Origin of the sequence: Chishuiella sp., from assembly GCF_032109125.1 — a bacterium.
Classification (GTDB): domain Bacteria; phylum Bacteroidota; class Bacteroidia; order Flavobacteriales; family Weeksellaceae; genus Empedobacter.
In genome coordinates, this window is the sequence record NZ_DAMCLZ010000006.1 from 115,343 (window position 1) to 173,013 (window position 57,671).

General features: G+C 28.5%; 60 protein-coding genes. 35 read left to right on the top strand and 25 right to left on the bottom strand.

The window, feature by feature from the left end; translation table 11 throughout:
• Window positions 1-168: 168 nt before the first annotated feature.
• The 11 genes from hemA (at window position 169) to RT575_RS08530 (ending at window position 9,405) form a co-directional block, all read left to right on the top strand.
• Entirely contained in the window at window positions 169-1,416 is a 1,248-nt protein-coding gene (gene hemA / locus RT575_RS08480; RefSeq protein ID WP_313580158.1) for a glutamyl-tRNA reductase, read from the top strand.
• 8 nt (window positions 1,417-1,424) lie between these two features.
• The gene (hemC, locus tag RT575_RS08485) at window positions 1,425-2,354 is read left to right on the top strand and encodes a hydroxymethylbilane synthase (RefSeq protein WP_313580160.1); all 930 of its coding nucleotides are present in this window, start codon (window positions 1,425-1,427) and stop codon (window positions 2,352-2,354) included.
• Entirely contained in the window at window positions 2,351-3,028 is a 678-nt protein-coding gene (locus RT575_RS08490) for a uroporphyrinogen-III synthase (RefSeq protein ID WP_313580162.1), read from the top strand. Before hemC ends, RT575_RS08490 begins: the two co-directional genes overlap by 4 nt.
• Window positions 3,015-4,043, top strand: a complete 1,029-nt coding sequence (hemE, locus tag RT575_RS08495; protein WP_313580164.1) for a uroporphyrinogen decarboxylase — start codon at window positions 3,015-3,017, stop codon at window positions 4,041-4,043. Before RT575_RS08490 ends, hemE begins: the two co-directional genes overlap by 14 nt.
• Before the next feature lie 372 nt (window positions 4,044-4,415).
• Entirely contained in the window at window positions 4,416-4,850 is a 435-nt protein-coding gene (locus tag RT575_RS08500; protein WP_313580166.1) for a GNAT family N-acetyltransferase, read from the top strand.
• 42 nt (window positions 4,851-4,892) lie between these two features.
• Window positions 4,893-5,363, top strand: coding sequence for a GNAT family N-acetyltransferase (locus RT575_RS08505; protein WP_313580168.1), 471 nt, complete (start codon window positions 4,893-4,895; stop codon window positions 5,361-5,363).
• A gap of 101 nt (window positions 5,364-5,464) precedes the next feature.
• Window positions 5,465-6,283 carry a helix-turn-helix domain-containing protein gene (locus RT575_RS08510; RefSeq protein WP_313580170.1) on the top strand — a complete coding sequence of 273 codons (819 nt, stop codon included), beginning with the start codon at window positions 5,465-5,467 and terminating at the stop codon, window positions 6,281-6,283.
• Between the two features lie 82 nt (window positions 6,284-6,365).
• On the top strand, window positions 6,366-7,325 hold the full coding sequence (locus RT575_RS08515) for a nitrilase family protein (protein ID WP_313580172.1): 960 nt from the start codon (window positions 6,366-6,368) through the stop codon (window positions 7,323-7,325).
• 64 nt (window positions 7,326-7,389) lie between these two features.
• Window positions 7,390-8,025, top strand: coding sequence for a hypothetical protein (locus RT575_RS08520; RefSeq protein ID WP_313580174.1), 636 nt, complete (start codon window positions 7,390-7,392; stop codon window positions 8,023-8,025).
• Window positions 8,026-8,119: 94 nt separating this feature from the next.
• A complete protein-coding gene (locus tag RT575_RS08525; protein ID WP_313580176.1) occupies window positions 8,120-8,638 on the top strand; it encodes an NADPH-dependent FMN reductase in 519 nt (172 codons plus the stop codon).
• Between the two features lie 176 nt (window positions 8,639-8,814).
• Complete coding sequence (locus tag RT575_RS08530) at window positions 8,815-9,405, top strand: hypothetical protein (protein WP_313580178.1); 591 nt, start codon at window positions 8,815-8,817, stop codon at window positions 9,403-9,405.
• A gap of 79 nt (window positions 9,406-9,484) precedes the next feature.
• Here the strand turns inward: RT575_RS08530 and RT575_RS08535 are convergent, their stop codons facing one another.
• From RT575_RS08535 to RT575_RS08545, 3 genes are all read right to left on the bottom strand, one after another.
• Window positions 9,485-10,486: an aldo/keto reductase gene (locus RT575_RS08535; protein ID WP_313580180.1), complete on the bottom strand. Its 1,002-nt coding sequence runs from the start codon at window positions 10,484-10,486 to the stop codon at window positions 9,485-9,487.
• Between the two features lie 78 nt (window positions 10,487-10,564).
• Window positions 10,565-11,470 carry a helix-turn-helix transcriptional regulator gene (locus RT575_RS08540; protein ID WP_313580182.1) on the bottom strand — a complete coding sequence of 302 codons (906 nt, stop codon included), beginning with the start codon at window positions 11,468-11,470 and terminating at the stop codon, window positions 10,565-10,567.
• A 306-nt stretch (window positions 11,471-11,776) separates the two neighbouring features.
• On the bottom strand, window positions 11,777-12,649 hold the full coding sequence (locus RT575_RS08545) for an arginase family protein (RefSeq protein WP_313580184.1): 873 nt from the start codon (window positions 12,647-12,649) through the stop codon (window positions 11,777-11,779).
• A gap of 142 nt (window positions 12,650-12,791) precedes the next feature.
• On the opposite strand from RT575_RS08545, the gene RT575_RS08550 reads away from it, so the two are divergent.
• From RT575_RS08550 to RT575_RS08560, 3 genes are all read left to right on the top strand, one after another.
• Window positions 12,792-13,142, top strand: a complete 351-nt coding sequence (locus RT575_RS08550) for a helix-turn-helix domain-containing protein (protein ID WP_313580185.1) — start codon at window positions 12,792-12,794, stop codon at window positions 13,140-13,142.
• Between the two features lie 85 nt (window positions 13,143-13,227).
• The gene (locus tag RT575_RS08555) at window positions 13,228-14,265 is read left to right on the top strand and encodes an NAD(P)-dependent alcohol dehydrogenase (protein ID WP_313580186.1); all 1,038 of its coding nucleotides are present in this window, start codon (window positions 13,228-13,230) and stop codon (window positions 14,263-14,265) included.
• 14 nt (window positions 14,266-14,279) lie between these two features.
• A complete protein-coding gene (locus tag RT575_RS08560) occupies window positions 14,280-15,191 on the top strand; it encodes a helix-turn-helix transcriptional regulator (protein ID WP_313580187.1) in 912 nt (303 codons plus the stop codon).
• 82 nt (window positions 15,192-15,273) lie between these two features.
• Here the strand turns inward: RT575_RS08560 and RT575_RS08565 are convergent, their stop codons facing one another.
• Window positions 15,274-15,630 (bottom strand): helix-turn-helix domain-containing protein, encoded by a 357-nt coding sequence (locus tag RT575_RS08565; protein WP_313580189.1) that lies wholly within the window; start codon window positions 15,628-15,630, stop codon window positions 15,274-15,276.
• Between the two features lie 87 nt (window positions 15,631-15,717).
• Here RT575_RS08565 and RT575_RS08570 point away from each other — a divergent pair, with 87 nt between their 5' ends.
• The 3 genes from RT575_RS08570 to RT575_RS08580 are packed head-to-tail and all read left to right on the top strand — an operon-like array spanning window position 15,718 to window position 17,169.
• The gene (locus RT575_RS08570) at window positions 15,718-16,086 is read left to right on the top strand and encodes a DoxX family protein (protein ID WP_313580191.1); all 369 of its coding nucleotides are present in this window, start codon (window positions 15,718-15,720) and stop codon (window positions 16,084-16,086) included.
• A 5-nt stretch (window positions 16,087-16,091) separates the two neighbouring features.
• Window positions 16,092-16,538, top strand: a complete 447-nt coding sequence (locus RT575_RS08575) for a hypothetical protein (RefSeq protein ID WP_313580193.1) — start codon at window positions 16,092-16,094, stop codon at window positions 16,536-16,538.
• Window positions 16,501-17,169, top strand: a complete 669-nt coding sequence (locus RT575_RS08580; protein ID WP_313580195.1) for a hypothetical protein — start codon at window positions 16,501-16,503, stop codon at window positions 17,167-17,169. The genes RT575_RS08575 and RT575_RS08580 overlap by 38 nt, the downstream gene beginning before the upstream one ends.
• A gap of 84 nt (window positions 17,170-17,253) precedes the next feature.
• Here the strand turns inward: RT575_RS08580 and RT575_RS08585 are convergent, their stop codons facing one another.
• From RT575_RS08585 to RT575_RS08630, 10 genes are all read right to left on the bottom strand, one after another.
• Window positions 17,254-17,571: a T9SS type A sorting domain-containing protein gene (locus tag RT575_RS08585; protein WP_313386481.1), complete on the bottom strand. Its 318-nt coding sequence runs from the start codon at window positions 17,569-17,571 to the stop codon at window positions 17,254-17,256.
• Between the two features lie 124 nt (window positions 17,572-17,695).
• The gene (tsf, locus tag RT575_RS08590; protein WP_313386480.1) at window positions 17,696-18,520 is read right to left on the bottom strand and encodes a translation elongation factor Ts; all 825 of its coding nucleotides are present in this window, start codon (window positions 18,518-18,520) and stop codon (window positions 17,696-17,698) included.
• Window positions 18,521-18,635: 115 nt separating this feature from the next.
• Entirely contained in the window at window positions 18,636-19,382 is a 747-nt protein-coding gene (gene rpsB / locus RT575_RS08595; protein WP_313580198.1) for a 30S ribosomal protein S2, read from the bottom strand.
• Between the two features lie 124 nt (window positions 19,383-19,506).
• On the bottom strand, window positions 19,507-19,893 hold the full coding sequence (rpsI, locus tag RT575_RS08600; RefSeq protein WP_313376029.1) for a 30S ribosomal protein S9: 387 nt from the start codon (window positions 19,891-19,893) through the stop codon (window positions 19,507-19,509).
• Between the two features lie 9 nt (window positions 19,894-19,902).
• The gene (gene rplM, locus RT575_RS08605; RefSeq protein WP_038334665.1) at window positions 19,903-20,358 is read right to left on the bottom strand and encodes a 50S ribosomal protein L13; all 456 of its coding nucleotides are present in this window, start codon (window positions 20,356-20,358) and stop codon (window positions 19,903-19,905) included.
• A 175-nt stretch (window positions 20,359-20,533) separates the two neighbouring features.
• The gene (locus RT575_RS08610; RefSeq protein ID WP_313580200.1) at window positions 20,534-21,394 is read right to left on the bottom strand and encodes a fumarylacetoacetate hydrolase family protein; all 861 of its coding nucleotides are present in this window, start codon (window positions 21,392-21,394) and stop codon (window positions 20,534-20,536) included.
• A 112-nt stretch (window positions 21,395-21,506) separates the two neighbouring features.
• Complete coding sequence (locus RT575_RS08615; RefSeq protein ID WP_313580201.1) at window positions 21,507-22,646, bottom strand: acyl-CoA dehydrogenase family protein; 1,140 nt, start codon at window positions 22,644-22,646, stop codon at window positions 21,507-21,509.
• 33 nt (window positions 22,647-22,679) lie between these two features.
• A complete protein-coding gene (locus RT575_RS08620; protein ID WP_313580202.1) occupies window positions 22,680-23,483 on the bottom strand; it encodes a porin family protein in 804 nt (267 codons plus the stop codon).
• 26 nt (window positions 23,484-23,509) lie between these two features.
• Entirely contained in the window at window positions 23,510-24,250 is a 741-nt protein-coding gene (gene ubiE, locus RT575_RS08625) for a bifunctional demethylmenaquinone methyltransferase/2-methoxy-6-polyprenyl-1,4-benzoquinol methylase UbiE (protein ID WP_313580204.1), read from the bottom strand.
• Window positions 24,251-24,268: 18 nt separating this feature from the next.
• Entirely contained in the window at window positions 24,269-24,832 is a 564-nt protein-coding gene (locus RT575_RS08630) for a hypothetical protein (protein ID WP_313386474.1), read from the bottom strand.
• 125 nt (window positions 24,833-24,957) lie between these two features.
• Here RT575_RS08630 and RT575_RS08635 point away from each other — a divergent pair, with 125 nt between their 5' ends.
• The 5 genes from RT575_RS08635 to RT575_RS08655 all read left to right on the top strand — a co-directional run bounded on the left by RT575_RS08635 (window position 24,958) and on the right by RT575_RS08655 (window position 29,241).
• Window positions 24,958-26,031 carry a ketoacyl-ACP synthase III gene (locus RT575_RS08635; protein WP_313386473.1) on the top strand — a complete coding sequence of 358 codons (1,074 nt, stop codon included), beginning with the start codon at window positions 24,958-24,960 and terminating at the stop codon, window positions 26,029-26,031.
• An 11-nt stretch (window positions 26,032-26,042) separates the two neighbouring features.
• Entirely contained in the window at window positions 26,043-27,107 is a 1,065-nt protein-coding gene (gene aroC / locus RT575_RS08640; protein WP_313580267.1) for a chorismate synthase, read from the top strand.
• Between the two features lie 112 nt (window positions 27,108-27,219).
• Entirely contained in the window at window positions 27,220-28,071 is an 852-nt protein-coding gene (locus tag RT575_RS08645) for an ATP cone domain-containing protein (protein WP_313580206.1), read from the top strand.
• Between the two features lie 34 nt (window positions 28,072-28,105).
• Window positions 28,106-29,005, top strand: a complete 900-nt coding sequence (locus RT575_RS08650) for an MBL fold metallo-hydrolase (protein WP_313386467.1) — start codon at window positions 28,106-28,108, stop codon at window positions 29,003-29,005.
• A 29-nt stretch (window positions 29,006-29,034) separates the two neighbouring features.
• Complete coding sequence (locus RT575_RS08655) at window positions 29,035-29,241, top strand: YwbE family protein (RefSeq protein WP_313386466.1); 207 nt, start codon at window positions 29,035-29,037, stop codon at window positions 29,239-29,241.
• Between the two features lie 89 nt (window positions 29,242-29,330).
• Here RT575_RS08655 and RT575_RS08660 read toward each other — a convergent pair whose 3' ends face one another.
• Complete coding sequence (locus tag RT575_RS08660) at window positions 29,331-30,272, bottom strand: nitronate monooxygenase (protein ID WP_313580209.1); 942 nt, start codon at window positions 30,270-30,272, stop codon at window positions 29,331-29,333.
• Between the two features lie 168 nt (window positions 30,273-30,440).
• Here RT575_RS08660 and RT575_RS08665 point away from each other — a divergent pair, with 168 nt between their 5' ends.
• From RT575_RS08665 to RT575_RS08680, 4 genes are all read left to right on the top strand, one after another.
• On the top strand, window positions 30,441-30,662 hold the full coding sequence (locus RT575_RS08665) for a DUF2795 domain-containing protein (protein ID WP_019976296.1): 222 nt from the start codon (window positions 30,441-30,443) through the stop codon (window positions 30,660-30,662).
• A 133-nt stretch (window positions 30,663-30,795) separates the two neighbouring features.
• Window positions 30,796-33,915: a preprotein translocase subunit SecA gene (secA, locus tag RT575_RS08670; RefSeq protein ID WP_313580211.1), complete on the top strand. Its 3,120-nt coding sequence runs from the start codon at window positions 30,796-30,798 to the stop codon at window positions 33,913-33,915.
• Window positions 33,916-34,006: 91 nt separating this feature from the next.
• A complete protein-coding gene (locus RT575_RS08675; RefSeq protein WP_313580213.1) occupies window positions 34,007-34,507 on the top strand; it encodes a YqiA/YcfP family alpha/beta fold hydrolase in 501 nt (166 codons plus the stop codon).
• 7 nt (window positions 34,508-34,514) lie between these two features.
• Window positions 34,515-34,895 carry a PH domain-containing protein gene (locus RT575_RS08680; RefSeq protein WP_313580215.1) on the top strand — a complete coding sequence of 127 codons (381 nt, stop codon included), beginning with the start codon at window positions 34,515-34,517 and terminating at the stop codon, window positions 34,893-34,895.
• 43 nt (window positions 34,896-34,938) lie between these two features.
• Here the strand turns inward: RT575_RS08680 and RT575_RS08685 are convergent, their stop codons facing one another.
• On the bottom strand, window positions 34,939-36,588 hold the full coding sequence (locus RT575_RS08685; RefSeq protein WP_313580217.1) for a dipeptidyl-peptidase 3 family protein: 1,650 nt from the start codon (window positions 36,586-36,588) through the stop codon (window positions 34,939-34,941).
• A 224-nt stretch (window positions 36,589-36,812) separates the two neighbouring features.
• On the opposite strand from RT575_RS08685, the gene RT575_RS08690 reads away from it, so the two are divergent.
• The gene (locus RT575_RS08690; protein ID WP_313580219.1) at window positions 36,813-37,310 is read left to right on the top strand and encodes a MepB family protein; all 498 of its coding nucleotides are present in this window, start codon (window positions 36,813-36,815) and stop codon (window positions 37,308-37,310) included.
• A 4-nt stretch (window positions 37,311-37,314) separates the two neighbouring features.
• Here RT575_RS08690 and RT575_RS08695 read toward each other — a convergent pair whose 3' ends face one another.
• From RT575_RS08695 to RT575_RS08705, 3 genes are all read right to left on the bottom strand, one after another.
• Window positions 37,315-38,301, bottom strand: coding sequence for an acyl transferase (locus RT575_RS08695; protein WP_313580221.1), 987 nt, complete (start codon window positions 38,299-38,301; stop codon window positions 37,315-37,317).
• A gap of 121 nt (window positions 38,302-38,422) precedes the next feature.
• The gene (locus RT575_RS08700; RefSeq protein WP_313580223.1) at window positions 38,423-41,617 is read right to left on the bottom strand and encodes a hypothetical protein; all 3,195 of its coding nucleotides are present in this window, start codon (window positions 41,615-41,617) and stop codon (window positions 38,423-38,425) included.
• A gap of 27 nt (window positions 41,618-41,644) precedes the next feature.
• Window positions 41,645-42,349: a hypothetical protein gene (locus tag RT575_RS08705; protein WP_313386456.1), complete on the bottom strand. Its 705-nt coding sequence runs from the start codon at window positions 42,347-42,349 to the stop codon at window positions 41,645-41,647.
• Window positions 42,350-42,578: 229 nt separating this feature from the next.
• Between RT575_RS08705 and RT575_RS08710 the strand changes: the two genes are divergently transcribed.
• On the top strand, window positions 42,579-43,091 hold the full coding sequence (locus RT575_RS08710; protein WP_313580225.1) for a gamma carbonic anhydrase family protein: 513 nt from the start codon (window positions 42,579-42,581) through the stop codon (window positions 43,089-43,091).
• A gap of 1 nt (window position 43,092) precedes the next feature.
• Here the strand turns inward: RT575_RS08710 and RT575_RS08715 are convergent, their stop codons facing one another.
• Window positions 43,093-43,440, bottom strand: coding sequence for an MmcQ/YjbR family DNA-binding protein (locus tag RT575_RS08715; RefSeq protein ID WP_313386454.1), 348 nt, complete (start codon window positions 43,438-43,440; stop codon window positions 43,093-43,095).
• An 82-nt stretch (window positions 43,441-43,522) separates the two neighbouring features.
• Window positions 43,523-43,990 carry a DUF4268 domain-containing protein gene (locus RT575_RS08720; protein ID WP_313580227.1) on the bottom strand — a complete coding sequence of 156 codons (468 nt, stop codon included), beginning with the start codon at window positions 43,988-43,990 and terminating at the stop codon, window positions 43,523-43,525.
• 112 nt (window positions 43,991-44,102) lie between these two features.
• Between RT575_RS08720 and RT575_RS08725 the strand changes: the two genes are divergently transcribed.
• Complete coding sequence (locus RT575_RS08725) at window positions 44,103-44,594, top strand: TlpA disulfide reductase family protein (RefSeq protein ID WP_313580229.1); 492 nt, start codon at window positions 44,103-44,105, stop codon at window positions 44,592-44,594.
• Window positions 44,595-44,692: 98 nt separating this feature from the next.
• On the opposite strand, the gene RT575_RS08730 is transcribed toward RT575_RS08725, so the two are convergent.
• The 3 genes from RT575_RS08730 to RT575_RS08740 all read right to left on the bottom strand — a co-directional run bounded on the left by RT575_RS08730 (window position 44,693) and on the right by RT575_RS08740 (window position 48,361).
• Window positions 44,693-46,255 carry a M20/M25/M40 family metallo-hydrolase gene (locus RT575_RS08730; protein WP_313386451.1) on the bottom strand — a complete coding sequence of 521 codons (1,563 nt, stop codon included), beginning with the start codon at window positions 46,253-46,255 and terminating at the stop codon, window positions 44,693-44,695.
• A gap of 9 nt (window positions 46,256-46,264) precedes the next feature.
• Window positions 46,265-47,284, bottom strand: coding sequence for a hypothetical protein (locus RT575_RS08735; RefSeq protein ID WP_313386450.1), 1,020 nt, complete (start codon window positions 47,282-47,284; stop codon window positions 46,265-46,267).
• 285 nt (window positions 47,285-47,569) lie between these two features.
• A complete protein-coding gene (locus RT575_RS08740; RefSeq protein WP_313580232.1) occupies window positions 47,570-48,361 on the bottom strand; it encodes a S1/P1 nuclease in 792 nt (263 codons plus the stop codon).
• A gap of 164 nt (window positions 48,362-48,525) precedes the next feature.
• Between RT575_RS08740 and RT575_RS08745 the strand changes: the two genes are divergently transcribed.
• The 5 genes from RT575_RS08745 to RT575_RS08765 all read left to right on the top strand — a co-directional run bounded on the left by RT575_RS08745 (window position 48,526) and on the right by RT575_RS08765 (window position 52,774).
• Window positions 48,526-48,867, top strand: coding sequence for a PadR family transcriptional regulator (locus RT575_RS08745; protein ID WP_313386448.1), 342 nt, complete (start codon window positions 48,526-48,528; stop codon window positions 48,865-48,867).
• Complete coding sequence (locus RT575_RS08750) at window positions 48,860-50,608, top strand: PspC domain-containing protein (RefSeq protein ID WP_313580234.1); 1,749 nt, start codon at window positions 48,860-48,862, stop codon at window positions 50,606-50,608. The genes RT575_RS08745 and RT575_RS08750 overlap by 8 nt, the downstream gene beginning before the upstream one ends.
• 165 nt (window positions 50,609-50,773) lie before the next feature.
• The gene (locus tag RT575_RS08755; RefSeq protein ID WP_313386446.1) at window positions 50,774-51,334 is read left to right on the top strand and encodes a 1-acyl-sn-glycerol-3-phosphate acyltransferase; all 561 of its coding nucleotides are present in this window, start codon (window positions 50,774-50,776) and stop codon (window positions 51,332-51,334) included.
• A complete protein-coding gene (locus RT575_RS08760; protein WP_313580236.1) occupies window positions 51,334-51,759 on the top strand; it encodes a hotdog fold thioesterase in 426 nt (141 codons plus the stop codon). Before RT575_RS08755 ends, RT575_RS08760 begins: the two co-directional genes overlap by 1 nt.
• Entirely contained in the window at window positions 51,752-52,774 is a 1,023-nt protein-coding gene (locus RT575_RS08765) for an isochorismate synthase (RefSeq protein ID WP_313580238.1), read from the top strand. The genes RT575_RS08760 and RT575_RS08765 overlap by 8 nt, the downstream gene beginning before the upstream one ends.
• Window positions 52,775-52,862: 88 nt before the next feature.
• On the opposite strand, the gene RT575_RS08770 is transcribed toward RT575_RS08765, so the two are convergent.
• Window positions 52,863-55,367, bottom strand: coding sequence for a T9SS type A sorting domain-containing protein (locus tag RT575_RS08770; protein WP_313580240.1), 2,505 nt, complete (start codon window positions 55,365-55,367; stop codon window positions 52,863-52,865).
• Between the two features lie 412 nt (window positions 55,368-55,779).
• Between RT575_RS08770 and RT575_RS08775 the strand changes: the two genes are divergently transcribed.
• A complete protein-coding gene (locus RT575_RS08775) occupies window positions 55,780-57,339 on the top strand; it encodes a calcineurin-like phosphoesterase C-terminal domain-containing protein (RefSeq protein WP_313580242.1) in 1,560 nt (519 codons plus the stop codon).
• Window positions 57,340-57,671: the final 332 nt, after the last annotated feature.

Below are 57,671 nucleotides of genomic sequence, written 5' to 3' on the forward strand. Positions count from 1 at the left end.
AAGCTGATTTTTATCAAATTCACTCTTTATAAAGGTTCAGAAACAAATATAAAACATTAATTTATAATAATTCTAAAAAAGCAAACTTTAATTTTTAGAGGTATTTTTTATTTTTAAAGTTATTTTCACATTTGTTTAGAGACTATTTTTGTACCAGTATTTGAGAAAATGACAATAAAAGGAAACAACAAGGAGGAAAACTTTTACGTAATAGGAATTAGCTATGAAAAAGCTGATGCTGAAACAAGAGGTAAATATACATTTTTTCCTGAGCAAGTAGGTGAGTTTACAAAAGATTCTAAATCGAATGGTTTAGACAATTTTTTTATTGTATCAACTTGTAATCGTACAGAGTTTTATGGTTTTGCAGAAAACGAAGATCAAATTGTAGAACAATACTGTAAATATACAGAAGGTAATGCGCAAGATTTTCGCAATTTTATGGTTGTAAAAGAAGGTGTTGAGGCAATTAACCATTTGTTCCGTGTTTCTTCTGGATTAGAAAGTCAAATTTTAGGTGATTTCGATATTATTGGTCAAATCAAAATTTGGTTTAATAGATTCAAAAAAGAAGGAGCTTCAAATGCTTTTCTTGAAAGATTAGTAAATACTGCAATACAAATTAGTAAAAAAGTTAAGAATGAAACTTTTTTAAGTAATGGTTCTGCATCTGTTGCTTATTCGGCAGTAAATTTTATACAAGCGACACAAGGAAATTTAGATAATAAAAATATCCTTTTGTATGGCATTGGTAAAATTGGTCGTAATACATGTGCTAACTTAGTAAAGCATTATCCAAATACAAATATTACATTAATAAACAGAACCAAGGAAAAAGCAGAAGTTCTTGGGCTTAAATATGATATTACTGTAAAAGATCATAGTGAATTAAAACAAGAATTAGAAAAAACAGATATTCTAATTGTTGCAACAGGCGCTAGTAATTATACAATTACTGAGGAAATGATTCCTTATGATAAAGAAATGACTATTATTGATATGTCAGTTCCAGAAAATGTAATTCATACATTAGCAGCTCGTGAAACAATACAATTAGTAAATGTTGATGGTTTATCTAAAATGGTAGATGATACAATTGCACAACGTCGTAATGCAATACCAGAAGCTTTAGCAATTATTGAAGAACATTCTTCTGAGTTTTACGATTGGTTAGAAACAAGAGAATTAGTGCCCGCAATTCAGTCATTTAAAGATAGATTAGATTTTTTCCAATCTTTTGCTTTAAATAACTTGAAAAAAGATAATATAACTATCGACGAAAGTGAAACACTTTTAACTGAAAAAGTTATTCAAAAGATAACAAATCAATTTGCATCTTATTTAATTGAAAATAAAGATAATGCAGATGAAACTATACAGTTAATGGAAAAAATGTTTCGTTTAAAACAAGCTTAAAATTAATCATGAAAACAATAAAAATTGGTACACGTCAAAGTCCATTAGCACTTTGGCAAGCCAATAAGGTAGCTTCTATTTTAGAAGCTAAAGGGCATCCAACAGAAATAGTTCCTATTACTTCGGAAGGAGATCAAAATTTAAAACAACCTATTTATTCACTTGGATTAACAGGTGTTTTTACTCGTTCGTTGGATATTGCCTTGTTAAATGATAAAGTAGATATTGCTGTACATTCTTTAAAAGATGTACCAACAGTTTTACCTGAAAGTTTAGAGTTAATTGCTTATCCGGAAAGAGCTAGTTCAGCTGATATTTTAGTTTATAAATCAGAAGATATTTTCGAAAAAGAACATCGCATAATAGCGACAGGTTCTTTACGTAGAAAAGCATTTTGGCATCATCAATACCCAAATGATACTATTGTAGATTTACGAGGGAATGTACAATTACGTTTAAAGAAATTACAAGATAATACAGAGTGGGACGGGGCTATTTTTGCTTTTGCAGGATTAGATCGTTCAGAAATATTAGATGAGTTAAAAGATAAAGGTCTTCATTACAAAGTAATCGATTGGATGATTGCTGCTCCATCACAAGGAATTTTAGGAATTGTAGCTAAAGAAGGATTAGATTTAAGTGATATTAATAATCCAGAATGTGAACGTTTTGCAACTGTAGAACGTCAATTTCTTAATGTATTAGAAGGAGGATGTACAGCCCCAATTGGTGCATTGGTCGAAAAAATAGACGAAGAAAACTATTCTTTTAAAGGTGCAATTTTATCGATTGATGGACAAGAAATGATAGCTATCGAAAGACAGTTCAAAGCAAGTGAATACCAAACAAAAGGAAAAGAATTTGCTGAAGAATGTATTGCACAAGGAGCAGGTAAATTGATAGAAGCAATAAAAAAGGAAATTGCAGAGAAATCGTGATTAAGAAGATTTTATTTACTAAATCTATTCCATCAATCATTTTAAAAAATGCTTTTGGTGATAATGTTGAGGTAGTTTGCCGACCAACATTACAAATAGATTTCAATACAGTAGATAAAATCTCAGAACAGATAGATTCTTCAATTGAGCAATATATTGTAACTAGTCAAAATACAGTAGAAGCCATTCAAGAACTGGATTTAAAAGGTAATTTTTTTGTAGTTGGGAAAAAAACAGCCGAGAAATTAATAACACAAAATAGAAATGTTATTTTGGTTGAAGATTATGCAGAAGACTTAGCAGAAAAACTAATCAGTAATAATTATTCGCCAAAATGGAATTTTTTGTGTGGTTCATCTCGTCGAGAAACACTAATCAAATTACTTACAGAAGCCAATCATCATGTAAATCAAGTGACAACTTATTATTCAGAACAAATAAGTTATCAGCTCGAAGAATATTTTGATGCTTATGCATTTTTTAGTCCATTATCATTCAAAGCATTTCATCAAAAAAATGCTATTCCAAAAACTTCTTGTATTTTTACAGTAGGAAAAACAACAACTTCTGCGATACAAGAAATTTATCCAGAACATACAATAATAACTGCAGATATTCCTTTGATAGAAACAGTTATAGAAAATATAAAAAAATATATCAATGATAAAAAATGATTTGCTTTTAAAAGCATTGAGAGGAGAAGAAGTAGAACGTCCGCCAGTTTGGATGATGCGCCAAGCAGGAAGATATTTACCAGAATTTATCGAGTTAAGAGATAAATACGATTTCTTTACACGTTGTCAAACACCAGAATTAGCTGCAGAAATTACAGTACAGCCAATTCGTCGTTTCCCATTAGATGCCGCAATTATTTTTTCGGATATATTAGTTGTTCCACAAGCAATGGGAATGAATTTCGAAATGAAACCAGGGGTTGGTCCTTGGTTAGAGAATCCTATTCGTACAGCACAAGACGTAGAAAAAGTTTATATTCCTGATGTTGAAGAAGAGTTAGGTTACGTTTATGCAGCAATGGATATTACAAAAAAAGAGTTGGACGATAAAATACCATTAATTGGTTTTGCAGGTTCACCTTGGACATTGTTATGTTATGCAGTAGAAGGGAAAGGTTCTAAATCTTTTGATATAGCAAAAGGATTCTGTTTTCAAAATCCAGTTGCAGCTCACCAATTATTGGAAAAAATTACACAAACAACAATTCAGTATTTACTAAAAAAAGTAGAACACGGAGCTAATGTAATTCAAATTTTCGATTCATGGGGAGGAATGTTATCACCAAAAGATTATGACGAATTTTCTTGGAAATACATCGAGCAAATTGTAAACGAATTATCTAAAGTAGTTCCAGTTACTGTTTTTGCAAAAGGATGTTGGTTTGCTCTAGAAAAAATGGCAGATTCTAAGGCATCAGCTTTAGGAGTAGATTGGACAATAACACCACAATTAGCAAGAGAATTTACAGGATTCAAGAAAACATTACAAGGGAATTTTGATCCATCACGTTTATTATCTCCACCAGAAATAATTCAAAAAATGGTAAAAGAAATGATAGACGATTTTGGTACTTATAAATACATCGCTAATCTAGGACATGGAATTTTACCAAATGTCCCAGTAGAAAACGCACAAGCTTTTATAGAAGCTGTTGTAAACTATAAAAAATCTTAAGAGAATATTCTTTTTAAGTGAACTTAGAAAAAAGGTTGTTTTGTTAGAAACAACCTTTTTTTATTTTTTTAAGTAGTATAGAAAAATTAATTTTCATCTAACATTAATTTGGGCGTTCCCTACGGTCGGGTTTTTCGTTTCAATCTTTTACAATTGGCATTACATTTCGAGAGCCTCAATGATCAATTATAAAAGGATTTCCACTGCAACCCCTAACGCGATTCTTGTAAAGAATAAATAATAGTTTTTCACGCTTTATTCATTACATATAATAAATATTTTTTTTATTTTAGAACCTGTTTAAATTTATATTGTAAAAAAATAAATAAGTATTGGTTTTAATAATTAATAGTATATATTATTGATAATAAGATGAGTTTTAATATAGAAAATTATAATGTAGAATATAAACAACAAATTTTAGATGTTTGGGAGAAATCTGTTCTAGAAACACACCATTTTTTGAATAAGAAAGATTTTATTGAAATAAAAGAATTTCTTTACAATTTTGATTTTGAGATTTTAGATGTTTATTGTTTAATAGAGAATGAAATAGTAATAGGCTTTTTAGCTTTACAGAATAAAAAAATTGAAATGTTATTCTTAGATCCCAAATTTATAGGTAAAGGATTAGGTAAAAAAATGCTAGATTTTGCAGTATTAACTCTTCATGCAAATAAGGTAGATGTTAATGAACAAAATAATCATGCGAAGGAATTTTATGAAAAATTCGGATTTAAGATCTATGAAAGAACAGAAAAAGATGATTTAGGAAAAGATTATCCAATATTAAAAATGAAACTCTAATTTATTTTGTAGTTATTTATTTTGATGTGAATTTAATAAAAAATGATAAAAAGAGTAAATAAAGATTTGAAAAGTAATGTAAAAAAGATATTTACAGAGTGTTGGAATACAGATTTTATGGTATCTAAATCCAAAGTTCATTATATAGATAATCTCGAGTCTTTTGTATATATAAAAAATAAAGAAATTATAGGTATAATAACATTTACGATTGATAATAATGAAATTGAAATTGTTTCTTTAGATAGCTTTATAGAAAATAAAGGAATAGGAACGGCATTGATTAACGAAGTAATAGAACTATTTAGGTCTTATCAATATAATAAACTTTGGCTTATTACAACAAATGATAATTTGAATGCATTAAAATTTTATCAAAAACGAGGTTTTATTATAACAGATATTTACATTAATGCTATTGAAAAATCAAGAAAATTAAAACCTTCTATTCCTATATTGGGATATGATAATATTGCTATTCTACACGAAATACAATTAAATTATTATAAATAATAATTGATTTACATTTTGATTATTCTCTTAAAAATGTTCTTTTTTTTAATATTTAATTTCAATTTAGCATGAAATATCTAAATTTTAAATAAAAATAAGTAATGCAAATTGCGCCAATAAAAGAATTAGTACCCTACATTAAACATTATCTTTTTTTAGAAAGTGAAAGTGATTTTAATTTAAAAAAACTCCGTTTATTTTCAGATGGAAATACAGGTATGGTATTTACTTTTACAGCTAGTTTATATATCAATAATTCTGAGACTAAAATTTTTAAATATCCAGATTCATTTTTATATGGTCAAATAAGTGCTTTCAAAGATTTATTTTTAACTAAAAATACTAAAATAATTATAGTTGTATTTCAACCTTATGGAATCAATCATCTTTTAGGTATTCCAGCAATAGAGTTGAGAGATGAAATAACGTCAATAACAGAATTGTTAGGAAAAAATGGAGAAGAACTTTACGAAAGATTATCTGAAGAAAGTAAATTAGATTTAAGATTAAATATTTTAAATAATTTCTTCATTGAGCAAGTTATTAAAAGACAATCTGTAAATAAAAATTTTATTCCATCTTTATTGTCTTTTATTTTGAAAAATAAAGGACAAGTAACTTCAACTCAATTAGAAAATTATTCAGGCTATACAGAAAGACATATTCAAAGAATATTTAAAGAATCGATAGGATTAAATCCTAAAAAATATGGAAATATAGTCATGCTTCATAATTTTTTAAATCTTTTAAAAAGTAGAACAATAGATAAAAATTTAACGAATTTATCTTATGAAGCAGGCTATGCTGACCAAGCACATTTAATTAAAGAATTTAAAAAATATACAGGAATTACACCTACTGAATATCTTAATAATACAAGTCGATTAGCAGTTAATTTTTTCGAAATAAAACTAGAATAAATTCATAGTGATGTCGGTTTTATACAATTCTTAAATTTCCTCATAAACTATTTTTGTTCCATACTTTTTAAACTCAAATAAAATGGACAAAATAAAAATTTCATCTGCTCAATTCGAGACCAGAAATAATGATAAAATTTATAATTTATCAATCATAGAAAAACTTGCAAAAAAAGCATCACAAGAAGGTGCAGATGTAATAGCTTTTCATGAATGCTCAATAACAGGCTATTCTTTTGCAAGATTTTTAAATAGGGAACAAATGATTGATTTAGCAGAATATGTTCCTAATGGAGAAAGTACAAAGAAGTTAATTGAAATTGCAACGAAATATAATATTGTAATTCTAGCAGGCTTGTTTGAAAAAGATGAAAATGATAATTTATTTAAATCATATATCTGCATCGATAAAAATGGATTGATAGCTAAACATCATAAATTACATCCTTTTATTAATCCACATTTAACAGCAGGAAATAGTTATACAATTTTTGAAATTAATGGGTGGAAATGTGGAATTTTAATTTGTTATGATAATAATGTAATTGAAAATGTGAGAGCAACAAAACTTCTTGGGGCTGATATAATTTTCATGCCTCATGTAACGATGTGTACACCATCTTCTAGACCAGGAGCAGGTTTTGTGGATCCAATATTATGGGAAAATAGAGAGGTTGATCCAACTTCATTGAGATTAGAGTTTGATGGAATGAAAGGAAGGGCTTGGTTAATGAAATGGTTACCAGCAAGAGCTTATGATAATGGTATTTATGTTGTTTTTTCTAATGCTATAGGAATGGACGACGATCAATTGAAAAATGGATGTTCTATGATACTTGATCCGTTTGGAGATATTTTAGCTGAATGTAGAGATCTTGATGATAGTTTTGTTACAGTAACAATTACTTCAGATAAATTAATTGCAGCTGGAGGTTATCGTTATGTAAATGCTCGAAGACCTAGTTTGTATAAAGATATTATAGGTAAAGAACACGAATCAGAACAAAAAGTTGTTTGGATGAACGAAGATAGTAATGAATAATAAATATATATTACTAATAATCAGAAACTAATTTTTGTAATTTTGATTTATTAAAATCACTTATATGTCTACAACTAAAAAGCTATTTACAAATAGTTTATTATTTCTTTTTCTTCTGTGTGTATTCTCTTGTGAAAAAAGGATAGAATCAAATCATGATGAACCCAATACTATAGAAAAAAGTGAAACAAAAAAAATATCTTTCGAAGATTTAGAAATATTAGATATTGATAGTGCTTTGTTTAATGGAAAAATTAAAAGATTTTTTCCTTTGAAAGATTTTGAAAAATATTTTGGTAAACCAGATAGTATTGTTTCTGTTGATACAATAGGAGTTTGTTCGTTTGTTTTTATGGGAGATAATGGATATAAGAATCCAAATGATAAAATGTTATATAAAAATGGTTCTGAATTCGAAATGAGCGATGGTGAAGTAGCTATTAGTAAATTTAGATTTAATGATAATAACTATATTAAGTATAATAATATTATTCTAAATTCTACTACTACAGTAGATGAACTAAGTAAATTGTTTCCTAATGCAATTAGTAAAATATATATTTTAGACGTTTATAATGAAGGTAAACTACAAGTTTTTGATTTAAGAGAAGGTGATTACCCTGATTCTGATGGAGATCATATGAAATTTTTTCTTAGAAATGGAAAATTATCTTTTATGTATTGGTGGTCTCCATGTTAGTTTTATTTATTAAACAATAAAATTTAGATATAGTAATAAATGAATACATAGTATTTGCATTTTTATATTTGTTGTATATAAAATAATAATATAAATGAATATTTTAGCAATTATAGGTAGCGCAACAGAAGAATCGTCTAATTTGAAATTAGTAGAATATATTACAGATCATTTTGAATCGATGAATATTGAAATTTTTAATGATCTTAAAAATTTACCTCACTTTGATACTTCAATTACTGATGAAAATACTCCTGAAACTGTTCAAGCAATAAAATCTAGAATAGAAAAAGCAGATGGAATTATTTTTTCGACTCCAGAATATATTTTTAGTATCCCAAGTGGATTAAAAAATTTGTTAGAATGGTGTGTTTCTTCCGTTATTTTTACCAATAAACCAGTTTCTATTATTACAGCTTCTGCAAGTGGAGAAAGAGGACATGAAGAATTAAAATTAATTTTAGAAACATTAGGAGCTAAAGTCTCAGAAGATAATAATTTGTTGATAAAAGGAATAAAAGGAAGGTTTGATAATTCTAGTCAATTAAATGATCAAACAGCAAATGAGTTAAATATTACAATCAATCATTTTATAAAAACGGTAGAAGGTTGAATTTGATATTTTAATATTTCTGCGTTAGTGATTGCAATGGAAATCCTTTTCCTCAGAAAAAGATTGGAATGTAAAGCACGTCGGAACGGAACGCCCCAATTAATTTTAATTATTTACATAAGTTAAAGTTATGATTAATTGTACTAAATTTAAGCTTACTAATTTAAAATGTATATATGCGAAAAATTTTTACTCTTTTTCTTTTGTTTTTGGTTGTTTCTTTAAATGCACAGAAAATTAAAACAAGCTATAAAATTTCTTTTTGTGGAAAACCGCAAACACTAACTTTAATACAATATAATGATGGAACTGTATTAGGTTTTTTAGAAACAGATTTTTCTAAGCAAGCTCAGATGCGAAAAGGAACAAGTATCCCAATTAAAATTAAGACAGAGATTACTGATGCACAAACAAAAAGATTATTTGATGATTTGAATGATTTAGGAATAGAATCTTTGGTTAATTGTAATACAGATAAGGAATGTAAATCAGTTACTTTTTTAGATGGTAATGATTTAATAATAGATCTTTTATTGGAGGATGGAACAGAGAAGAGGTTTGATTATATGAATATTTATCCATTGTCTGATATAAATACCGTAGAAGAAGAAACTGAACTGAGAAAAAAGGTACAGAGTATAGTTACAACAATAGATCAAATACTCCATTTAAAGGAGATGTTTCATAATGTTTCTAGGGATTTAGAAACAGGATATTATTATTGTTATTTAGATGATATGTCTACAAATTGCATTAATAAAAAATAGTAATTAAATAAAAAATAGGATTTCAATTTATTGAAATCCTATTTTTAAAAGTTGAATTTTGGATATTTCTTTCTGATTGTTAATTATTGACCAATTTCATAGCATCCTCGCTATAACGATCACCAACATTAGGATATTTCTCAAGAATTTTAGAAATATTTTCTAAATCGCTTGTATTTAATTCTAAGTCGACTGAACCAGCATTTTCTTCTAATCGAGATGCTTTACGTGTACCAGGAATTGGAATTATATTTTCTCCTTGTGCCAAAACCCATGCAATAGCTAGTTGAGCTGGAGTTGCACCTTTTTTATTTGCAAATGCAGCAAACTCACTAACTAAATTTTGGTTATTTTGTAATGCTTCACCATTATTACGAGGAATAAAATTTCTGAAATCAGAACTGTCCAATTTGCTTAAATCTAATTTATTTGTTACCAAACCTCTAGAAAGAGGAGAGTAGGGAACAAGAGAAATTCCTAAATCATTTAATGTAGGCAAAATATCTGTTTCTACATTTCTTGTTAATAAAGAATATTCACTTTGTAAAGCAGCAATTGGGTGTATTGCATTCGCTTTTTTTATTGACTCTGCCGATGCTTCACTAAGACCTAAGTATTTTACTTTTCCTTCTTTTACTAATTCTGCCATTGCACCAACAGTTTCTTCGATTGGAATAGTTGGATCTACACGATGAGCATAATATAAATCTATAGTATCTATTTTTAGTCTTTTTAAACTATCTTCTACAGCAATTTTTATCCATTGTGGTGAACCGTCAAAGTAAGTTTCATTCGCATTACTTGGTCGACTAATACCATCTCTAAAACGAAAACCAAATTTAGTAGCAATAAATACTTTTTCTCTATTAGGAACCAATACTTTTGATAATAATTCTTCATTCGCTCCATTTCCATACATATCTGCTGTATCCCAAAAATTAATACCAAGATCCAAGGCTTTGTGAAGAGTCGCTATGTTTTCATTTTCATATGATTTTCCATAAGCAAAGCTCATTCCCATGCAACCTAAACCAATAGCGGAAATATTTTCGTTTGTATTTCCTAGTTTTCTATATTTCATATCATTATTTTTATAAGAACAAAATTAGATGAGGTTGATAGAATAAATTTGTAGTATTCAAACAATCAATTATAAATTTCAAATCGATCGTCGGTATTCCGAAGGAGAACTCTCTATATGTTTTTTAAAGAAATTTGTAAAGTAAGCTTGTGACTCGAAACCTAGACTATAAGCAATTTCAGAAATAGACCAAGATGTATGCTGTAACAGAGCTTTTGCTTCTGTAGCAATCCTATCTTGTATAATTTCGGTAGTTGTTTTATTTGTTTCATTTTTCACAGATCTATTTAAGTGGTTTGTATGTACACATAAATGTTCAGCAAAAATTTTAGCAGTATTCAATTCTAGGCGGATATGTGGACTATCAATAGGAAATTGTCTTTCTAGTAATTCCATAAACAATTGTGTGATTCTTCCCGAAGCATTGTTGTTTACCTTAAAATCATCTGGTTCTTGCATTTTCATTCCCTCATGCAATAAAACATGCAAATAACTTCTAATTAAATCATAGCGATGCTCGTAAGATCCTTGTATTTCATTGGACATAGACAAAAACATATAATTGACTTGTTCTTGTTGTAGCTCATTCAAGAAAAAAATAGGTCGTTTGTTTAGCTGAAACAAAGGAGAGTTTTGTAAATGACCAACTTTTTCATCATGATTCAGAAAATAATCATTAAACAAACAAAACCAACCTTTCTGATCTTCATTCTCTGCTTCCCAAGCATAAGGAACTCTAGGATTAGAGAACAAAAGAGCAGGTTTATCTATATAAATATGTTTATCAGCATAATATAAAGTTCCTTTGCCTATAATATAAGAAATTTTGTAGTAATCTCTTCTACTATAAGGACTAAGGAAAGAACATACATCTCTTGTAAAAACATTAAAATGACCTTTTCCTGCATTATCTTGTTCTAATTTTAAAGGGTTTGCTTGTGGTGCACGTTTATACAATTGTTCTATACTTTCTACTTTAGGCATACTAACTGAATTTATAAAATTCAAATATACTTTCTTTTTTTAATAAGCTCTTATTTTGATTAAATTTATTTTGGGCAACCGAGCGGGCTTTTTCGCTATATCTTTTATAAACGATAATTTAATTAAAATCTGATTTCGTTTATAAAAGGATGCCGCTTCAATCCCTGTTGCAGTTTCGTATATAAAAATTACTAAAGATATTCTGTCCAATAATATTTTTGGGGGAAATTCAGTAAAAAAAAATAAAAGATATAGAAGAGTAACATGTACAAAATTGCACATGTTATTCTAAATTAAATCAATTATCTATTTCAAAATAGATAATTGATTTAACATATTTTTTATTTTAATTGCAGTTTTTGGTAAAGGTTCAGCAATAGTAAAAGCAACAATATCATAGTTATCATTTATATTATTAATTAAATTTATAACCTCATTTACTTTAATACCATTCGGAACACCAACAACACCCGCAAATAAATCTTCAGGATCCAAAGAATCTAAGTCAAAATGTATCATAACTTTTGATGCACCACTATTTTTCAACCAATCTAAGACTATTGTATTATCTTTTTTTAATTCTTCTGGAGATACACTTTTTATTCCTAATTCTTCTTGTCTTTCTTTCATTCCTGTATCCCATTCTCGTAAACCAACAATAAGAGCTTTAGAAGGATCTATTTTTGAAGGAAGATTTTCAGTAATTTCATCATTCCACAATCCCATACATGCAGCCAACGCCATTGCATGATAACCTGTGTAATTATCTCCGGGAACGTTTATATCAGGATGTGCATCAATCCAAATAACAGCAATATCATCAGAATAAAGAGAGGACATATATGTAAATGGTAGTACACTTACAGAACACTCACCTCCAAGAGTAATTATTTTTTTAGGTTTTTCATCTTTTATAATAGAAAGCGCTGTTTTTGTTTGTTCTAAAATTGCATCATAAGAAATAATTCCATTTTTAGTTTTTCTATTTTCTATATCTAAGGAAATAGGAATTTGAATAGTTTTTTGATTGTTTTCTGGTGCTAAAAAATTTAAAATTTGTGCTCCTAAAAAATATCCTCTAGAAACATCATCTGCCGGTATATCATTTATCCATTGAGAAATATCTCCTCCTTGCCATTGTGGATAAATTAAACGAAGTGTATCTTTTTCATTTTCCATTATTCAAATTTTATTATTTGTTATGCAAATTTATGACCTCAATAAAATTTAAACAATTAGCGCCAAATTATTCGTATATAGACAAATTTGTGTGTATAGGTAAATAATATTGCTATGATTATCTTTACGTAAAAGTGTTGAAATGTATAAAAAGAAAATCCCATTTGAAATAGATTGTGGAGTGAAAATAGCAATGGAAATTTTTGGTGGAAAGTGGAAAAGTTGTATAATTTTAGAATTATCAAAAAAAGTGATGAGACCGAGTGAACTTCATAAACAATTTGCAGAAGCAAGTCCACGTGTTATAGATAGACAATTAAGAGAATTGGAATTTTATGGAATCGTAGAAAAGAAAATTTATGCTGAACTTCCTCCTCATTCAGAATATAAATTAACAGAAGTAGGAGAGTCTTTATTGCCTATAATTTATGAAGTAGAAAAATGGGGCGACAATTACAGACCAACAATGAAAAAACTTTTAAATATCTTCTAAGTAACATTTTTGGATAATCATATCAGAGATTTGGATACATTTTTTGATTAATGCTTTTAGAAATTTGTATTAAAATTTATAAATTATGATACAAGTAAAAGGATATGCTGCAAAAAAAGCAAATCAAAATTTAGAATTATGGAATTTTGAGAGAAATAATATTGGTGATAATGATGTTTTAATACAGATTCTATATTGTGGAGTATGCCATTCTGATTTACATGCTGTAACCAATCATTGGGGAGAAGGTACTTTTCCTTTGGTACCTGGTCATGAAATAGTAGGTAAAGTAGTCGAAATGGGGAAAAATGTAAAAAAATTTAATATTGGAGATTTAGCTGCTGTTGGAACTCAATTGGATTCTTGTAGAAAATGTGAAGAGTGTGAAAATAATCACGAACAGTTTTGTATCCAAGGAATACAGACGTATGGAAGTGTTACAAAAAATGGAAATATAACTCAAGGAGGTTACTCTAATAGTATTGTTATTAATGAGGATTTTAGTTTTCATATTTCAAAAAAATTATATTTACCAGCTGTAGCTCCGTTATTATGTGCTGGAATAACAACATATTCTCCTTTAAAAAAATGGAAAGTTGGTAAAGGAGATAAATTAGCAGTCATAGGTTTAGGAGGTTTAGGTCATATGGCAATAAAATTTGCTGTAGCTTTAGGAGCAGAAGTAACAGTAATAAGTACATCGAAAAATAAAGAATTAGCAGCCAAAGAGCTTGGTGCTAAAAATTTTATTATTTCAAAAGATGAAAATCAAATGAAGTCAGTATTTCATTCTTTTGATTTTATTTTAGATACAATATCTCAAAATCATGATATTAATACTTATCTTGAAACTTTAAGAACGAATGGGGTTTATATTAATGTTGGCTTACCTCCAGAGCCATGGCAAATATCATCATTTTCTTTAGTTGTAGGAAATAAATCTATAACAGGCTCAGGTGTCGGAGGTTTAAAAGAAGTTCAAGAAATGTTAGATTTTTGTACAGAGTACAATATAGTTTCAGATATAGAATTAATAGATATTAAAAATATTAATGAAGCCTTTGTTCGTATGGAAAAAGGAGATGTTCGTTATAGATTTGTTATTGATATGTCCACTTTATAGATAAAATATTATTTATGAAAAAAATAAAAAAACCATATATTCTTGAAACAATTTCTGAGCAACACAAATATTTAGGTTTATTAATGCCAAATAATCCGTTGATCAATGTTTTTAGATTTGAGGACATGAAGATACAAGACTTGGAATCTTTAGGGCATTTTATGCTGGGTTTTTATTGTATCTCAATTAAAAAAAACTTTAAAGGAGAATTGAAATATGGTCAACAATACTATGATCATAATAAAGGTGTAATGACTTTTATTTCTCCTAATCAATTACTCTTACATAATAGAGAAGAGTCATCTTCAGAAGGGATTTGTCTATGCTTTCATCCAGAATTTTTGAATGGTTATTTACTAAGAAAGACAGTTAAGAATTATGGTTTTTTTTCATATAAAATAAATGAAGCTTTATATATATCTGAACAAGAAGAAAAAATAATAGAACATATTTTTGAAAGTATAAAAATTGAGTCTAATAAAAAATTTGATGCTTTTAGTAAAGATGTTATCATAGCTCAAATAGAACTACTTTTACAATATAGTAATCGTTTTTATAATCGTCAATTTAGTTCTAGTAAGCAAATGAATGAAGATATTCTTATTCGTTTAGAAAATTTATTAGACAATTATTTTAATCATCAAAATGGTTTTCCTACTGTACAATATGTTTCTAAGCAGTTGAATATATCTCCAAATTATCTGAGCAATTTTTTACGTAATACAACAGGACAAACAACTCAACAACATATTCATAATAAGGTCATAGAAAAAGCAAAACAATTATTAACTACAACAGTTTTATCTATTGGAGAAATAGCTTATCAATTAGGTTTTGAATATCCACAATCATTTAATAAATTATTTAAGAATAAAGTTAATATATCTCCTTTGGAATATAGAAACTCTTTTCTGAATAAATTATAGATATTTTTTTTAATCAGCATATTTCCTTGCAGAAGAACAACTAATAGATGTTGCAAACCTTATAATCTCAGTAATAGAATAATTATTTTGAGTTTATGATTTTTTCTCTATGTGCTATTCCCCATTTGTGTAAAGCAATTATTACCTCAGATAATGTATAACTATATTCAGTTAAAGAATATTCAACAGTAACAGGTTTGGTATCACAAACTTTTCTATTCACAAGATCATTCATTTCTAATTCTTGTAATTCTTTTGACAAAATACGTGGGCTTATTCCAGCTTCTCTAGATAATTCGTTAAATTTCATCTTATTATCTCTTAAGATGGAAATCAATATAAGTTTCCATTTACCTCCAACTACATCTAATGTATCTTGTATTGCAAGTGATGCTTTTCTACAAGATTCATCATTATGATTTATTTTTTCATTTCTCATATATAGTAACTTTTTTGTAACTACTATCCTTTTTGTAACAGGTTACAAATGTATAATAATTAAATATAATTTTGTGAAAAAGAAAATATGAAGAACAAGAGAAATCAAATTATTTATTGGATAAGTACAATTTTGGTAGCAATTATATTCTTAGGTAGTGCATTCATGAAATTGTCAGGAAGTGAAGTTTCTAAAGAAATGTCAAATGGAGTAGGAGGAAATGAAAATTTAATAATATTAGGAATTTTAGAATTAGTTATAACATTATTTTGGTTAATACCTAAAACAGGAATTATAGGAACATTATTAGGTATAGCATATATAGGAGGTGCAATTTCAATACATTTTGTAAATAATCAACCTATAACTGTTCCCATTATTATTCAAATTATAATTTGGTTAGCTGCTTTTTGTCGCTTTCCAGAATTATTACAACGCATAAAAAATAAATTATAAAATAGATGAAATTATTAGAACCAATAAAATTAGCAAATCTTGACTTAAAAAATAAAATGGTCATGGCAGCAATGACAAGAAGTCGTGCTGATAAAAATGGAGTTATAGGAGATATTACAGTACAATATTATACACAACGTGTAAGTGCAGGATTAATCATTTCTGAAGCAATTAATATTTCAGAACAGGCAATCGGTAGTCCATTCACACCTGGTATTTATACAGAAAAACAAGTTTCAGCTTGGAAAAAAGTAACAAAATCAGTGCATGATAATGGAGGTTTAATATTTGCACAATTATGGCATACTGGTCGCGTAGGGCATTCTATTGATAGAAATGGAGTTTTACCTGTTGCTCCTTCAGCAATAGCAATAGAGGGAGTTCAACATTTTACATCCCAAGGATTAAAAGATTATGAAATCTCCAAAAGAATTGACAAATCTAGAAATTAAACAAATTATAAAAGATTATGTACAAGCAGCTAAAAATGCTATTGAAGCTGGATTTGATGGAGTTGAATTTCATGCTGCAAATGGTTATTTACCTAATCAATTTTTAGCTGAAAGTTCAAATCAAAGAACAGATGAATATGGAGGAAATATAGAAAATCGAAGCCGTTTTGTTCTAGAAGTAATGAAAGAATTAATTAATGCAATTGGAGGTGAAAAAGTAGGAATAAAAATATCACCATTACATCCTTATGCTGGAATTGTTTTGGATAATCCTATTGGAAATTTTACTTATTTAATTAATCAACTTAATAAATTAGATTTTGCTTTTGTAGAATTAATGAAGCGTAGTCCAATGTTTCCTTTATTAGATCATTATCCAAAAGGTGATGAAATTGAATTATTTGGTAAACTATCAAAAAATACACTTATTGCAAATACAGCTTATACTAAAATTTCTGCTGAAGAAGAATTGGAGAAGGGAATAGCGAAATTGATTTCTTTTGGAGTATCATTTTTAGCGAATCCAGATTTACCTAAACGTTTTGAGTTAAATGAAGATCTTAATCAACCTGATAAACTAACGATGTTTGGAGGAGGAGAAAAAGGTTACATTGATTATCCTTTTCTATAATAATAAAATTATATAAATTCAAAAAAAGTAGCTTTAAAATTTTTAAAGCTACTTTTTTTTGAATTGTATTTTAGAAATTACTTGTTAATTTTTGATTAATGATTGTGTTTCAGTAGAGCCATCATTGTTTAAAATTCTTACTATATATTTTCCTTTTCTTAAATTTTGTACATTAAAATTTATTTTATCATTTCCATCTATTCTTTTATTTAAAACCTCGTTTCCTATAATAGAATATACAGAAACATTAATAACTTTTGTAGGGTTTTCAAATTTTATTGTAAAAGATGTAGATGCAGGATTAGGATATATTGTAGATGAATGCTTATCTTGATCAAATCGAGATTGAGCAGATATAAAAGTAAAGGTTAATAAAAATATAAATAGTATATAGTGCTTCATATGCATTCGTTATAGACAAATATAATAATAAAATTTTATTAATCAAACGAATACAAAACTTATACCAAAAACAAAAGAGATGTCTTTAGGACATCTCTTTTTTATATGAATAATAATTTAATTATTATAGGCTGTAACGGATAAATCCAGTTACTTTTAAATCAGCATTAACAGCTTTAACAACATCTTGTACAGAAGTTTTTCCGTCTTTGATTGAAGCTTGGTGAACTAATGTATTCTCTTTAAAGAATTTTTGTAATTTACCTTTAGCAATATTTTCAATCATGTTTTCTGGTTTACCTTCAGCAGCTAATTGCTCTTTAGCGATTGCTAATTCAGTATCAATAACAGATTGAGAAACTTGAGTCTCATCTAAAGCTACTGGATTCATAGCAGCAACTTGCATAGCTACGTCATAAGCAACTTCTTTAGCTCCTTCGTACTCTCCTGATAAAGCTACAATTGCAGCAATTCTATTACCAGCGTGGATGTATCCGTTTAAAGAGAAACCTTCGATAGTTTGGAAGTTAGCAATTTCAATTTTTTCACCGATAACACCAGTTTGTTCGATTAATTTTTCTTCAACTGAAATACCATTGAAATCTGCTTTTAATAAATCTTCTTTAGAATCGAAGTTTAAAGCTAATTCAGCGATATCATGAGCTAATTGAACGAAAGCTTCATTCTTAGCAACGAAATCAGTTTCACAACCTAAAGCAATAATAACACCTTTATTTGCACCTGCATTTACTTTTGCAATAACTGCACCTTCAGTAGATTCACGGTCAGCTCTTTTAGCAGCAACTTTTTGACCTTGTTTACGTAAAACTTCTACAGCTTTGTCAAAATCTCCACCAGCTTCTTCTAAAGCTTTTTTAGAGTCCATCATACCCGCACCAGTTGCGTTTCTTAATTTACTTACCTCAGCGGCTGTTGCTTTATAGCTCATAGTAATATTTTTTTTATTGTTCTTAATATTTTTAAATAAAAGTAGCTCATACATCAAAAAATGATGTAGGAGCTACAAGGTATATTATATCGATGAATTGATCATCAAGTTAATGTTAAGCTTCTTTAGTTTCAGCTCCTTCTTCTTTACCTTCTTTTGCTTTTTCTTTCTCTGCTTTACGTGTAGATAAACCAGCTTTGATAGAGTCAGCAACTGTTGTTAAGATGATATCGATAGATTTAGAAGCATCATCATTTGCAGGGATTGGAAAATCTACTTGACGTGGGTCAGTATTTGTATCAACCATTGCAAAAATTGGAATACCTAATTTTTGAGCTTCAGCGATTGCGATGTGCTCACGTACAATATCAACTACAAAAACTGCAGATGGTAAACGTGTCATATCAGCGATAGAACCTAAGTTCTTCTCTAAAGCTGCTCTTTGACGATCAACTTGTAATCTTTCTTTTTTAGATAGTGTTTCAAACGTACCGTCTTTTTTCATACGATCGATTGAATTCATTTTTTTAACTGCTTTACGGATAGTAACAAAGTTAGTTAACATCCCACCAGGCCAACGTTCTGTAATATAAGGCATGTTGATTTCTTCAGCATGCTTAGCTACAACATCTTTTGCTTGTTTTTTAGTTGCAACAAAAAGAACTTTACGTCCAGATGCAGCAATTTTTCCTAAAGCTTCAGATGCTTCATCTAATTTCACTGCAGTTTTGTGAAGATCGATGATGTGGATTCCGTTTTTCTCCATAAAAATATAAGGAGCCATAGCCGGATTCCATTTTCTTGTTAAGTGACCAAAGTGCACACCAGCACCTAATAAGTCCTTTACATTTACTTTTGCCATTTTCTTTTTTTTAGTTTACGTTCCGTTATCTCAACAAGCAACAAACAAGTGGTCGAAAAATTCTAGCCTTATTTGTTTAGATGCTAAACCAACGGAAAATGGATTTTTTAATGAATTGAATAAATTAACGTTTAGAGAATTGGAATTTCTTACGCGCTTTCTTTTGACCGAATTTTTTACGTTCAACCATACGTGGGTCACGTGTTAATAACCCTTCTGGTTTTAATTGTAAACGGAAATCTGCATCAATTTCACATAAAGCTCTAGAAATTGCTAAACGAATTGCTTCAGCTTGTCCTGTGATTCCTCCACCAAATACTTTGATATCTACATTGTATTTATCATTTGTACCAGTGATTAAAAATGGTTGCTCTACTTTGTATTGTAATACTGCTGTAGGGAAGTAGTTTGCTAACTCGCGTCCGTTAATGAAGATTTCTCCATTACCTTCTTGTAAATATACACGAGCAACAGATGTTTTTCTACGTCCGATTTTATGAACTATTGCCATGGAATTAGATTATAAATATTCGTTAATATCGATTTGTTTTGGTTGTTGAGCTTCGTGATTGTGCTCAGTACCAACAAATACATGTAAATTAGTCAATAATTTACTACCTAATTTATTTTTAGGTAACATTCCTTTTACTGACTTTTCGATTAAGCGTACAGGATCTTTTGCAAAAACTTCTTTCGCAGTTAAAGATCTTTGTCCACCTGGGTAACCTGTGTGACGAATGTATAATTTGTCATCCCATTTGTTACCTGTTAATTGAATTTTGTCAGCGTTTAAAACAATTACATAATCTCCACAATCTGCATGAGGAGTGAAGTTTGTTTTGTGCTTACCTCTGATAAGCTTCGCAACACCTGACGCTAAACGACCTAATGATAAGTCAGAAGCGTCCACAACTACCCATTCTTTCTGAGCAGTTTCTTTGTTGGCTGATGAAGTTTTGTAACTTAACGTGTCCACTATCTTGATTTTTAATATATTATACTATTTCCGATAACTCGATCGGGGTGCAAATGTACAAAATGATTCCGGTTTCCCAAAATAAAATTAGGAAATTCAGCATTTTGTACATTTATTCTCTGAATTTGCTCCGGAAAATACCGTGCAAAAGTAGATAAATTAATTAGAATATTAGTTAATTTCTTTCGAAAGGTAATATTTTTTGAGTTGTAGAACCTAAACCTTCTATTCCATACTCTATTACATCTCCTGGTTTTAACCATATTTGTGGTGTTTTTCCCATTCCTGATCCAGCAGGTGATCCTGTAGAAATAATATCTCCGGGTAAGAAAGACATAAATTGAGATAAGTAAGAAATTAATTTAGGTATTCTATAGATGAAATCTTGAGTTGTTCCATCTTGCATTAGCTCTCCATTTAATTTTAACCAAATGCGTAAATTATCAACATTTTTTATTTCTTCTTTTGTAGCAATAAATGGACCTACAGGTGCAAAAGTATCACATCCTTTTCCTTTATCCCATGTTCCTCCACGTTCTGTTTGGAAAGCTCTTTCCGTAACATCATTCATTAATGCAAAACCATATACATGATCCATTGCTTCTTCTTCAGTTACATTGTTTGCTTTTTTACCAATAATGAAACAAAGTTCTGTTTCCCAATCTAATTTTGTAGCCCCATTTGGTTGCATAATTCCATCTTCAGGACCTGAAAATGATTGATTGGCTTTAATAAACATAATTGGTTCTGGTTGTTGCTCTAAACCAGTTTCTTTTACGTGATCATCAAAATTTAATCCAACACATACAATTTTACCAGGACGTGTAAGTGGTGCTCCTATACGTACACTATCATCTACGATAGGTAAATTGTTAGCGTTTTGCTCGATGTATTTTTCTAGAGTTTCTTGTTTTTCAATATTACCGAAAAAATCTTCGTCATAGATGATACCTGAACCAGATACGTCAAATTTTTTATCATCAATAATGATTCCTGATTTTTCTTGACCCTTTGGTCCGAATCTAAAAATTTTCATTTACTTATATTTTTTCCAGCGGCAAATATACAACGATTAGTTTTTTCTACCTATAAATAAAAAAAGACATCTGTCAGCAACAGATGTCTTTTTTTAATAAATTGTATTTGCATTATTTACTAATACCTCTTGAAATTACTATTTTTTGTATTTCTGAAGTACCTTCATAAATTTGTGTAATTTTTGCATCTCGCATCATACGTTCTACATGATATTCTCTTACATATCCATTTCCGCCATGTATTTGAACTGCTTCAGAAGTTACTTCATTTGCTGTTTTTGAAGCAAAAAGTTTGGCCATCGCACCTGATATAGATATATCTTTTCCTTCATCTTTTTCTGTAGCAGCTTTGTAGCAAAGTAAACGAGCTGCAGAAATATTTGTAGCCATATCTGCTAATTTAAACGCTACGGCTTGATGATTAATGATTTCAGTTTTAAATGCTTTACGGATTTTGGCATAATTAAGAGCTAATTCATATGCTCCTTGTGCAATTCCTAATGCTTGTGATGCAATTCCTATTCGTCCTCCATTTAATACATTCATAGCAAAAGTAAAACCAAATCCATCTTCTCCAATTCTGTTTTCTTTTGGAACTTTTACATCATTAAAAAATAATGAATGTGTATCAGAACCTCTAATTCCCATTTTTTGTTCTTTAGGACCAATTTCAAAGCCTTTATATCCTTTTTCTATTATAAATGCATTGATTCCTTTATGTCCTTTTTCTGGGTATGTTTGTGCTATTACTATATAAGTAGATGCAGAGTTCCCATTTGTTATCCAGTTTTTAGTACCATTTAACAAATAATGATCTCCTTTATCTATAGCAGTAGTTTTTTGTGATGTAGCATCAGATCCAGCATCAGGTTCAGATAAACAAAAAGCTCCTAATGATTGACCAGAAGCTAATGGAACTAAATATTTTTGTTTTTGTTCTTCTGTACAGTATTTTTCTAATCCTGCACAGACTAAAGAATTATTAACTGACATTATAACTGCAGCTGAAGCATCTATTTTAGCTATTTCTTCCATTGCAACAACATAGGAAACATTATCTAACCCAGAGCCTCCATACTTGGGATCTACCATCATACCTAGAAAACCTAATTCTCCCATTTTTTTAACAGCGTCCTTAGGGAAAATAGAAGTTTCGTCACGTTCTACAACTCCTGGTAATAATTCTGATACAGCAAAATCTCTAGCAGATTGCTGTATCATTAGTTGTTCTTCAGATAATTGAAAATTCATGTAATTATTTTTGTGGTTTTAAATAATTACAATTTATTCAAATTTTAGTGAAAAAACAAATGCCCTTGTAGATAAAGAATTTAAACTTCCAGCCCAATATTTATCTGTTGTAGGATTATCCTTTACAAGCTCATTGTTGAAGAAGAACATACCTTTTAAAGATGGGGTTAGTTTAAAATATTTAAAATAAATTTCTACTCCTATTTCAGCTTGCCAGCTAAAATTATTTGTAGTTGTTCTAAAAACACCTACACCATTATCATCAGCTTTGTTTTCATTAGATTGCAAATTCATTACATACCCTAAACCTCCTTGTATATAAGGCCTAGTATTAAACCAGCGATCTCCATGAAAATTTAAAAGTAAAGGAAGTTCAACATAAGATGACTTTACTTCTCTTTTAACATTAGTATCATTTAAATATTGATCTTCAGTTGGTGTTGTTTCTGTTCCAGAATAAGGAGCATTAGTAAAATATAATGTACGTTGAGAAAAATGTATTCCAGGTTCAGTTTTCAAATCAATGTAATCATTGATTTTCATTTTAGCCATAAGACCAACAGAAAACCCTAATTTATTATCTTGTCTAAGATATACTAATCCATAGTCGTTCACTCCATCATCTTCAGGTGTTTGTGTTGTACCTGGTGTTAGATCTCTTTGAGCTTTTGGATTAACTTTATAGCTCATCATGTTTGTACCTAAGAAATATCCAAAAGTAAATTTTTTTTCGTCAGATTCAGTTCTGTATTCAGTTCTATCATAATTTGGACGAAACTGTGCGTTTGCTAAACTTGCAGCAACTAATGTAAATGCGATGATAAGATTTTTTCTCATAGAGTTTCAACGTATAACCTGAAGATTTATTTTATGCTTTTGTAAATGCTTGCTATACCAAAAGTAAGTTTTTTATCAATAGGTTGATTGAATTTTACATTTTTAAGTATATTTTTCATTTCTTCACCATGTGGAAAAGCTCTCACAGAGTCAGGTAGATATGTATATGCACTTTGATCTTTTGAAACCATTTTACCAATTGCAGGTAAAATATTTTTTGAATAAAATGTATATAATTGTTTCATAGGGAATGCTGTTGGATAAGAGAATTCTAAAATAACAAATGTTCCACCAGGTTTAAGAACTCTATTTATTTCAGCCAATCCTTTTTCTAAGTTTTCAAAATTTCTAACTCCAAAAGATACAGTTATACAATCAAAAGTATCATTATCAAAAGGTAAATTTTCTGAATCTCCTTGTACCATATCTATACGATCACTTAGATTTGACTCATTTACTTTTTTTCTACCTACTTCTAACATACCAGCAGATAAATCTAGACCAGTAATTTTAGCATTTGTGGCTTTTCCCATCATAATTGCTAAATCACCTGTTCCTGTTGCTATATCTAAGATAGTTTTAGGATTAGAGGCTTGAACCATTTTGATAACATCTTTTCTCCATTGTATATCAATTCCCATAGATAAAACGCGATTTAATAAATCATATTTAGGAGAAATATTATCGAACATTTGTTCTACTTGCTTCTTTTTGTTTAAATCTGATGATTCGTATGGTGTTACACTATCGTGTTGATGATTTGTCATTTTTTAAAATTTAAGATACTATTCGTAGTTTTCGAAGTAAAATTGTTTAAAATCTTCTTTGTTAAAAATTTTGGATAAATCAGTATTCTTTTCACTAGAAGCACTTTTTATAAATATTCTAGGGTAATCTTGATCTAAGTTGTAGTAAAAATTTTCAATGTAAAGATCTGATGATTTTTCAATAATTCCATGATATACTTGATTATCTATGGCTATATTTTTAGATAAAAATATTGAATCTTTATTTTTTCGCACTCCATATGGACGAGTAAATGTGTAATAATCTTGTAAAGTAGGATTTATTAAACCACTCGATCTAACAATGTCAATAATTGTATCAGTATTTTTATTATTAAATGTATAAGAAATTTTTGTTTTACCTTTTGGTAATTCTATACGAGCATTTTGTTGTGGAGCTATTGTGTAGTTTTTGTCATTTATTTTTATACTTATTGTTTTGTTTGATGGGTTATCAATAACATAACCATCTTTTTTGTTAAGAAAAGTATTATAAAATAATAAAATAAAAGCAATTAAACCACAAATGATTAAAAGCCCAATTAATGATGGATTCTTCTTCATGCTGCTAAATTAATTATACTTTATCAATTTTAGTATGTCTTATTACATATTTTTTATTTACTATTTTAATGAAATGTGTAACTTTGCTCTTAGTTAATTTTTTATTTAAGCTGAACAACAATAATATGATAAATTCTGTAATTACAGGTTCTGGTCATTACCTACCAAATAAGATTGTTACAAATGAAGATTTTATTAATCATAAATTTTTTGGAGATGATGGTAATCCTTTAGAAAAAAGTGGTGAAGAAATTACCCGTAAATTTGAAGAAATTACAGAAATTAGAGAAAGGAGATATGTAGAAGATGATATTTTAAATTCTGATATTGCCACTGAAGCTGCTAAAATAGCTATTGAAAAAGCTGGAGTTGATGTTGAAACATTAGATTATATTATTTGTGCTCATAATTTTGGAGATATAGACCCTATTGCAAGACAAATAGATATAATGCCTTCTATATCAGCTAAGGTAAAACATAACTTAGGAATAAAAAACCTAAAATGTAAACCTTATGATATGACATTTGGTTGTCCTGGATGGGTAGAATCTTTAATTTTAGCTCACCAATTTATTCAGGCAAAAATTGCAAATAAAATTTTAGTAGTTGGTTCTGATACCTTATCTCGTGCTATTGATCCATATGACCGTTCTGCAATGATATTTGCTGATGGTGCAGGAGCTGTAGTTTTAGAAGCAAAAGAAGATGATTATAAATATGGTATAATTAATCATGCTACTTTATCTTATACTGATGAAGAATTAAGTTTCTTGTGTAATGGTAAATCAATAAATCCTGATTATGTAGGATCGATTAAAAATATTAACATGAAAGGACGTAAAGTTTATGAATTTGTTCTTAAAAATGTTCCTCCCGCAATAAAATCTTTATTAGATGAATCTTCAATTTCTATAGAAGAAATAGATAAAATTTTACTGCATCAAGCAAATGCTAAAATGGATCATGCAATGATAGAACGTTTGTATAAATTATATGGTGTTGCTGCGCCTAAAGATGTAGATCCTATGACAGTTCAATTTTTAGGTAATACTTCAGTTGCTACAGTTCCTACAATGTTTAATCTGATTCAAGAGAATAAATTAGCACCACATCAGTTTCATCCAGACAATAAAATCATTATGGCTTCTGTTGGAGCAAGTATGAATATTAATGCTGTAATTTATCAATTCAAAAAATAAACTAACAAAAAATTATTGTGAATACATTCGGAAGATTATTTAAAATTTCCACTTTTGGCGAAAGTCATGGTGTAGCTATAGGAGGAGTAATTGATGGTGTTCCAAGCGGAATAGAATTAGATTTTGATTGGATTCAAGCTCAATTAGATCGTCGTAAACCAGGGCAATCGGCAATTGTAACTCAACGAAAAGAACCAGATACTGTACAATTTCTTTCAGGAATTTTTGAAGGAAAAACAACAGGTGCTTCAATTGGGTTTATTATCCCGAATGATAACCAAAAATCTCACGATTATGATCATATAAAAGGAGTTTTTCGTCCATCACATGCAGATTTTACTTATGAAACTAAATATGGTGTACGCGATCATAGAGGAGGAGGAAGAACATCTGCTCGTGAAACAGCAAACTGGGTTGTTGGTGGAGCTGTAGCAAAACATATTATACCTTCAATAAATATAACAGCTTATGTTAGTGCAGTTGGTGAATTAAAACTAGATAATGATTATTCTTTATTGGATTTTTCTAACATAGAAGAAACGGCAGTACGTTGTCCTGATTTGGATATGGCAGAGAAAATGATTGATAAAATAAAACAAATCAGAAAAGAAGGTGATACGATTGGAGGAGAAGTGACTTGTGTTATACAAAATGTTCCTGTTGGTTTAGGAGAACCAATTTTTGATAAATTACATGCACGGTTAGGACAAGCAATGTTATCTATAAATGCTGTAAAAGGATTTGAATATGGAGAAGGTTTTGCTTCTACATCTATGAAAGGTTCTGAAATGAATGATCAGTTTAATCTTGATAAAACAACAAAATCAAACTATTCTGGTGGAATTCAAGGAGGGATTTCTAACGGAATGGATATTTATTTTAAAGTTGCTTTTAAACCTGTTGCTACTTTAATGCAAGAACAAACAACTTTAAATATTGATGGAGAAATGGTAGAAATGCATGGTAAAGGAAGACATGATCCTTGCGTGGTACCAAGAGCTGTACCTATTGTAGAAAGCTTAGTAGCAATGGTAATGGCAGATATGATGTTAATTCAACGAACAAGAAATATATAATAAATTAAAATCTCATAAATTTTTATGAGATTTTTTTTGTCTATATATTAAAAAAGATGAACACCTTTTAGCTATAATTCTTTAAATTAGTCACAACAAACCACTTTATACTATGTTAATAAAGAAAAATTCGGGTGAATTAATTTCTTATAATCCTGCTATTTTAAGAAAATCATTATCAAAATCAGGAGCAAAAAAAGAGGAAATTGAACAAGTTTTTGAACAAGTTTCTAAAGAACTATATGACGGTATTTCTACAAAAGATTTATATCGTTATGCTTTTCAGTCCTTAAAAAGGTATAGAAATTCTTATGCAGCTCGATATAGCTTAAAAAAAGCACTAAAAAATTTAGGTCCTGAAGGTTATTGTTTCGAGAAATGGGTTTCTCGTGTAATGCAAGCTGCAGGTTATAATTCAATAACATCACAAACTGTACAAGGAAATGCTGTTACTCACGAAATAGATGTTGTTGCTATGAAAGATCAACAATTAATTTTTTGCGAATGTAAATTTAGAAACGATGAGGAGGCTAAAATATCAGTTACAACTCCAATGTATTTTCTTTCTAGAATGAAGGATGTTGAAAATAATTTTTATCATTTTTTTAATAAAGACCTCACTCCAACAAAAGGTTATTTGGTTACAAATGCTTATTTAACAACAGATAGTATTGATTTTGCTAATTATTATGGTATAGGTATTATTTCATGGGATTATCCAGAAAATAAAAGTATAAAATATCTTGTAGATAATGCAGTTTTATATCCTATTACATGTTTAACGACTTTAACATTAGAAGACGAAAAAGCTTTATTAGATAAAGATTGTATTTTGGTAAAGGATTTGGTTGATTTTCCAAACGTACTAAATAACCTAAATCTTTCAGAAGAAATAAAAAAAGAAGTATTAATTGAAGCAAAAGAGCTGATAGAGATAGAATGTTTTTCTTGTGAAATAGATTAATATTTTTATAATATAAAAACATAAAATAAGGAATATGTTAAAAATACATACAATAGATTTAAATTTTCTTGGAGGTAATGAAGCAATTGCTTCTTATTTAATAGAAACAGAGCAGGGGCCAGTTTTAGTAGATCCAGGTCCATATTCTACTTTTGAAAATTTAGAAAAAGGAATTGAATCTTTAGGATTTAGAGTGATTGATATAGAAAATGTTTTAATCACACATATTCATTTTGATCATGCTGGGGCTGCTTGGAAGTTTACAAAACATGGAGCAACAGTTTTTGTAAATCCAATTGGTTTGCCACATCTGAAAAATCCTCAAAAATTATGGGATTCGGCTCAGATGATTTATGGTGATGATATGAACCGTTTGTGGGGAAAAATGGAAGCAATAGATGAAGAATTTTTAGTTCCTTTATCAGATGGTCAAAGTGTTGAGTTTGGAGATGCTGTATTTAACACAATTTATACTCCTGGGCATGCCGTTCATCATAATGCTTATGTTTTGGATGATGTTATTTTTACAGGTGATGTTGCTGGAGTTAAAATAGAAAATGGACCAGTTGTTCCTCCTTGTCCTCCTCCAGATATCAATATAGAGCTTTGGAAAGAATCTATTAATAAGTTGAGAAAAATAAATGCTAAAACTATTTATCCAACACATTATGGTGCTCATCATAATTTAGAGGAACATTTTAATCAATTAGAAAAAGTTTTAGATGATTGGGCAAATTATATGAAACCGATGTATGATGATAAATTAACAGCGGACGAAATAACACCAGTTTTTGTAGATTATGTAATAAAAAGATATAAAGAGGAAGGTTTATCTGAAGATGAAATTCAGGTTTATGAATTTGCGAATCCAACCTTTATGTCAGTAAATGGTTTATTACGATATTGGAAATTAAAAGAACAGGGTAGAATATAAAATTAATATTTTGCTAAATATATCATTATATGAACGATGGAAAAACTAGAAAAGATATTTACCCAGGTTTATTGGTAAATATTATTCTAAAGAAAGATCAAAGATCAGGCGAATTGACAGAAGGTATTGTTAAAGATATTCTAACTTCATCACCTTATCATAGTAGAGGTATCAAGGTTCGGTTAACAGATGGACAAATTGGTCGTGTTGCCGAAATTTTAGAAGATGAAAATTAATTGTCTTTAATCTATAAAAAAGTGTGCCTAAAACTTAGTTTTAGGCACACTTTTTTATAGATTTTTATTTTTTTTTAAAAGTAATATTTTTAAAAATTTAGCATTCTTTTTTTTGCTTCATCAAAATCAACTAAAAGTTCGTCAAAAATTTCTGCTACAGTTGGTATGGAGTTTATTAAAGAAGCAACTTGACCAATTTCTAATTCTCCGTTTATCAAATCACCTTCAAACATCCCTTTTTTACTTCTGCCTTTTCCAAGAAAATCTTTTAGTTCATCTGCTGTAGCTCCATCAGAATATTTTTGTAGAACTTCGTTATAAAAGTGATTTTTTATTAATCGAACAGGAGCTAATTCTTTTAAAGTTAATTGAGTGTCACCTTCTTTTGTATCTAAAATTAAGTTTTTAAAATCCTGATTGGCTGATGATTCTTGCGTAGCAGCAAATCGTGATCCAATTTGCACACCATCAGCTCCTAAGCTTAATGCAGCAAGTATTTGTTCTCCAGTAGCTATTCCACCAGCAGCAATTAAGGGAATGCTAATATGTTGTCTGACATTAGGAATAAGACAGAAAGTCGTAGTTTCTTCTCTGCCATTATGTCCGCCAGCTTCAAAGCCTTCTGCCACGACAACATCAACTCCAGCTTCTTCTGATTTTAAAGCGAATTTTGTACTACTAACAACATGAGCTACAATTACACCTTCCTTTTTTAATATTTCTGTCCAAGTTTTTGGATTTCCTGCAGATGTAAATACAATATTTACTTTTTCTTCTAAGATAACTTTTATAAGTTCTTCAATATTAGGATAAAGTAATGGTATATTCACACCAAAAGGGTGTTTTGTAGCTGCTTTACACTTTTTTATATGTTCTCGTAAAGTGTCTGGATACATACTTCCAGCACCAATTAATCCTAGCCCTCCAGCGTTACTTACAGCAGAAGCTAATTTCCATCCGCTATTCCAAACCATCCCACCTTGAACAATAGGGTATTTTATTGTAAAAATTTTTGTTATATTCGTGTTCAAAATTTTTTAATTTTATTTTAAATAAATACTTTTATTTAAAAGTAGTCAAAAATTATTTAAGATAAATACTGACAGTTTGACTTTGGCAAATTATTTGATTTGCAAAATCAAAATTTAGAATTATAACAGAGTGTAATAATCTCTACTAATTAATAAAATATATAAACTATGTATTGGACTTTAGAATTAGCATCTTATTTAAGTGATGCTCCTTGGCCAGCGACTAAAGATGAATTAATTGATTATGCAATTCGTACTGGAGCACCATTAGAGGTTGTAGAAAATTTACAATCTATTGAGGACGAAGGGGATTCTTACGAAAGTATTGAAGAAATCTGGGCAGATTATCCTACAGATGATGATTTTCTTTGGAACGAGGACGAGTACTAAAATAAAATAAAAAAAAGCCCGAATTGGGGCTTTTTTCAATTCTATAATCTAATAAATAACATAGTTAACGTATATTTGCGTTAGGTTAGTAATATATTCATTATTACTGATTTATTGAATAACGAAAGAAAACATGAACATTTTAACGAAAATTTTACAAGGATTTTTAGGAGATAAAAATGCTAAAGATGTAAAAGAATTACAAAAATATGTTGATTCAGCTAATTTAGCTGGTCAATCACTTGGTTCATTAACAATTGATCAATTAAGAGCTAAAACTTCTGAATTTAAAATTAAATTAACAGAAGCAACTAAAGATTTTAAAGCTGAAATTGAAGAACTAAAAAAACAGGTTGAAGAAACAGAAGATTTTTCTATAAAAGAGGAATTATATGTTAAAATTGACAGATTAAATAAACAAGCTTACGAAGTTGAAGAAAAAATTTTATTAGAAATTTTACCTGAAGCTTTTGCTGTAATGAGAGAAACGGGGAAACGTTTTACTGAAAATGAAACTTTAGAAGTTACAGCTTCTGATTTTGATAGAGAATTAGTAAATCGTGGTCATGATTTCGTTTCATTAAAAGATGAAAATACTGCAATTTGGAAAAACTCTTGGGATGCAGCTGGTCGTCAAGTAACATGGGATATGTCTCATTATGACGTTCAGTTTATTGGAGGTTCAGCATTACATTTAGGTAGAATTGCTGAGATGCAAACAGGGGAAGGTAAAACATTAGTTGCAACTTTACCAATTTATTTAAATGCATTAACTGGTCGTGGTGTACACTTAGTAACAGTAAATGACTATTTAGCAAAACGTGATATGGCTTGGATGAGACCAGTTTTCTCATTCCATGGTTTAGCAGTAGATTGTATTGATAATCATCAACCAAACTCTCCAGGACGTAGAGCAGCTTATGCTTCTGATATTGTTTATGGAACAAATAATGAATTTGGTTTTGATTATTTACGTGATAATATGGCTAATGAACCAGATGCATTAGTACAAAGAGAATTAAATTTTGCTATTGTCGATGAGGTCGATTCTGTATTAATTGATGATGCGCGTACGCCATTAATTATTTCTGGACCAGTTCCACAAGGAGATCGTCATGAGTTTGATGTATTAAGACCAAAAATTGATCGTTTATATAATTTACAAAGAGAATTATTAGGTAAAACTTTAAACGAAGCTAAAACATTGTTTAAACAAGGAGATTTAAAAGAAGCAGGTTTTAAATTATACCAAGTTTATCGTGGCTTACCAAAATATAAGCCATTAATCAAATTCTTATCTCAAGATGGGATTCGTGCACAGTTACAAAAAACAGAAGCTCATTTTATTCAAGATAATAACAGAGAAATGCCAAAAATTGATGAGCATTTATATTTTGTTATTGACGAAAAACAAAATCAATCTGATTTAACAGATAAAGGTATTGAATACTTATCAAAGGGAATGGAGGATGAAAATTTCTTCGTTTTGCCTGATGTGGCTACAAATATTGGTGCAATAGAAAATTCAGGAAAAGATAAAGAAGAAGTTCTTCAACTAAAGGAAGAATTTTTTAGAGAATTTTCTATAAAATCTGAACGTATTCATACTTTAAGTCAGTTATTAAAAGCATATACATTATTTGAAAAAGATATTGAATATGTAGTTGTTGATGGTGAAGTTAAAATTGTAGATGAATCTACAGGTCGTATTATGGATGGTCGTCGTTATTCTGACGGTTTACATCAAGCTATTGAAGCTAAAGAAAACGTGAAAATTGAAGCAGCTACACAAACATTTGCTACAATTACGTTACAAAACTACTTCCGTATGTATAATAAGTTAGCTGGTATGACTGGTACTGCAGAAACAGAAGCGGGTGAGTTTTGGGAAATTTATAAATTAGATGTTGTATCTATTCCTACAAATAGACCAATTTTACGTAACGATAAGAACGATGTTGTTTTCAAAACAAATCGTGAAAAATATAAAGCTGTAATCGAGGAGATTACAAAATTATCTCAAGAAGACAAACGTCCTGTATTAGTAGGTACAACAAATGTTGAAATTTCAGAGATTTTATCAAAAGCATTAAAATTACGTGGTATTAATCATAATGTATTAAACGCTAAATTACATAAAAAAGAAGCTGATATTGTAACAGAAGCGGGTAAACCAGGAGCTGTAACAATTGCTACAAATATGGCTGGTCGTGGTACTGATATTAAATTAACGAAAGAAGTTAAAGAATATGGTGGGTTAGCTATTATTGGTACAGAACGTCATGATTCTCGTCGTGTAGACCGTCAGTTACGTGGTCGTGCTGGTCGTCAAGGAGATCCAGGTTCTTCTCAATTCTTTGTTTCTTTAGAGGATAGTTTAATGCGTTTATTCGGTTCAGAAAGAATTGCTAAATTAATGGACCGTATGGGACATAAAGATGGTGATGTAATTGAACATTCTATGATTACTAAATCTATTGAACGTGCTCAGAAAAAAGTTGAAGAAAATAACTTTGGTATCCGTAAACGTTTATTAGAATATGATGATGTAATGAACAAACAACGTGAGGTTATTTACAAACGTCGTCATAATGCTTTATTTGGAGAAAGATTAGAAGTAGATATAGCTAATATGATTTATGATGTAGCTGCATCTGTTGTAAAATCAAATAAAGATTTTGAAGATTTTGCTCAATATGAGTTAGATTTAATTAAATTCTTTACAATGGGCTCTCCAGTTACTGAAGACGAGTTTAGATCTAAATCTATTAAAGAGTTAACAGATATTACTTATGATTCGGCAATAGTTGATTATAAGGCTCGTACAAAACATGTTGCAGAAACAGCTTTTCCTGTAATTTCTAATGTTTTCGAGAATCAAGGACATATGTTCTCTCGTATTCAAGTTCCATTTACAGATGGTATTCGTCAAATGACTGTTGTTTGTGATTTAAAACAAGCTTATGAATCTCAAGGTAAAACATTAATTAAAGATTTTGAAAAATCTGTTGTTTTAAGTTTAATTGATGATAACTGGAAAGAACATTTACGTGATGTAGATGATTTACGTAAAACATCACAAAATGCAGTTTATGAGCAAAAAGATCCATTAGTAATTTATAAACAAGAATCTTTCCTTATTTTCCAAAGAATGTTGGATACAGTAAATAAAGAAATTGTTTCTTTCTTATTTAAAGGTGAATTACCAAATACACAAAAAGAAGAATCTCAAGAACAAACTCAAATAGTTTAATTCTCAAAGATTTAATAGAATATATAACCCTTTTCAAGTAATATTGAAAAGGGTTTTGTATTTTTACCTCACTAAAAAAATATAAAAAGTAATGAAGTTTGCATATTTACATGGTTATCAAGGTTCCGTAACAGATGAAAAAAGTCAATATTTAGATTCTTTAGGAAATTGTTACAAACCATCAATTGATTATGATAATGAACCAAACATTGTTAAAGAATTAATTTTCAAATTTCAGAAAGAACCTATAGACTTTATTGCAGGAACAAGTCTAGGAGGTATGATAAGTTATTATTTGGGAATGGTTTTAGATATTCCTGTACTTATGTTTAACCCTGCTGTAATAGCAATTGAACGATTAAAACCGTTTATTCCAGAACAATTAATGAAAGGAACTCCGACAGAGTTAAATGTTGTTTTTACTGGTTTGAAAGATGATGTGATTGATCCTGAATTGCAAATAGCATTTGTTGATGAATTAAAAAGTAAAAGTGCTAAAATAGAGCAATTCTTTGATGCTGATATGACACATTTGGTTACATTAAAAGAATTTAAAAAAGCTTTCGGAACTTTTTTACAAATAAAAAAATAAACTATTTATGGGATTATTTAATAAGCTATTAGGTAATGCTGGTGAAGTAGATTCACTAAACTTAAATAAAGAATATGCTTCTATATTAATAGAAGCTGAAGAAATTGAAGTAGGTTTCTCTTTGTTTAGAGATGTTTTTATGTTTACTAACAAACGATTAATATTAGTTGATAAACAAGGTTTAACAGGAAAAAAAATAGATTATTTATCCCTACCTTATAGAAGTATAACACGATATTCTATAGAGACGGCAGGACATTTTGAGCTAGATGCAGAATTGAAAATATGGATTTCTAGTGAAGAAAATCCTTCTATTTGTAAGAAATTTACAAAAAGTGTGAATGTTTATGAAGTACAAAAAGTATTATCTACTCACGTTTTAAAATAAAAAAAAACACTCTTCATAAGAGTGTTTTTTTGTGTATACAATTTTATAAACCTAACATTTGAGGACCTTGTTCAAAGACAACATCTACAGGGATATTTTTAGTTTTTAGTTTATCCAAATCCTTTTGTAATTCTGAATGTAGGATACCTTTGTCAGCATAAAGTTGTTTTACACCATCGTAATCTCCATTTCCTTGTAAGGTTAAGATTAATTCTGATAATCCATTCATGGCTTGTTCCATTTTAACAGCATTAACTTTATAACGTCCAGTAGCAGTTTTTTCAAAAGCACCTTTTTCTGCAAAATAATTGAATGCAATCATATTTGCTTGTCCGTGAGCAGAACTAGCACCAAAACGAACAGAACGTAAAATACCAGCCAAGAATGTAACAAAATAATCTTCTTGTTGTCCATTTAATTCTTCTTTGTTCAATAATTGGTTAACCATGTATAAACCTAGAATATCAGCTTTTCCTTCTTCTAGTGCAGAATTAGCTTCTTTTAAGGCATCACGAACAGAACCTTTTCCATTGACAGTATTTTTTATTCCTAAACCATGTGCAACTTCATGAAACATAACATTTGAAAAGAAAGCATCAAATTTTACATTTTTTTGTTGACTTTCATCGATTAAAACTTCTGCAATAGGCATTAAAATTTTGTCGAATTTTGCTTTCATTGCATTTTTTAATTGTAGCCTTCTTGTTCCTTTCTCTAGTTGAACACGCTCATCGTTAGGTAAGTTAATTGCTATTGTTTTTCCACCCGCATTACAATCACCCGCATAGTACACAACATCATAGGCATTAAGGTCAGAATCTGTTCCAGGAACCTCTTTTTTATATGTTGCATTTACAGGTAAATTACGTTGTAATTCAGGTAAGTATTGTACAAATTTTGCTAATTTATTTGACCATTCAACATCCTTAACAAGAATATAGGCAGAGTAAGAAGTCTTGTAACCAAACAATTGGTCTTCGTAATTTTCGATAGGACCAATAACCATATCCAAATTAGAATTTTTCATATCCATCCAAGCTAAATCACTTTTGTAAAAATCATCAGTTAATAAAGCATTGGCACGTAATTGTAAATAATTTTTTAGACCATTGTCTTCGGCTAATTTTGCAGCTTGATTTAGGTAATCTGCAGCTTGTTTTAATTGATTTTTGAAAACGTCATGATATGGAATACTATATAATTTACTTTCACGATTTCTGCGAATAATAGAATAAGGAGATTTACCATCTTTTAAGTCCGAATTTTTTTCAAATTCATTCTTGGTCATATCAGTAGGGTAGAAGGTAGCTCCCAAAGGTTTTTGTCCAACTCCATTTACAAAAGGAGCTTCATTATTTAATCTATCCCAAGGGCCATAATTTATTTTTGCATACTCTTTTGTTTCACCTTTTGTTTCATCCATTAAATCTATTTTTGGACCATAGGCTTGCTGCCAAAACAAATCGTCCATAATATCAGCAGCTTTAAACATTAAACGTAATATTTCTTTTTCGTTATTGTTTAAATGAGAAATATCTGTTGTTAAAGGAACTTTTGCATACGTCTGAAATGGATATTCTTTTTGTTGCGTGGTAGTTATTTCGGTATTTTTTGTTGTTTTATTGGCTGTAGAACAAGATGTAAATAATCCTGTAAGTGCAATAACACTCAAAATTGTTGAGTATTTTTTCATTTTTTTTTTGTTTTCGTAAATTTAGTATTTATCACTGAATATGTAAAATATTATAAACTTAGATGATTATAATATTATTTGTTTTCTACTAAAATACTTTTCTTTGCGTTAGTGATTGTAGTGGAAATCCTTTTTTTGATTATATAATGAATAATCAAAAAAAGATTGAAACGGAAAGCACGCCGAAACGGAACGCCCAAATACAATTATAAATATGTAAAAAAATGAATGTAGATAAGATAAATATTTTTTTTTCTGAAATAGGATTGTTTGAATTAAAAAAACTGATTTTAGATGAAGAATGTGTAGAATATGATGGTTGTACTTTTGTATTGAATAATTGTGTTGTAAAGTATAGAAAAACAAAAGTTACTCCAAAGAAAATAGGTCAATTTGTTACGCTTTGGAAAAGGGATTTATCGAACAAAACTGTACCATTTGATGAAAAGGATAATTTCGATTTTTATTTGATGTTTTCTGAAGATGAAACAAGACAAGGATTTTTCTTTTTCCCTAAAAAAGTGTTGGTAGAAAAACATATTTTATCATCGAAGAATAGAGAAGGAAAAAGAGGTTTTCGTGTTTATCCTATTTGGGATTTGCCTATAGGTAAACAAGCAATGAGAACAAAATTGTGGCAGAATGATTATTTTATAGACTTGACAAAAGGTAACGAATTGCCTAAAAATACCGAGAAATTTAGACAATTGTTTGGTGAATAAAATCTTATGATTCTACAATCATAAGGTTACATCCTCTGATATCTGAATGGTCAAAGCGACCAAGAATTTCGAATTGATTTGGTTTTATTTTTTTTCCTAAATCATCTGTAGCAATAAAGCTTATAGAATTGTAATTTGCTAAATCGATAACATTTACTCCGCCAGTTTTTCCTTCTGGAACGTAACGTAATGGGTCTTCTGTTTCGCGAATTAAAATTCGCATCCAACTAGGAGTTTTGAATGTTAAATCTCCACGAGAATAAGCCTGTGATAGTAACTCTGTCATTCCATATTCCGAATGAATTTCATTTGTACCAAAACCTTCTTTTAAAATATGATGTAATTCTTCTCTAGTGATTTCTTTTTTTCGACCTTTCATCCCTCCAGTTTCCATAACAATGGTATTTTTTAGATTCATTTTGTAGTTTTCTACAAAATCTAAAAGAGCAAATGAAACACCAATTAAAATTGCTTTTTTACCTGTTTTTTCGTGTGCTAATAAGTTTTCATACAATTCGTCGTGATTATACAAATAAAAACCACTTTGTGGACTGTTGGATTTATCTATCCAATATTCGACCATATCGATTAGCGAAGAACCATTTCTTTCTAGATAAGATGGTAAAAGAGCGAATATTGTGTAATCTGATAATGGTCCATAAAATTGTTCGAAACATTTCTCTAAACTATAATGGTATAAAGCAAGGTCTGTAACTAAATGTTTACTTGTAGTCATACCAGTTGTACCAGAACTTGTAAAAACTTTTTCTACAGCTCGTTTTCCTGAAATGATATCATTTTTTTTAAAAAACTGAATAGGTAAAAAAGGAATTTCGTCTGTATGAGAAATAGTCGTATAATCAACATTCAAGAAATTCAAGAAATTTTTATAAACTTCATTTTCTTGCGCTTGATATCTGAAAACTTCCAAAGTTGTTTTTTGAAAATCTTCTTCTGATTGTATAGTGAAAATTTGCTTTGAATCAAACATTCAACAAATTTACAAAATAGAGTAGAAGAGAAAGTATTTTTTTTATTTTCTTTATTCTGGTATAAAAAAAGAACCTCATTATAATGAGGTTCTTTTTTTCTTTTTAGTAAATAATCTTTAATTATTTTGATGATTTTAATCGACTTCTTATCATAGGATTAGAAATGATCTGACAATGACTTACTTTTACAGGGATATATTGAGTTTCTCCATATTGGCAACCTTGTCTATTAACATTCACTTTTAGATATAAATTATTATTAGAACTATATTCTTTATATAATTTATTTAATTTGAATTTAAAAGACTCTTCATTACCATTTGGTAACAAGTTAATAGTTGAATTTGGAATATCATTCCATGCTGTAATTTTATCATTAATATCTTTTGTTGCGTAGGCAAAAGAAATTTGATAGGCTGTACAAGGATCTAAGGCTTCAACTTCTAATGGAGTAGAAGTACATAATTTACTTTCTTCGTTTTTAAGTCCGAAGTATGGAATTACAGATACGTCATATACGTATGTTTTATCTCCAAGTAAATTTGCAGAAACAACATTATCCATTCTTATTTCAACACGATCAAAAGAAGCTCCAATACCATCTAAAATAACTGCTGTTTTATTTGATGATTGATTAGAGATTAGTTCTAATAAATCTAATTTAATTATTTCTACATCAGAAGCAGAAACTTCATCTCCAATTGGAGTATCACCTAGATATCGTTGAATTGTTAAGCCTCCTAAAACTTTTAAATCTAATATAGGTAAGCCTTCAGATCCCATAACAATTTGTACTTTATCTCCTGGTCTTGCTACGTCTTTGAATCGTACAGTTAATGTCTGTCTATTAAGAACACTTACAGATGTATTAAAAATTGCACCAGTTTCATAATTAGGAGAACCATTAAGCTGAGGAGTACTATTCTCCATTGCATCAGCAGCTAAATAAGGGTATAATACACCAGACAATGCTGTAGCAACACCTAAACCTGCATCTTGAACACCATATAAAACATCTTTTGTAGATCTATTTAATATAAGATGAGCTTTAGCATTACCTACAATTTCAGCACCATTTATTTCTATATTAGAATTACAAGTTGCTGTTTCGCTTAATGGAATTCTATCATCAATATAGGCTCCATAGACGCGAGCAGAATTTGCTAAACCAAGTACACTACCTAATAAAACTCTAACTCCTCCATATTCGATGTTATTTCCATTACTATCTTTTGGAATAAATGAAAATTCCATAACATTAGTTCCTACTAAAAGATTTAATAAATCTAATTCACCAATTGATTTTAAAGGACCAACAGTTGAGCCATTTTTGTCTAAAGCTTGAATTGTAATTCCTCCGATTAATTGTAAAACTCCATAATCTTGTCCTAATTTTATATTTACAGGAGTTCCTGCAGTTATAGGTTTTGTAGCAACATTATCAAATTTTAAATCTATCCAAGAAGTTCCAATTCCTGCTATTGAGAGTACATTGAAAATGGTTCCAAAAGTTGATAAATCATTATCAACTGATAACTCACTATCATTTGTTCCCCCAGTTAGAACCGTACCAGTACTTTTTGAAGAAGCAAGTCTTTGATAATATCTAAATTCGCATTCATTCTTATCATATACATATATTGTTATACGTTTAACAATATCACATGTACCAGAAGCATTAATAGATTTTGCATAATAATTATATGTACCAATTTTACTGAAAGAAACAGTCTGGTTTGTTACTTCTAAATTAGTTAGTTCATCATAAATTTTAACACCTGTATTATTTGGTAACTGACTTGTAAGTATACTTGATGTAAATGTAGCTGATGAATCAGGATTTCCATCATTGTTACCATCTAAAGGAATGCTGTAACTTGTTTTTCCTAAAAATTGATATTGTTTATCTTCTATAGCAGTAAAACTTTCGTATTGATTAGGACAATAATTAGTTCCATTTATCCCTTTGATATAATATGTACCTAGTTCTTGCCATTTATTAGCATCTTTTTGTGCTGTTGTAGAGAAAGGAATTTCTTTTTGATTTCTATCAACAATAACATATCCTGTATAATTAGGATCGTAATTAGGTATAATTTGAGTTATATCAAATTTACGAGTTCGTATATTATTATTTATTGTTTCTACAGAACAAACAGTTTTAGATTCTGGAGTATCGTCTACTAAAGCAAAGTCATAAACACGAATATCTTCAGCATTTACTAGATTTACAGACAGAGGTTTATTGATTCGTATACCTACTTTATCAAATGAAATTAGATTTCCGTTTGCATCTCTTGGAGACGCAAGAAAACTAAATTCGGCGTTGTTTTGATTGATTAATCCTAATAAATCCAGACCTAGGACACTAGAATTTAGATTGACTGAAGAAACTTGTACTCCATTTTTATAAAAAATTATTGAAGATTGACTTCCTACATCAAGTTTTAAAAGACCAGAAGGCATACGGATTTTTAATTTTACAACTTTATTTTCTGTAGCTTTAGGAATGTAAAAAAACTGTTCAACAGTTCCTGCCGCGCTTAAATTTAATAGAGAAGTAATACCTATGGTAGAGTAGGTTGTAAGGTCATTATCTATTGCATAATGAGCATTTGTAACAGGGGCAGAATTAATTAAACTTAATATTCCACCACTAGCAGTATATGATGTTAGTAATGATACATCACAGTCAGAAGTATTATTGTTATAATAATAAGAATCATATACTTTAAAATTATTTATACCACCAAATAAAAGAGAAAAAGTTGTTTGATCTGTAATTTCAATTGTTTTAACTTTATTTTCTTTTGGATAAAAAATAGCATAATAATTTTGAGAAGCATCTTTAGCAATTGTTATTTTATCTTGATTTACATCTGTAGTATTTGTATTAACATTTATAATGTTATCACCAACATCATTTTTCAAATTAAATGTGGTTACGTGTTCACCACCAATAACAACACCTAAAATTCCCTTTAATAAATTCCCTAAACTACCTCCCAACAAAGCATCTAATAATCCTGTTTCCCCAGAATTTATTTTTAAATAAAGATTGGAATTAGCAGGAGCAGGATTTGTATATCCTAAAGCTAAAGTTCCTGAGTAAGAACTTATACCAAGTGCAGCACCTCCATAACTATTAATTTGTGCAAATGTAGAAGGATCATCATCAATTGCATCATTAGGGTTATTAACTCGATTAGGAGCATTTTCTATAGCTGTATTTGGTCTTATTTTTTGAGCATAACTTATGATTCCGAGAAAAAAGATTCCGAGAAAAATAAATTTATTTAAATTTTTTCTTTTCATTTTTATCATATTTATTTATGAAATAATTTATTTAATCACAAATACAATATTCACAAAAGAATAATCATTTCCTTCATCAATGATATCATAGGTTAAAATACCGTTGTCATCAATACTTAAATTGGCTAATGCAGTATTATCATAATCTGTTATGTAATAATATAAGTCTGTTGCATTAGGTAAAAAAGGAATTTCATTTGGAGCATTAGTACTTTTTATAAAAGTAGCTCTAGCATTTGTACCTATACTTCCACCAGTTGTAGTATTTTCTATAAATTCTTTATTTGTAAATTGAGATCTATATTCATCATATAAATTTCTTTTTAATCCAGTCCCTTTTGTTGCTGTATTAAAAATAATAGAAGGCATATAAAAGAAGTTTACTGAACTTTTTTGATCTTCGGAAATTTTTTGCCATTTACCTCCATCAATACTAGAATTGTAATAGTAATATCCTGTGCTTGTAATTTCAGAAGTCTTATCATTAGCATTAGAAGATGTTGTTGGTTCTGTTATATATATTAGAGTTCCATTTTGATCACTTGTATATAAATTATCTTTTAATTTTAGTTCATCTCCTGTCATTCTAGGAGGTGTTATACCATCAGCAATATCACTTGTGTTATCTTCTTTTACGTGTAATGTTGTTTTTGGATCATTAGTATTTATACCTACTTGAGCATATAGTCCAGCAGATATAATAAAACTTAGAGTGCATAAAATTTTTTTCATAATTTAAAATCAATATAGTTATAAAGCAAAAGTCGAAATAAAAAATTAAATCAACAATATATTAGAGTAATAATATATTGTTGATTTAATCATTTTAAAAAATATAAATTTTAAATTTCTTGTAATCAATTGTTTATTGAAGAAGTAATAGAATATTATCTTTTAATTTGATTAAATTTAATAAATTGGTAATTATATATTAATTGTAGGATAATATTTTATTAAGATTATGGCAATAATAAAAGAATTAAATGGGCATTCTCCTAAATTTGGAGAAAATTGTTTTTTAGCAGATAATGCTGTGATTGTAGGAGAAGTAGAAATGGGAAATGATTGTTCTATTTGGTTTTCTGCAGTTCTTAGAGGAGATGTACATTACATAAAACTTGGTAACAAAGTTAACATTCAAGATAATGCAACAATACATGCAACATATAAAAAATCACCAACAGTTATCGGTAATAGTGTTTCTATAGGACATAATGCGATTGTTCATGGTTGTACAATACATGATAATGTTTTGGTAGGAATGGGAGCAATTGTAATGGATGATTGTATTGTAGAGTCTAATTCTCTTATTGCAGCTGGAGCAGTTCTTACAAAAGGGACACATGTAAAAGAAGGAGAATTATGGGCAGGAATTCCAGCTAAAAAAATAAAAGATGTTCCACAAAATTTAAAAGAAGGAGAAATAGAGCGTATTGCAAATAGCTATTTAATGTACAGTAGCTGGTATAAATAAATTATATTTTGTTTGGACGTTTTGATTTTGGAATATTAAGGATAACTAAGTTATAAGAATCTTTTATCCATTGTTTTATATCAACATCTTTTACATCTTGGTTTACATATATAGTATTCCAATGTTTTTTATTCATATGATAACCTGGTTGTACAGCATTATAATTTGCTCTTAATTCTAATGCTAAATCTGGATCACATTTTAAATTAACAGATTCAAAATTTTCGATTTTTGTAAGACAAAACATTTTATCTACAATATAAAAAACTAAAGTACTTTCATCAAATGGGAACTTTTCTTCTACTAACGGTAGACTTAAGCAAAAATCACGTAATTCTTCAATATTCATAATTGAGGGTTTAGTAAATAAAGATAATGCTTTAAGATAAAAAAATCAGTTTTAAAGTAATTTAAAACTGATTTTTTAGTAATTATAGATTTTTAAAAATTTCAAAACTATCTTTATGATCGCACCAAAATTCATCTAAATTTATCATTTTTGATTTTAAGAATGAAATGATTTCAGGCCAATCTGTTTCCCTAAAAATACTGATATTATCTAATCTAATTTTTATAGTAGAAATATTTTTACCTTCTTCATCATAATCTTCTTTTGTCCAATTCCATTCTTCTCCTAAATAACTTTTTAAAACATTATCATATTCTTCAAATTGTTCAAAAATCATTAATCGGATTGAAGAGTCCGGATGAGATATTTCAATAGATACTTCGGCAAATTTGCGTTCAACATCAGTTCTAAAAAAAATACCTTTTATGTCTGTTTTATAATTAATCCAGTTAATTGGTAATCCTTCAGCGTTCATTTGTAACTTCATATAAGAACCATAGGAAGTCCAAAAATCTTTTTTTATACGGTAAGCTTCTTCTTTTGAAAACAATGTAAAAATTTTTCACAAAAATCGAACTTAATTTATAAACTACAAAATCTCATTAAGATAGATGAATTTAATTTTTAGTACTTAAATTTGATTAAATAAAAAAAATAAAGAAATGAAATTATTATCTGTTTTAAGTATAATAAGCATATTATCATTTACATCAATTAAAGCTCAATCTGTAGAGCAAGTAGATTATGAAACATTACATAAAAAAATTGATAGCTATAAAGATAAGATTGTTGTTGTTAATTTTTGGGCAACATGGTGTGCACCATGTGTAGAGGAAATTCCTGCATTTGTAGAAGTAAATGAAAAATATAAAGATAATCCAAAATTTAAAATGTTATTTGTTTCTTTGGATAGAGTAAAAGTTTTACCAAAAGTAAAGAAATTTATTACAGATAATAAAATGAATGCTGAGGTTGTGCTTTTAGACGATGTTAAAAGAATGAATGAATGGATTCCTTCTTTTGATAAATCTTGGGCAGGAAATATTCCTGTATCAATTATCTATAAAAATGGAGAAAAAGTATTATTTCATGATAGAGCAATGACAAAATATGAATTGGAAGACTTTATAACAGAATATTTAGAAGACAAATAAATATTCTTCTCAAAAGAACTATCTTCTCAATAAAAAATATTATTTAGAAGATAGTTCAAGAAGAGAAAAAAATAAAACAGTATTATTAATATCTTTTTTTATTTGAAATATTCATCAGATGTTCTTTGTGGGCTTTTTACTTCAGGCCAAGTAGCTATTTTACCATTATTATCTGTAGCTAAAGTTCTTTTTTCACGACTAACTAAGTCTTTTTCTTGATCTGCCATATATGTCAAAGTACTTGTTAAAATAACATTGTTTTGAACTTCTTCAAAAACAATTTTATCATAAGTATCTCTATTTGTATGCCATGTATAACCTCCATACCCCCAATTAAGAGAACTTAATCCAAAAGCAGGAACTCCAGCTGCTACAAAAGAGGCATTATCAGATCCTCCAGCACTTGGAACACCAGGAAAATCAGTTTTTATTTCATTTTTTACCCAAGAAGGAGTTGCATTTAACCAACGAGAAACGTATTCATAAGATTTTTCGAAACCTGCACCATTTATGTAAACAACACGACCAGTTCCATTATCTTGATTAAATACAGCTTGTGTGTTTTTGATAATTTCTGGATGATCCTCAACAAAAGCACGAGATCCATTTAAACCTTGTTCTTCACTTCCCCAAAGGCAAATAAGAATAGTTCTTTTATTATTAGGGTATAATTTTTTAATAGTGCGAATGGTTTCTAACATAGTTATAGAACCTGTTCCGTTATCAGTTGCACCTTGTGCTCCATCCCAAGAATCGAAATGAGCAGAAAGTATAATATATTCATTAGGCTTTTCTTTTCCCTTTATTTCTCCTATGATATTAAATGTCTCTGTAGTTCCGTTATGTTTAGATTGTGTATCAACTTTTAATTTAGGGGAAACACCATTTTGTGCTAAACGGTATAACATTCCATAATCTTCATTAGAAATATCTAACATTGGAATTTTTTTTGTTTTAGCTCCAAAAATTCTATTTGCTCCCATAATGCCAGTCCAATTAGAAATAGCTAATGCCGCAGCACCATTTTTTTCTAAAACTTCTGGTAATGTATTATTTGTATATCCTGTTGTTTTTATAGAATTTGCCCAAGCTTCAGCTTCAGCTTTCTTTGTATCAGTTATTTTTTTATATAAATCTTCTTTTGCAAATTCTTTATATTGATAATCTGATCTTCCGTAGCGTTGATTTTGAGAAATTAATACAATTTTTCCTTTTACAGTTGGTAACCAAGCTTCGAATTCAGCTTTAGTTTTAAAAATAGGCATTGCTATTACATCAGCTATAAAAGGTTTCTTAGTAGCAGGAGACCACGCTAATTGAGTAGCGTCAATTGATTTTACACGAGGATAAGACATATCAACTTGTGTAGTTCCTCTTTCCCAAGCTTTCCAAGTTCCATAATTTTCTTTTCTAGCATCTATTCCCCATGATTGAAGTGTTTTTAAAGCCCATTCTCCAGCTTGGTTCATTTGAGGAGAACCAACTAATCGAGGACCAATTTTATCAAATAATTCGAAAGAAAACTTTTCTAATTGTGAATTATTTTCTACTTCATTTACAAAACTTTCAATCGTTGGATTTAATTTTTCTTGATTTTGGGCTTGAATTGTTTGGGTTGAAAGTATAATTGTAGAGTATACTAATGTGTTAATTAATTTCATTGAATGATATTATTTTATTATTTTAATGATTTTATTATTTTGACGAATAAAAATTTTATCAGGATTATAAGCGTTGGATAATTTTGATTCTTCATTTAGGGGATATACGATAATACATAAAACAAGGAAATCATCATAATCTATAATTTCTAAATTTATATTTTTATATAAGAATCGATCTTTAGAAAAATTAGTATGTAATATTTTATAATAATTTTTTATTTCTTGGTCACTTAGAACACTTTCTATAAAATTATCAGGATGATATCCGACAAATAAAATCCCCCCTTTATCATGTAACATAGAATATATGTTCTCTTCTATTTCTTGAGTACAGTTTTCTTCTAGAAAAGAAACATAATTATATTTTTTATGATTAATTAAATGTTCATATAAATTTCTGAAATGAAACTCTTCATCGAATACTTTATTTAGAAAGATTTGTCTAGCATAATGTTGCCAATTAAATGGTGTATCTAAAATATAAGAGCTTTCATTTTTTAAATTTAATGCTTCGTAACTTTGTTTTTTTATTAAAACTTTTATGTTTTCTAAATTATAGTTTAATTCATTTAAAATTGAATATTCTTTAATAAGATTATTTAATTGTTTAGTATATTTATTAGTGTCAATCTCTTCTAAACTAAAAATTTCATGTTCTATATTTTCAGAATAGGATGTATTTATTTTAAATGATAAAGTTATTCCTAAAGGAAAAACATTTTTATTAGGAATAATCACAATATTTTCTTGATTAAGTAACTTTAGAAAGTTGTAATTATCTTTTTTTGGTTCAGAAATATCAAAATTAATTTTATTTATAGCTTTTTTATTAATTGTATTACTATCTATTTTTATTAAACCATCATTAGTTATAATTTCTAAATAATTATTAATAAATTCAAAAGCTTTTTTTCTAGAAACTAAAATATTATGGTCATTAAATTCAGTTTTTAGATTTTCTTGAGATAACTCACAAAATCGGGTTTGGACAATATAAGTTAAAGGAGGTAAAGTTTTTTTATTCATATCAAAATATAGTTTCAGTCAAAATACAATTTACATAAAGAAATTAAAATATATTTCATTTGTTTAAAGTTTTTTTGATTAATTATTAACACGATATTAATTAATTAAATTATTTGTTAAACAATTAATTAAATCTTGAATAAATTATATAATGAATAAAAAAATCCTTAAATCATTTTAATGATTTAAGGATTTGTAATCAACTAAACTAACTATAATTATGATATAATATATTATTATATATACTTAAATATAGTGAATATAATTAAAAATAAAAAATTTGATTTATTTAAAAATACTATCTAGTACTTTAGCAAGTCGTAAACCTCCTTTTAATAATTGATCTTCTACAGTATATTTATATTCGTAATGATAACGATAACCTAATTTTTCGTCCATTTTTACATTAGCATATATTTTGTTTGCTATAACATAAGAACCATAAATCCAGTCAGCATAATTTCCTTCTTGAATAGCTTTTCTTTCTTGTTTTGTTTCTATATCTAATAAATTAGAATATTCAGTATATGAATAGTTTTCATAATCAACTAATTTTGAATCCCAAACAGTGTGTATGTTAACTTTATCTTTAAACCAATCTACTTTTATTCTATTTCCTCCTAAATCATCTGGTCGACCTACGTGTAATGGTTGATGAACATCTCCGAAAATATGAATCAAAAAGTATAGATCATGTTGTTTTTCTTCAAGAGTAAGATTTTTATTGTTTTTTAATTCATTCATTAAAAATAAACCTTTCTTATATGCATTTTCATCTGAAGATTTTTCTAAAACTTCATCAAATTGTTGACGATTAAGATCTCCAGGTACATTTACATAATGATATGATTCTGTATGTTTCCATGAGTCATCAGATTTTATAAAATCAGGCCAGTTAGCCCAATAAGCTAATTTTTGTGGACCAATAATTTTAGAGATTTCCTTACGTGTTTTTTTATTAATATGCTGCTCTGCAATTTGCGCAATAACACGATGACCTGTTAATCCCCATGCTAAAGCATTATTAGAAACTAAAAAAGTTCCTAAAAGCATTAATCCTCCTACTACTTTTTTCATTATATGAATATCGTTTTTACAAAGATACAAAAGTGGGATTATTGAGAATTAAACATTTGTTTATTTTTTTATTTATATAATACTATTAAAATTTCAGTACTTTGTTTTGCATAATACTAAAATTATTTTATATATTTGTATTACAAAATAAATAAGTCGTTCTTATGAATATAGAGAAAACAAAAGTACAAATGCGAAAAGGAGTACTTGAATATTGTATTCTCAGCATTATTGAAAAAGGAGATGCCTATGCATCAGATATAATTGATGAATTGAAAAAAGCGGAAATGATAGTTGTAGAAGGAACTTTATATCCACTTTTAACAAGATTAAAAAATGATGACCTTTTACAATATCGTTGGGAAGAATCTACTTCTGGTCCTCCACGTAAATATTATGCATTAACAGATCAAGGAATAGAATTTCTTAAAGAATTATCCGAAACATGGAATCAGCTTATAGAGGCTGTAAATAAAGTAACACTAGAAAAGCACAAAAATGGATAAAACAATATCAATCAGTTTAGGAGGTTTCTCTTTCATCTTAGATGAAATTGCCTACAATAAATTAAAGATATATCTAGAAGATGTAAAAAAGTCTTTAAGAGGTACAGATGGTATAGAAGATATTATAGAAGATGTAGAAATTCGTATATCTGAATTATTTAGAGAGCGTATACAATATAGAGAAGTTGTAAGTGAAAGTGATGTTGATGCAGTTATAGAAATAATGGGACATCCTGATCAGTATATTTATGAAGATGAAGATTCAAATGAATCTAGTCATCATAAATCGCAAAATAATCAATCATCATTAGGAGGACAGTATGGAACAAAAAAGCGCTTGTATAGAGATCCAGATGATACAATTATTTCAGGACTTTCATCTGGTTTAGCACATTATTTAGGTGTAGATCCTTGGTTTATTCGTGCAATATGGTTGGTGTTAGGAATATTGGGTGTATTTACAAAAGGTGTGTCTTTACTGTTTGTCTTATTTTGTTACTTTATATTGTTAATTTTTGTGCAAAAAGCTAGAACTACATCTCAAAAATTACAGATGTATGGGCAGCCAGCTAATATAGATACATTAAAAAAAAATGTAGAACAAGCTTCTGAAGCAGTTCTTAGTGGGAGTAAAGAATTAAGTAATAGATTAGGTGGCGTTTTTGAGCTTTTTGGTCGAATAATACTTTGGTTTTTAGGTTTTATAATTCTTGTAGTAGGATTAAGTCTTATTATTGGAGGTTTCTTTTTAATTTTCACTTCTTGGACTGATATTCCAACAGAATTATTTGGTTATTTAGTTGAAGAGAAATGGATGAGTCTTGCTGCAAAAATTATAGGTGGAATTTTAGTGATTATTCCAGGTATATTATTAACAATTTTAGGAGTTAAATGTTTTTGGAATAAAGCAAGAGTTAGTAAAAGTATTATTATAAGTTCTCTTGTAATTTGGTTTATAGCATTACTTGGTTTTGCAGCTATTACTTTAAATACGATAAGTAAATTTAGAAATTCTGTAGATGTTACTGATGAAAAAGTATTTAATATACCATCTGATACATTGAATATTGATTTTAGAAAGGAAGATGGAAAAAGTTTTGCTTATAAGTCTTTTAATAATTTAGATCAATTAATTGATGAAAAAGGAAATTTAGTGATTTCTAAAAGAGAAGAATTTGAAATAGAAGAAAGTGATGATAATAATTTTCATTTAGAGATCAAATACTCTTCTAAAGGAGGAACTGCAGTAGAGTCTAAACGTAATTTGGATGCTATACGATATAACTATTCTATAAATGGTAATAATTTAATTCTTGATGAATTTCTTAAAGTTAGTAAAACAGGAAAGTTTAGAGATCAAGATGTAGATGTAAAATTATTTGTTCCTAAAAACAAAATTTTATTAATCAAAAATGCTGATTATGTAAGAATTAACAGTCGAAATTATGATTCTGATAATTTATATGATTTAAAGAATAATTCTATAAAATTTAATGGAAAAAAATTCGTATGTTTGGATTGTGATAATGATGAATCTTCTGAAGATGAAGGATATAACATTAATATAAAAGATGACAAAGATTCTGCGAAAGTTATTATAGACAAACACGGAATTAGAGTCCAAAATGGGCAAAACTCCGTTGGAGTAGGACATATAAAAAATACAAGTCAACAAATAAACTATAAAGATGATACAGATTCTATTAACATTAACTACGGAAGTAATTCAAAAAATCGTTGATTTCTTCGCTTAAACTTATGAAGTAAATTTTATATTTTAAAATATACAAAAAGGTTATTCTCTGGATTGAGAATAACCTTTTTTATTTAGTAATTTATCAATTTCATAAAATTTAGATATATCGGATCAAGTTTTCTAAATTTGCATACACAAAATCGCATAATTATGAAAAAATTGATTGGTAAATTCCTATATTTTTTAGGAGGATGGAAACTTGATAATCATCTCGATTTATCAAAAATTGATAAATGTATTTTAGTCTGTGCTCCACATACTTCTAATTGGGATTTTTACTATACAATTTTAGGCTTTTGGCAAATGGGAATTCCTATGAAAATGTTTATAAAAGATGCGTGGACAAAACCATGGTACGGTTATTTTATAAAAAAATTAGGAGGAATTGGTGTAGATAGATCTCAACGACATAATATGGTCGATTTTGCTTCAAATTTATTAAAAGAATCAAATCATTTATATTTAATTAATACACCAGAAGGAACTCGATCTAGAGCTGAAAAATGGAAAAATGGATTTTTTTATATTGCTCAGAAAGCTGATGTTCCTATTATGTTGGCTTACTGCGATTTTAAGAAAAAAAGAGCAGGTATTTCTAAAATTGTTACAACAGAAAATAAATCGTTAGAAGAAGTGATGGAAGAAATTCAGGAATTTTATAAAGATATTTCTGCAAAATATCCAGAACTTTATAACAAGAAAATTTATTAATGATGGATGAAAAAAATAAATTAACTCAGTTTCAAGAAATGTCTAAGAATACATTGATTGATACATTGGATATAGAATATACAGCTGTTGGAAAAGATTTTTTATCAGCAAAAATGCCAGTAACATCAAAAGTACATCAACCATTTGGTTTGTTACATGGAGGAGCTTCAATTGTTTTGGCTGAAACTTTGGGAAGTATGTTGTCAAACTTATTATTAGATTCTGATGATTTTGTTGCTGTAGGTCAACATGTAGATGCAAACCATCTACGACCAAAAACAGATGGAACTGTTTTTGGACATGCAACGGTTGTAAAGCAAGGTAGAACATCTCATTTAATAAAAATTGAGATAAAAGACGAAAATGACAAATTAATCTGTTATACTCATTTAACAAACGCAATTATACCTAAAAAAAATGGTTAAATTTTTTCAGGAAAAGCTTGAAAAGCTGATAGAGAATAAAAAATCTTTTGTTTTATTTAGAAAACCAAATTCAAATAAAGTCGAATTATGGGAAAATAAAGAGAATAAAACATATCCAAAATTTATTTGTAATACGTTTGATAATTCTAATTTAATAGAATTTTATGATGATGAGGTTTTGGAGATAGCCGTAAGTGAATTACCATATTTTAATTTAGAATTACCAAGTTCATATATTAAAGAAGCAATTTCTTATAATGATTATTTGAATCTAATTCAGAAAACAGTTGAAGAATTACAGAGCGATTCCTTGACAAAGAAAATTGTAATTAGCAGAATAAAAGAATTAGAATTAGAAACAATAAATCTTTCAGAAACTTTTAAAAATTTACATGAATATTATCCAAATGCTTATGTTTATTTACGATATGATATTCATGAAGGTTGCTGGATAGGAGCATCTCCTGAATTGTTATTAAAAGAAAATAATCAATTAATACAGACAGTTTCTCTAGCAGGAACAAAAGCAAAGGAAGATGAGTGGACAAATAAAGAATACCACGAACAAGAAGTAGTTACAGATTATATAACATCTGTGTTAGGTAAGTACTGTGATTTTGTTGATGTAGATGGACCTTTTTCGGTAAATGCAGGATTCTTCGAGCATCTTAAATCATTTATTATGGCTCAAATAAAAGATAAATCAGATTTATATAATCTTTTAAAAGATTTACATCCTACGCCTGCTGTTGGAGGAATGCCAAAAGATTTAGCCAAGAATTTTATTTTAGATAACGAAGGTTATGATAGATCATTTTATGCTGGTTTTGCTGGTTATGAGAATGAAAATGAATCAGAATTTTTTGTAAATCTTCGTTGTGCTAAAATTTATTCTAATAAAATTAATTTATATGTTGGTGGAGGAATAATGCCAGATTCAATTCCAGAAAATGAATGGAAAGAAACAGAATTGAAATCAAGAACAATAGGAGATTTATTAATTTTGAATACATAGAATATAAATTTAAATAGCCTCTTAAAGTAAAATAAGAAAATAAATAAAAAAGCTGAACTATTTTAGTTCAGCTTTTTTATTTATTTTCTTATTTTTTGATAATTTTTTTAGAAATTATATTGTTATTTGTTTCGATTTGTAAAATGTAAATGCCTGAATTAAGATTTTTGACATCTATAGAAAGACTATTTTCTATGGTTTTAACTATTCTTCCATCTATACTCAAGATTCTAATTTTTCTAATAATCGAATTTTCAGAAACTTTTATATTTACTTTATCTGTAACAGGATTTGGATAAATACTAACTTCAGTATTATTTAATAAATTTTCTTTTGATGTTAATGTTGTTTCTTCGTCGAAAGTAGATTTTATGTAATAAAGATTAGTTGTATCACCTTTTGTAATTTTATGTTCTCCATCTGCAATATCAGAAATAACTACAATTCCATTTTTGGCTGTATAATTAACTCCATTAAACTTAATTTTTCCATTGAAAGTAGTGTCAAAAACCAATGTTAATTCGGATTTCTTTTTAGTAGTATAACTAATTGTAGTAGCAGATTCTATTTTCAATCTTTTTGAGAAAGTTAATTCATCATATGTAGCATTGCCATCTGTAGAGTTAATGTTTGCAGAACCAGAGAATGTATAGAATTTACTTGTTATTCCATTTGTTGTAAAATTATGGATTTCTGAATTATTTATAGTCGATTCATCTTCTATTGTAATAGAACCTGTTGCATGTACAGGGGTACCACTACCAATTGTTTTAAGAGAAAAATTTACATCTGCTGTTGGTGTCCCAGAAATCACAATAGTTTTTGTATTATTATTTTTTTGATAAACTATACCATTTTCAGGTAAGCCAATAACTTCTATATCTGTTGCTGTTCCGTCCCAAGTAAACTCTATAGGCTGTATAGAAGTGTTTATTAACACTGTTTGCTCATTGTTGCTAGGAATATTTAAAATATCGGTACTCGCAGGAGAAGATTCAATTCCTTGTATTGATACTAATGAAGATTTATAATTTTTAAGTAAATTCATTAATGTCTGGTTTATGCTAGAAGATTGATCATCAACGGAATTGTCAAAAGTAAATTTTATATCACCGCCTTCTACTCGTCCAGCATATTTCATTACATTTTCTTTAGCTAAATCAGGATTTTCTACAATTAAATTTTTTACATAAAAAGAAGGATTTGTATCAAAGTTATTGTATGTTGAATTACCTTTTAATGCTTTAATATTATCATTTATAATCTCATTTCTATTTTTAACTTCGTAAGCATCGAATTGAATAGCATTAGAAACACTATTGTATGGTAAATAAGAAAATGCACCTTCAATGTAATTATTATAGGCTTTTATAATTCCACCATCTTCATTTGAAAATGTACCTGTAGAATTGGATGCAATATCACTACCTTGTTTAGAAATAAGCATAGGATATCTTGTATTTCTGAAATAGTTTCCTTCTGAAAAAATAGAGGATGACATGGTAGAGCCAATTCCATATTTAGATACTCCGTCATAGTAGTTGTTATAAACATGAGTAGTATATGTTCTTACTCTTGGATGTCTTGAATCTGAATGATCGAACCAATTATGATGATATGTAGCATATGCACCTACAGTATTTCCTTCGCTAAGTCCTAATAAACTGGCTTTACCGCTATCCCAGAAATGATTATATGAAAAAGTAATATATCCTGATTTTTTAGCGTCCAAAGCTCCGTCTCCTTTTGCTTGGTCAGCATCTTTTCCTGGGTAACCGTAAAATAAATCATTATTATGTACCCATATATAATCATTTTTTTGTTGCAGACTTATATTATCCCCTTCAGCAGCATCAGTTAACATAAAACCTAAATTTCTAATTTCTATGTTAGAAGCGTTTTTTATTCTTATACCCCAACCATTTGCAACAGCATCAGATCCAACGCCTTCAAATGTAATATAACTTGAACTGTTGTTGTTATTTTCTATAACTAAATCTCCATTCAGCATATAAGATAGGTCAGTTATATTTCCTATTAATCTTACTACTAATGGACGTGTATCTTTTCCTTTTTTAAATCCATCTAAAATACTTTGTAACCCTATACATGGATTATTATTTGCTCCAGTTACGTTAAGACTAATTGTATTTTTATTATCTTCTGATATATAAATTACTATAGCATCTTTTTTTAGTGTTCCGTCTAAGTTATATGCACCAGGAATCTTATTATTACTATGAGCAAAACCATCTCTTTTATGTGGTAAAACAGTGATATTATTTATAGAACTTTCTTCTTTTTCGACACCGTTTACAACAGGTACAACTCTAAAATTATAATTACCAGCAGATAAACCAATAACATCTGCTCTAAAATATGTTCCATAATTACGGATTAATTGTGTGTCAATTTTTTTGTTTGTTATACCATTTCCTGTGTAGTATACATTATAACTGTCTACATTTTCTGTAGGTGTATTCCATTTTATATAAGCACTTTCTAACCAACCAGAAGATTCTGTTATTGTAGCCTTTTGTGCAGATAAAATACTTGAAATTAATCCCAAGCTAATAAGTAATTGTTTTTTCATAAAATAATAATTTAACATAATGTAATCGATTGCTTTAATCGATGTTTTTAATTAGTGTATTATAAACAATATTAAAAATACATTTACTCTTTATTATTATTGATTTGTAAAATAAATTATTGTATATTAGTGTTTTGAAAATATTTTATATTTTTTATTTAATATTGTCATATATACGTTTTATTATTAATATTTTATTGTTGAATTTTAATTTATTAATTGACCTTTATTTAAGAATGAAAGTATTTATCAATAAAAATGGCTTGAACATAATTGTTCAAGCCATTTGATTTTTAAATTAATTATAATGTTGTAACATTTACAGTTATTTAACTTTTAATTATTGTTGTGGTAATATTATTTTTTTTCAAAATATTCAATTTTGTGACCTACAAAATAAACAAATATACACATGAGAAAAACAATTTTATCACTTGTATTCCTAGTAGGGATATGTACATCTACATCTACATTGGCTCAACAATTAGCAAAAGGAGTTGTTTATGAAGATGTAAACAAAAATAATAAGTTAGACAGCAAAGATAAGCGTCTTCCTAATGTACAAGTTAGTAACGGAAAAGAAGTTGTAATAACAAATCAAAAAGGGGAGTATCAGATTCAAGTAGATAATGAAACAATTTTATTTGTTATAAAACCAAGAAATTATAAAGTTCCAATTAACGAATACAATCAGCCTCAATTTTATTATATACATAAACCAGAAGGTTCTCCTAAATTAGAATACCCAGGATCTGAACCAACGGGTCAATTACCTAAAAGTATCGATTTTGCATTATTATCATCACCAGAAAATGATAAATTTTCAGCATTAATTTTTGGAGATCCTCAGGCATATACAGAAGAAGAAATGCAATATTTTTCTAAAGGAATTGTAGATGAAGTAAAAGGAATAAAAGGAATGGAATTTGGACTTTCTTTAGGAGATTTAGTAGGAAATGATTTAAGTTTGCATCCATCATATATCAAAACAATAGCAAAAGTTGGTTTACCGTGGTATAATCTAATAGGTAATCATGATATGAATTTTGATGTAAAAGATGATAAATATTCAGACGAAACATTCGAAAAGAATTTTGGACCAAGTAATTATTCTTATAATGTAGGAAATACCCATTTTATAATTTTAGATGATATTTTATATCCAGATCCTAGAGGAGGTAAAAGTTATTGGGGAGGTTTTCGTCCAGATCAATTAGAGTTTATAAAAAATGATTTAAAATATGTTCCTAAGGATAAACTAATAGTTCTTGCGTTTCATATACCGCTTAGAGATATTAGAACAGAAGATAAAAAAGAATTATTTAATTTGTTAAAAGATTTTCCTAATACTTTGTCTATGTCTGCTCATACACATTTTCAAGAACAAATTTTTTATAAAGATGAACAAGATTGGAAACAGGAGAAACCTCATCATGAGTATAATGTAGGAACTACTTCTGGTGATTGGTATTCAGGGCCCAAAGATGTAAATGGAATCCCAACTTCTACAATGAGAGATGGAACACCTAAAGGTTATGCATTTTTACATATAGATGGTAACCAATATAAATTTGATTATAAAGTAGCAAAATCTCCTAAAGAGCGTCAAATAGATTTATACCACACGAAAAAAGTAGAAGAAGGAGTAAAAAATAGAGCTTTTTTATATGCAAACTTTTTCATGGGACACAAAGATGATAAAGTAGAATATCGTGTAGATAATGGGGCTTGGAAAGCCATGAAATGGGAAGAAACTATAGATTATAATTACATAGAAACTATTATAAAAATAGACAATGCAGAAATTACATCAATAGGTAAGCGTCCATCTATTCCAGAGGTTTCAAAACATATATGGTCAGTTCGTTTACCAAATAAATTAAAAGTAGGTATCCATCAGATTGAAGTTCGTGCAACAGATTTATATGGTAATGTATTTACAGAGAAATCTTCTTTTGAAGTAATAAAATAAAAGTGATTTTTTTTAAAAACACAAAAAAACTGTTTTTCATTTGTATGTTAAGCAGTTTTTTTATTCTAAGTCTCTGTATGATTTATAACAATTATTATTTGGGCAAAACCTTCGGTACACGCTTTTTCGTTCCCAATCTTTTTTTTATTGGTTATTGAACGAATTTCGAAATGCAATGACCAATCAAAAAAAGGATTTCCACTTCAATCGTTTTTGCAGTTTTATCAATGTTGTTTTTTATAAGGAAAAAATATTTAATAATCTTTTCGGATTTAATATTTAATATAAAAATTACCTTTTAGTAATATTTACTTTAATATACCTTAATGATT

What these genes read in the sequence shown, in the direction of transcription:
- RT575_RS08500 (WP_313580166.1), top strand. Translation starts at nt 4,416, where the DNA reads ATGAGTTTTAATATAGAAAATTATAATGTAGAATATAAACAACAAATT.
- hemE (WP_313580164.1), top strand. Translation starts at nt 3,015, where the DNA reads ATGATAAAAAATGATTTGCTTTTAAAAGCATTGAGAGGAGAAGAAGTA.
- RT575_RS08730 (WP_313386451.1), bottom strand. Translation starts at nt 46,255, where the DNA reads ATGAAATTAATTAACACATTAGTATACTCTACAATTATACTTTCAACC.
- RT575_RS08535 (WP_313580180.1), bottom strand. Translation starts at nt 10,486, where the DNA reads ATGAAATATAGAAAACTAGGAAATACAAACGAAAATATTTCCGCTATT.
- RT575_RS08700 (WP_313580223.1), bottom strand. Translation starts at nt 41,617, where the DNA reads ATGAAAAGAAAAAATTTAAATAAATTTATTTTTCTCGGAATCTTTTTT.
- RT575_RS08540 (WP_313580182.1), bottom strand. Translation starts at nt 11,470, where the DNA reads ATGCCTAAAGTAGAAAGTATAGAACAATTGTATAAACGTGCACCACAA.
- RT575_RS08740 (WP_313580232.1), bottom strand. Translation starts at nt 48,361, where the DNA reads ATGAAAAAAGTAGTAGGAGGATTAATGCTTTTAGGAACTTTTTTAGTT.
- RT575_RS08770 (WP_313580240.1), bottom strand. Translation starts at nt 55,367, where the DNA reads ATGAAAAAACAATTACTTATTAGCTTGGGATTAATTTCAAGTATTTTA.
- RT575_RS08635 (WP_313386473.1), top strand. Translation starts at nt 24,958, where the DNA reads ATGATAAATTCTGTAATTACAGGTTCTGGTCATTACCTACCAAATAAG.
- RT575_RS08755 (WP_313386446.1), top strand. Translation starts at nt 50,774, where the DNA reads ATGAAAAAATTGATTGGTAAATTCCTATATTTTTTAGGAGGATGGAAA.
- hemC (WP_313580160.1), top strand. Translation starts at nt 1,425, where the DNA reads ATGAAAACAATAAAAATTGGTACACGTCAAAGTCCATTAGCACTTTGG.
- RT575_RS08630 (WP_313386474.1), bottom strand. Translation starts at nt 24,832, where the DNA reads ATGAAGAAGAATCCATCATTAATTGGGCTTTTAATCATTTGTGGTTTA.
- RT575_RS08775 (WP_313580242.1), top strand. Translation starts at nt 55,780, where the DNA reads ATGAGAAAAACAATTTTATCACTTGTATTCCTAGTAGGGATATGTACA.
- RT575_RS08680 (WP_313580215.1), top strand. Translation starts at nt 34,515, where the DNA reads ATGGGATTATTTAATAAGCTATTAGGTAATGCTGGTGAAGTAGATTCA.
- RT575_RS08705 (WP_313386456.1), bottom strand. Translation starts at nt 42,349, where the DNA reads ATGAAAAAAATTTTATGCACTCTAAGTTTTATTATATCTGCTGGACTA.
- RT575_RS08530 (WP_313580178.1), top strand. Translation starts at nt 8,815, where the DNA reads ATGCGAAAAATTTTTACTCTTTTTCTTTTGTTTTTGGTTGTTTCTTTA.
- RT575_RS08550 (WP_313580185.1), top strand. Translation starts at nt 12,792, where the DNA reads ATGTATAAAAAGAAAATCCCATTTGAAATAGATTGTGGAGTGAAAATA.
- RT575_RS08745 (WP_313386448.1), top strand. Translation starts at nt 48,526, where the DNA reads ATGAATATAGAGAAAACAAAAGTACAAATGCGAAAAGGAGTACTTGAA.
- RT575_RS08575 (WP_313580193.1), top strand. Translation starts at nt 16,092, where the DNA reads ATGAAATTATTAGAACCAATAAAATTAGCAAATCTTGACTTAAAAAAT.
- RT575_RS08610 (WP_313580200.1), bottom strand. Translation starts at nt 21,394, where the DNA reads ATGAAAATTTTTAGATTCGGACCAAAGGGTCAAGAAAAATCAGGAATC.
- rpsB (WP_313580198.1), bottom strand. Translation starts at nt 19,382, where the DNA reads ATGGCAAAAGTAAATGTAAAGGACTTATTAGGTGCTGGTGTGCACTTT.
- RT575_RS08695 (WP_313580221.1), bottom strand. Translation starts at nt 38,301, where the DNA reads ATGTTTGATTCAAAGCAAATTTTCACTATACAATCAGAAGAAGATTTT.
- RT575_RS08570 (WP_313580191.1), top strand. Translation starts at nt 15,718, where the DNA reads ATGAAGAACAAGAGAAATCAAATTATTTATTGGATAAGTACAATTTTG.
- RT575_RS08505 (WP_313580168.1), top strand. Translation starts at nt 4,893, where the DNA reads ATGATAAAAAGAGTAAATAAAGATTTGAAAAGTAATGTAAAAAAGATA.
- RT575_RS08525 (WP_313580176.1), top strand. Translation starts at nt 8,120, where the DNA reads ATGAATATTTTAGCAATTATAGGTAGCGCAACAGAAGAATCGTCTAAT.
- RT575_RS08685 (WP_313580217.1), bottom strand. Translation starts at nt 36,588, where the DNA reads ATGAAAAAATACTCAACAATTTTGAGTGTTATTGCACTTACAGGATTA.
- RT575_RS08665 (WP_019976296.1), top strand. Translation starts at nt 30,441, where the DNA reads ATGTATTGGACTTTAGAATTAGCATCTTATTTAAGTGATGCTCCTTGG.
- RT575_RS08710 (WP_313580225.1), top strand. Translation starts at nt 42,579, where the DNA reads ATGGCAATAATAAAAGAATTAAATGGGCATTCTCCTAAATTTGGAGAA.
- hemA (WP_313580158.1), top strand. Translation starts at nt 169, where the DNA reads ATGACAATAAAAGGAAACAACAAGGAGGAAAACTTTTACGTAATAGGA.
- RT575_RS08520 (WP_313580174.1), top strand. Translation starts at nt 7,390, where the DNA reads ATGTCTACAACTAAAAAGCTATTTACAAATAGTTTATTATTTCTTTTT.
- RT575_RS08650 (WP_313386467.1), top strand. Translation starts at nt 28,106, where the DNA reads ATGTTAAAAATACATACAATAGATTTAAATTTTCTTGGAGGTAATGAA.
- RT575_RS08750 (WP_313580234.1), top strand. Translation starts at nt 48,860, where the DNA reads ATGGATAAAACAATATCAATCAGTTTAGGAGGTTTCTCTTTCATCTTA.
- RT575_RS08675 (WP_313580213.1), top strand. Translation starts at nt 34,007, where the DNA reads ATGAAGTTTGCATATTTACATGGTTATCAAGGTTCCGTAACAGATGAA.
- secA (WP_313580211.1), top strand. Translation starts at nt 30,796, where the DNA reads ATGAACATTTTAACGAAAATTTTACAAGGATTTTTAGGAGATAAAAAT.
- RT575_RS08555 (WP_313580186.1), top strand. Translation starts at nt 13,228, where the DNA reads ATGATACAAGTAAAAGGATATGCTGCAAAAAAAGCAAATCAAAATTTA.
- RT575_RS08645 (WP_313580206.1), top strand. Translation starts at nt 27,220, where the DNA reads ATGTTAATAAAGAAAAATTCGGGTGAATTAATTTCTTATAATCCTGCT.
- RT575_RS08690 (WP_313580219.1), top strand. Translation starts at nt 36,813, where the DNA reads ATGAATGTAGATAAGATAAATATTTTTTTTTCTGAAATAGGATTGTTT.
- RT575_RS08765 (WP_313580238.1), top strand. Translation starts at nt 51,752, where the DNA reads ATGGTTAAATTTTTTCAGGAAAAGCTTGAAAAGCTGATAGAGAATAAA.
- RT575_RS08620 (WP_313580202.1), bottom strand. Translation starts at nt 23,483, where the DNA reads ATGAGAAAAAATCTTATCATCGCATTTACATTAGTTGCTGCAAGTTTA.
- RT575_RS08735 (WP_313386450.1), bottom strand. Translation starts at nt 47,284, where the DNA reads ATGAATAAAAAAACTTTACCTCCTTTAACTTATATTGTCCAAACCCGA.
- RT575_RS08515 (WP_313580172.1), top strand. Translation starts at nt 6,366, where the DNA reads ATGGACAAAATAAAAATTTCATCTGCTCAATTCGAGACCAGAAATAAT.
- RT575_RS08585 (WP_313386481.1), bottom strand. Translation starts at nt 17,571, where the DNA reads ATGAAGCACTATATACTATTTATATTTTTATTAACCTTTACTTTTATA.
- RT575_RS08615 (WP_313580201.1), bottom strand. Translation starts at nt 22,646, where the DNA reads ATGAATTTTCAATTATCTGAAGAACAACTAATGATACAGCAATCTGCT.
- ubiE (WP_313580204.1), bottom strand. Translation starts at nt 24,250, where the DNA reads ATGACAAATCATCAACACGATAGTGTAACACCATACGAATCATCAGAT.
- RT575_RS08560 (WP_313580187.1), top strand. Translation starts at nt 14,280, where the DNA reads ATGAAAAAAATAAAAAAACCATATATTCTTGAAACAATTTCTGAGCAA.
- RT575_RS08715 (WP_313386454.1), bottom strand. Translation starts at nt 43,440, where the DNA reads ATGAATATTGAAGAATTACGTGATTTTTGCTTAAGTCTACCGTTAGTA.
- tsf (WP_313386480.1), bottom strand. Translation starts at nt 18,520, where the DNA reads ATGAGCTATAAAGCAACAGCCGCTGAGGTAAGTAAATTAAGAAACGCA.
- RT575_RS08565 (WP_313580189.1), bottom strand. Translation starts at nt 15,630, where the DNA reads ATGAGAAATGAAAAAATAAATCATAATGATGAATCTTGTAGAAAAGCA.
- RT575_RS08545 (WP_313580184.1), bottom strand. Translation starts at nt 12,649, where the DNA reads ATGGAAAATGAAAAAGATACACTTCGTTTAATTTATCCACAATGGCAA.
- rpsI (WP_313376029.1), bottom strand. Translation starts at nt 19,893, where the DNA reads ATGGCAATAGTTCATAAAATCGGACGTAGAAAAACATCTGTTGCTCGT.
- RT575_RS08510 (WP_313580170.1), top strand. Translation starts at nt 5,465, where the DNA reads ATGCAAATTGCGCCAATAAAAGAATTAGTACCCTACATTAAACATTAT.
- RT575_RS08725 (WP_313580229.1), top strand. Translation starts at nt 44,103, where the DNA reads ATGAAATTATTATCTGTTTTAAGTATAATAAGCATATTATCATTTACA.
- RT575_RS08580 (WP_313580195.1), top strand. Translation starts at nt 16,501, where the DNA reads ATGAAATCTCCAAAAGAATTGACAAATCTAGAAATTAAACAAATTATA.
- RT575_RS08655 (WP_313386466.1), top strand. Translation starts at nt 29,035, where the DNA reads ATGAACGATGGAAAAACTAGAAAAGATATTTACCCAGGTTTATTGGTA.
- RT575_RS08760 (WP_313580236.1), top strand. Translation starts at nt 51,334, where the DNA reads ATGATGGATGAAAAAAATAAATTAACTCAGTTTCAAGAAATGTCTAAG.